Annotated in this window: 47 protein-coding genes and 1 tRNA gene (1 of these 48 running past the window's edge); 21 read left to right on the top strand and 27 right to left on the bottom strand. The window is 40.1% G+C overall.

Features of this window, described 5'->3' with window-relative positions; genetic code table 11:
* The 9 genes from bamA to rpsB form a co-directional block, all read right to left on the bottom strand.
* Positions 1-1,945 carry the 5' portion of an outer membrane protein assembly factor BamA gene (gene bamA, locus GLP24_RS15140; RefSeq protein ID WP_101769638.1) on the bottom strand. It extends 461 nt beyond the left edge of the window, so 1,945 of the gene's 2,406 nt are visible here — the first part of the coding sequence; its start codon is at positions 1,943-1,945; the stop codon falls past the left edge of the window.
* Positions 1,946-1,981: 36 nt separating this feature from the next.
* Positions 1,982-3,337 (bottom strand): sigma E protease regulator RseP, encoded by a 1,356-nt coding sequence (rseP, locus tag GLP24_RS15135; RefSeq protein WP_101769637.1) that lies wholly within the window; start codon positions 3,335-3,337, stop codon positions 1,982-1,984.
* The gene (gene ispC, locus GLP24_RS15130) at positions 3,334-4,530 is read right to left on the bottom strand and encodes a 1-deoxy-D-xylulose-5-phosphate reductoisomerase (protein ID WP_232584182.1); all 1,197 of its coding nucleotides are present in this window, start codon (positions 4,528-4,530) and stop codon (positions 3,334-3,336) included. Before ispC ends, rseP begins: the two co-directional genes overlap by 4 nt.
* Before the next feature lie 66 nt (positions 4,531-4,596).
* Positions 4,597-5,445: a phosphatidate cytidylyltransferase gene (locus GLP24_RS15125; protein ID WP_101769635.1), complete on the bottom strand. Its 849-nt coding sequence runs from the start codon at positions 5,443-5,445 to the stop codon at positions 4,597-4,599.
* A gap of 108 nt (positions 5,446-5,553) precedes the next feature.
* Positions 5,554-6,315: an isoprenyl transferase gene (locus tag GLP24_RS15120; protein WP_232615109.1), complete on the bottom strand. Its 762-nt coding sequence runs from the start codon at positions 6,313-6,315 to the stop codon at positions 5,554-5,556.
* 75 nt (positions 6,316-6,390) lie between these two features.
* Positions 6,391-6,948: a ribosome recycling factor gene (gene frr / locus GLP24_RS15115; RefSeq protein ID WP_221944779.1), complete on the bottom strand. Its 558-nt coding sequence runs from the start codon at positions 6,946-6,948 to the stop codon at positions 6,391-6,393.
* Between the two features lie 67 nt (positions 6,949-7,015).
* On the bottom strand, positions 7,016-7,744 hold the full coding sequence (gene pyrH, locus GLP24_RS15110; protein WP_101769633.1) for a UMP kinase: 729 nt from the start codon (positions 7,742-7,744) through the stop codon (positions 7,016-7,018).
* A gap of 90 nt (positions 7,745-7,834) precedes the next feature.
* Positions 7,835-8,680 (bottom strand): translation elongation factor Ts, encoded by an 846-nt coding sequence (gene tsf / locus GLP24_RS15105; RefSeq protein WP_101769632.1) that lies wholly within the window; start codon positions 8,678-8,680, stop codon positions 7,835-7,837.
* 116 nt (positions 8,681-8,796) lie between these two features.
* The gene (rpsB, locus tag GLP24_RS15100; RefSeq protein WP_101769631.1) at positions 8,797-9,525 is read right to left on the bottom strand and encodes a 30S ribosomal protein S2; all 729 of its coding nucleotides are present in this window, start codon (positions 9,523-9,525) and stop codon (positions 8,797-8,799) included.
* A 370-nt stretch (positions 9,526-9,895) separates the two neighbouring features.
* On the opposite strand from rpsB, the gene map reads away from it, so the two are divergent.
* Positions 9,896-10,735, top strand: coding sequence for a type I methionyl aminopeptidase (gene map, locus GLP24_RS15095; protein WP_101769630.1), 840 nt, complete (start codon positions 9,896-9,898; stop codon positions 10,733-10,735).
* Positions 10,736-10,871: 136 nt separating this feature from the next.
* Positions 10,872-13,493 (top strand): bifunctional uridylyltransferase/uridylyl-removing protein GlnD, encoded by a 2,622-nt coding sequence (glnD, locus tag GLP24_RS15090; RefSeq protein ID WP_232616207.1) that lies wholly within the window; start codon positions 10,872-10,874, stop codon positions 13,491-13,493.
* A gap of 72 nt (positions 13,494-13,565) precedes the next feature.
* On the opposite strand, the gene GLP24_RS15085 is transcribed toward glnD, so the two are convergent.
* From GLP24_RS15085 to GLP24_RS15075, 3 genes are all read right to left on the bottom strand, one after another.
* Entirely contained in the window at positions 13,566-14,027 is a 462-nt protein-coding gene (locus GLP24_RS15085; protein ID WP_152654169.1) for a flavodoxin, read from the bottom strand.
* Positions 14,028-14,174: 147 nt separating this feature from the next.
* On the bottom strand, positions 14,175-14,912 hold the full coding sequence (gene truC, locus GLP24_RS15080; RefSeq protein ID WP_232576218.1) for a tRNA pseudouridine(65) synthase TruC: 738 nt from the start codon (positions 14,910-14,912) through the stop codon (positions 14,175-14,177).
* Between the two features lie 9 nt (positions 14,913-14,921).
* Positions 14,922-15,239, bottom strand: coding sequence for a YqcC family protein (locus tag GLP24_RS15075; RefSeq protein ID WP_221944814.1), 318 nt, complete (start codon positions 15,237-15,239; stop codon positions 14,922-14,924).
* 160 nt (positions 15,240-15,399) lie between these two features.
* Between GLP24_RS15075 and GLP24_RS15070 the strand changes: the two genes are divergently transcribed.
* The 4 genes from GLP24_RS15070 to GLP24_RS15055 all read left to right on the top strand — a co-directional run bounded on the left by GLP24_RS15070 (position 15,400) and on the right by GLP24_RS15055 (position 19,703).
* Positions 15,400-16,446 (top strand): DUF3549 family protein, encoded by a 1,047-nt coding sequence (locus GLP24_RS15070; RefSeq protein ID WP_232616206.1) that lies wholly within the window; start codon positions 15,400-15,402, stop codon positions 16,444-16,446.
* A 34-nt stretch (positions 16,447-16,480) separates the two neighbouring features.
* Positions 16,481-16,795, top strand: a complete 315-nt coding sequence (locus GLP24_RS15065; protein ID WP_101769625.1) for a DUF3301 domain-containing protein — start codon at positions 16,481-16,483, stop codon at positions 16,793-16,795.
* Between the two features lie 2,379 nt (positions 16,796-19,174).
* Positions 19,175-19,405: a DUF2789 family protein gene (locus tag GLP24_RS15060; protein ID WP_232604339.1), complete on the top strand. Its 231-nt coding sequence runs from the start codon at positions 19,175-19,177 to the stop codon at positions 19,403-19,405.
* A gap of 25 nt (positions 19,406-19,430) precedes the next feature.
* A complete protein-coding gene (locus GLP24_RS15055; RefSeq protein WP_101769623.1) occupies positions 19,431-19,703 on the top strand; it encodes a hypothetical protein in 273 nt (90 codons plus the stop codon).
* Between the two features lie 39 nt (positions 19,704-19,742).
* Here GLP24_RS15055 and GLP24_RS15050 read toward each other — a convergent pair whose 3' ends face one another.
* A complete protein-coding gene (locus GLP24_RS15050; protein WP_101769622.1) occupies positions 19,743-20,519 on the bottom strand; it encodes a Zn-ribbon-containing protein in 777 nt (258 codons plus the stop codon).
* Between the two features lie 3 nt (positions 20,520-20,522).
* A complete protein-coding gene (gene syd / locus GLP24_RS15045; RefSeq protein WP_101769621.1) occupies positions 20,523-21,077 on the bottom strand; it encodes a SecY-interacting protein in 555 nt (184 codons plus the stop codon).
* Between the two features lie 86 nt (positions 21,078-21,163).
* Between syd and queF the strand changes: the two genes are divergently transcribed.
* The 5 genes from queF (at position 21,164) to xni (ending at position 28,550) form a co-directional block, all read left to right on the top strand.
* Entirely contained in the window at positions 21,164-22,015 is an 852-nt protein-coding gene (gene queF / locus GLP24_RS15040; protein WP_101769620.1) for an NADPH-dependent 7-cyano-7-deazaguanine reductase QueF, read from the top strand.
* 121 nt (positions 22,016-22,136) lie between these two features.
* Positions 22,137-24,416, top strand: a complete 2,280-nt coding sequence (locus tag GLP24_RS15035; protein ID WP_232616205.1) for a tetratricopeptide repeat protein — start codon at positions 22,137-22,139, stop codon at positions 24,414-24,416.
* Between the two features lie 132 nt (positions 24,417-24,548).
* Complete coding sequence (locus tag GLP24_RS15030) at positions 24,549-26,096, top strand: GGDEF domain-containing protein (protein ID WP_232616204.1); 1,548 nt, start codon at positions 24,549-24,551, stop codon at positions 26,094-26,096.
* Between the two features lie 223 nt (positions 26,097-26,319).
* A complete protein-coding gene (gene ppnN / locus GLP24_RS15025) occupies positions 26,320-27,693 on the top strand; it encodes a nucleotide 5'-monophosphate nucleosidase PpnN (protein ID WP_232616203.1) in 1,374 nt (457 codons plus the stop codon).
* A gap of 77 nt (positions 27,694-27,770) precedes the next feature.
* Positions 27,771-28,550 carry a flap endonuclease Xni gene (gene xni / locus GLP24_RS15020; RefSeq protein WP_101769616.1) on the top strand — a complete coding sequence of 260 codons (780 nt, stop codon included), beginning with the start codon at positions 27,771-27,773 and terminating at the stop codon, positions 28,548-28,550.
* Between the two features lie 81 nt (positions 28,551-28,631).
* Here the strand turns inward: xni and rlmM are convergent, their stop codons facing one another.
* Genes rlmM through GLP24_RS15000 form a run of 4 tightly spaced genes read right to left on the bottom strand, consistent with a single transcriptional unit; the run spans position 28,632 to position 31,734 of the window.
* Complete coding sequence (rlmM, locus tag GLP24_RS15015) at positions 28,632-29,717, bottom strand: 23S rRNA (cytidine(2498)-2'-O)-methyltransferase RlmM (protein ID WP_101769615.1); 1,086 nt, start codon at positions 29,715-29,717, stop codon at positions 28,632-28,634.
* 10 nt (positions 29,718-29,727) lie between these two features.
* On the bottom strand, positions 29,728-30,129 hold the full coding sequence (locus tag GLP24_RS15010) for a DUF423 domain-containing protein (protein ID WP_152654183.1): 402 nt from the start codon (positions 30,127-30,129) through the stop codon (positions 29,728-29,730).
* A 14-nt stretch (positions 30,130-30,143) separates the two neighbouring features.
* The gene (locus GLP24_RS15005) at positions 30,144-30,833 is read right to left on the bottom strand and encodes an alpha/beta family hydrolase (RefSeq protein ID WP_221944761.1); all 690 of its coding nucleotides are present in this window, start codon (positions 30,831-30,833) and stop codon (positions 30,144-30,146) included.
* Positions 30,814-31,734, bottom strand: a complete 921-nt coding sequence (locus tag GLP24_RS15000; RefSeq protein WP_101769614.1) for a transcriptional regulator GcvA — start codon at positions 31,732-31,734, stop codon at positions 30,814-30,816. The genes GLP24_RS15005 and GLP24_RS15000 overlap by 20 nt, the downstream gene beginning before the upstream one ends.
* Positions 31,735-32,099: 365 nt before the next feature.
* On the opposite strand from GLP24_RS15000, the gene csdA reads away from it, so the two are divergent.
* Both csdA and csdE read left to right on the top strand, forming a co-directional pair.
* A complete protein-coding gene (gene csdA / locus GLP24_RS14995) occupies positions 32,100-33,320 on the top strand; it encodes a cysteine desulfurase CsdA (protein WP_232576223.1) in 1,221 nt (406 codons plus the stop codon).
* 20 nt (positions 33,321-33,340) lie between these two features.
* A complete protein-coding gene (csdE, locus tag GLP24_RS14990; RefSeq protein WP_232600471.1) occupies positions 33,341-33,778 on the top strand; it encodes a cysteine desulfurase sulfur acceptor subunit CsdE in 438 nt (145 codons plus the stop codon).
* 101 nt (positions 33,779-33,879) lie between these two features.
* On the opposite strand, the gene tcdA is transcribed toward csdE, so the two are convergent.
* Together tcdA and mltA are read right to left on the bottom strand one after the other, a co-directional pair.
* The gene (gene tcdA / locus GLP24_RS14985) at positions 33,880-34,689 is read right to left on the bottom strand and encodes a tRNA cyclic N6-threonylcarbamoyladenosine(37) synthase TcdA (RefSeq protein WP_045037489.1); all 810 of its coding nucleotides are present in this window, start codon (positions 34,687-34,689) and stop codon (positions 33,880-33,882) included.
* A gap of 117 nt (positions 34,690-34,806) precedes the next feature.
* The gene (gene mltA, locus GLP24_RS14980; protein ID WP_101769611.1) at positions 34,807-35,940 is read right to left on the bottom strand and encodes a murein transglycosylase A; all 1,134 of its coding nucleotides are present in this window, start codon (positions 35,938-35,940) and stop codon (positions 34,807-34,809) included.
* Positions 35,941-36,335: 395 nt separating this feature from the next.
* Here mltA and argA point away from each other — a divergent pair, with 395 nt between their 5' ends.
* Positions 36,336-37,673, top strand: coding sequence for an amino-acid N-acetyltransferase (gene argA, locus GLP24_RS14975; protein WP_232577748.1), 1,338 nt, complete (start codon positions 36,336-36,338; stop codon positions 37,671-37,673).
* 74 nt (positions 37,674-37,747) lie between these two features.
* Here argA and recD read toward each other — a convergent pair whose 3' ends face one another.
* The 4 genes from recD to GLP24_RS14955 all read right to left on the bottom strand — a co-directional run bounded on the left by recD (position 37,748) and on the right by GLP24_RS14955 (position 48,372).
* On the bottom strand, positions 37,748-39,814 hold the full coding sequence (recD, locus tag GLP24_RS14970; protein WP_232616202.1) for an exodeoxyribonuclease V subunit alpha: 2,067 nt from the start codon (positions 39,812-39,814) through the stop codon (positions 37,748-37,750).
* The gene (gene recB / locus GLP24_RS14965) at positions 39,807-43,427 is read right to left on the bottom strand and encodes an exodeoxyribonuclease V subunit beta (protein WP_232616201.1); all 3,621 of its coding nucleotides are present in this window, start codon (positions 43,425-43,427) and stop codon (positions 39,807-39,809) included. The genes recD and recB overlap by 8 nt, the downstream gene beginning before the upstream one ends.
* A gap of 285 nt (positions 43,428-43,712) precedes the next feature.
* Entirely contained in the window at positions 43,713-47,165 is a 3,453-nt protein-coding gene (recC, locus tag GLP24_RS14960; RefSeq protein WP_232616200.1) for an exodeoxyribonuclease V subunit gamma, read from the bottom strand.
* 214 nt (positions 47,166-47,379) lie between these two features.
* Entirely contained in the window at positions 47,380-48,372 is a 993-nt protein-coding gene (locus GLP24_RS14955; RefSeq protein ID WP_232616199.1) for a TDT family transporter, read from the bottom strand.
* 164 nt (positions 48,373-48,536) lie between these two features.
* Between GLP24_RS14955 and GLP24_RS14950 the strand changes: the two genes are divergently transcribed.
* The gene (locus GLP24_RS14950) at positions 48,537-49,424 is read left to right on the top strand and encodes a LysR substrate-binding domain-containing protein (RefSeq protein ID WP_232616198.1); all 888 of its coding nucleotides are present in this window, start codon (positions 48,537-48,539) and stop codon (positions 49,422-49,424) included.
* Here the strand turns inward: GLP24_RS14950 and GLP24_RS14945 are convergent.
* Complete coding sequence (locus GLP24_RS14945; RefSeq protein ID WP_232616197.1) at positions 49,421-50,107, bottom strand: DNA-3-methyladenine glycosylase I; 687 nt, start codon at positions 50,105-50,107, stop codon at positions 49,421-49,423. The genes GLP24_RS14950 and GLP24_RS14945 overlap by 4 nt on opposite strands.
* A gap of 82 nt (positions 50,108-50,189) precedes the next feature.
* Between GLP24_RS14945 and GLP24_RS14940 the strand changes: the two genes are divergently transcribed.
* Together GLP24_RS14940 and dapD are read left to right on the top strand one after the other, a co-directional pair.
* Positions 50,190-50,486, top strand: a complete 297-nt coding sequence (locus GLP24_RS14940; RefSeq protein WP_101769605.1) for a YebG family protein — start codon at positions 50,190-50,192, stop codon at positions 50,484-50,486.
* A 336-nt stretch (positions 50,487-50,822) separates the two neighbouring features.
* Entirely contained in the window at positions 50,823-51,854 is a 1,032-nt protein-coding gene (dapD, locus tag GLP24_RS14935) for a 2,3,4,5-tetrahydropyridine-2,6-dicarboxylate N-succinyltransferase (RefSeq protein WP_232603167.1), read from the top strand.
* Between the two features lie 83 nt (positions 51,855-51,937).
* On the opposite strand, the gene GLP24_RS14930 is transcribed toward dapD, so the two are convergent.
* A complete protein-coding gene (locus GLP24_RS14930; protein WP_227990483.1) occupies positions 51,938-52,261 on the bottom strand; it encodes a hypothetical protein in 324 nt (107 codons plus the stop codon).
* Between the two features lie 323 nt (positions 52,262-52,584).
* Here GLP24_RS14930 and gadC point away from each other — a divergent pair, with 323 nt between their 5' ends.
* The 4 genes from gadC to GLP24_RS14910 all read left to right on the top strand — a co-directional run bounded on the left by gadC (position 52,585) and on the right by GLP24_RS14910 (position 57,263).
* Entirely contained in the window at positions 52,585-54,105 is a 1,521-nt protein-coding gene (gadC, locus tag GLP24_RS14925) for a putative glutamine/gamma-aminobutyrate antiporter GadC (protein ID WP_232576234.1), read from the top strand.
* A gap of 17 nt (positions 54,106-54,122) precedes the next feature.
* Positions 54,123-55,067 carry a glutaminase A gene (glsA, locus tag GLP24_RS14920; protein WP_152654151.1) on the top strand — a complete coding sequence of 315 codons (945 nt, stop codon included), beginning with the start codon at positions 54,123-54,125 and terminating at the stop codon, positions 55,065-55,067.
* Positions 55,068-55,082: 15 nt separating this feature from the next.
* Positions 55,083-56,483, top strand: coding sequence for a glutamate decarboxylase (locus tag GLP24_RS14915; protein ID WP_232600464.1), 1,401 nt, complete (start codon positions 55,083-55,085; stop codon positions 56,481-56,483).
* A gap of 165 nt (positions 56,484-56,648) precedes the next feature.
* The gene (locus GLP24_RS14910) at positions 56,649-57,263 is read left to right on the top strand and encodes a trimeric intracellular cation channel family protein (RefSeq protein WP_152654149.1); all 615 of its coding nucleotides are present in this window, start codon (positions 56,649-56,651) and stop codon (positions 57,261-57,263) included.
* 301 nt (positions 57,264-57,564) lie between these two features.
* Here the strand turns inward: GLP24_RS14910 and GLP24_RS14905 are convergent.
* Positions 57,565-57,641 (bottom strand) — tRNA-Asp (locus tag GLP24_RS14905).
* Between the last annotated feature and the right edge of the window lie 30 nt (positions 57,642-57,671).

Below are 57,671 nucleotides of genomic sequence, written 5' to 3'. Positions count from 1 at the left end.
ATTGATCACTGCCATTGTCTGTCTTACCGTAACCGTTACCGTAACCTAATTTACCACGTAGCAATAAGGTGTAGTCTTGTTTTTCAGTTAATGGAATATACTGACGAACATCATATTGAGTCTTAAAGTATTGTGAATCCGACCCAGGAATAGTCATCTTAAATGATGCATTCTGATAATTACCCGACGTCGGGAAGTAACCACGGTTTAAGTGGTTACGCGTCCATGAAATACTCCAGTTGAAGTCATCAAGTTCGATTGCATTATCATTATTTTCATCAAAGCCATGAATCTTTTTAAACTGCTCGATCTGATAGTAATCTTGAATATTAGAGATCTTATTATGATCATAACCCAAGCTAAAATCAAAGTAGTTCAATTCATTGAATGGGAAGCCCCACGTTAAACTTGCGCCATAACTTTGGTTGGTATAATCCGAGATATTGGCATCTGATGCTTCAAACTCGTTGTAGTAAATCTTACCACCAAGACTAACGTTGTTAATCGTGAAGTACGGATCTTTATATTCAAGGCTAATGTTCTTAGAGTAATCATTGGTCATTGCATTAATGCCAAATAAATTACCCGTACCCAAGAAGTTTTTCTGGGTTAAACCCGCCTGGAAACTAATACCTGATTCAGTACCGTAACCGACACCGAAGTTAACACTGCCAGAGTTCGCTTCTTTAACGTTGTACTTCACATCAACCTGATCATCAGAACCAGGCACACGGACAGTTTGTACATCAACATTTTCAAAGAAACCAGTACGGTTTAGACGTTGCTTACCTGTTTCAATCGATTTAGCATTAAGCCACGAACCTTCCATTTGGCGCATTTCACGACGTAACACTTCATCTTTAGTGGTGTTATTACCACTAAATTCAATATTACGTACATACACACGTTTCCCTTGTTCAACATTAACGATCAAGGATACTTGATGTGCTGCATCATCAAACTCAGGCATCATGGTAACTTTAGGATAAGCATAACCTGCCTTACCTAATTCACGCTTAACGGCTTCTTCTAATGCTGTGACTTCAGCACCATTGTAAACACTGCCAGATTTAAAGGTTACTAACTTATCAAATTCAGCAACACGGCCAGCAACGTCACCTTGGAACTTAACGTTTTTAACCTTGTATTGCTCACCTTCATGAATTTTTAAAGTGATGTACACGCCTTTTTTATCAGGAGAAATAGCAACATGCGTTGATTCTAAGCGGTACTTTAAATAACCATTATTTAAATACTGCGAACGCAATGTTTCTAAATCACCTTGCAGTACTTGTTTCTGATACTTTTCATTGGCCATAAAGTCCCACCAAGGCACACTGTCCTTAAGTTTGAACTTGCCGACCAAATCAGCATCACTAAAAACATGATTACCAAGGATATTAATCTGCTTAATTTTAGCGGATACACCCTCAGTAAATACAAATTTAATATCAACACGATTACGAGGCAAAGGCGTAACAACCGCTTCTACAGTGGCATTATATTTACCCACACTGTAATAGAAGTCTTCTAGACCTTTATCAATCTTAGATAAGGTTGTTCTATCTAGCGCTTCACCAACACGTAAGCCTGATGATTCAAGGTTCTCTTTTAGCTGCTCATCTTTGATTGCTTTATTGCCAGCAAAAGTAATGTCAGCAATGGTTGGACGTTCTTTTACATCGACCAGTAACGTATTACCGTCTCGATATACCTTAATATCTTCAAAATTGCCGGAAGAATAAAGAGATTTGATCAGCGTTGAAATATCCTGTGGATCAACAGTGTCGCCAACTCGAACAGGCATTTTTAATAATGCTGCGCCCATAGTGACTCGCTGAAGACCTTCAAAACGAATGTTATCAACTACAAATTTATTTTCCGCGCTATGCGCAACGCTACTTGTTAAAAGTAGCGATGCGACTAACAGTTTTTTAATCGCCATTACTGTACTGATTATTCCTTGCTAAATACGCATTTATTAAAGTCGGGTAAAATCATTGAATAGCGCAACCGCCATTAACGCAACCAAAATGGCTGATCCCACTCTATAGCCAATATCCTGAATTCGTTCAGATACAGGACGACGAGTTACTGCCTCGATAGCAAAGAACATTAAATGTCCGCCATCAAGCACAGGTAAAGGTAATAGATTTACAATACCTAAGTTAACACTGATCAACGCTAAGAAACCAAGGAAATATACCAAGCCAAACTCGGCAGTCATTCCAGCCCCTTTTGCGATAGATATCGGTCCGCTAAGGTTTTTCATTGCAACATCACCAGTAACGAGCTTAGTGACCATATCAAACGTTAATGACACTAATTGACCGGTTTTTTCAGTCGCTTTGATCGCCGCTTCAATGGGACCAAACTTTAAATTAACTTTGTACGATGCTGGCCAAGGTTCAATACTTGGTGCCAATCCTACATAGCCAACTTCTTTACCGTCAGCTTCAACTTTTACACGAGGGGTCAATGATAACATCACTGGTTCATCATCACGTAAAACTTCAACTTGTAGTGTTTTTCCTGGATGAGTACGAACAGCATCAACAAATTGCTGCCACTGCGTTACTGATTTATTATCAACCGTGACAATCTTATCATTTAATTTAAATCCTGCATCAATTGCTGCACTATTATCAACAAGTTGTGAAACAGTTAGCGTAATTGGCGGTGTAAATGGCGAAATACCCAATGTCGTCAATACACGCTGTGATTCAGGATCAAAAGACCAATCGGTTAAATCAAGTGTCCGGGAAACCACAATTGAACTATCAGGCTCTTGTGCCGTTATTACTACTTGCTTATCCCCAATTTGAGATATCAATGCCATATTGGCAGATTCCCAATCAGATGTTTCGAGTCCAGAAACTGATTTTAGTTCCATTCCGGGAATAATTCCCGCTTTTGCCGCGATAGATTGGGGAGCAACTTCACCAATAACTGGCCTTAATGCTGGCACACCGATTAAGTACACTACCCAATAAGCAAAAACAGCGAACACAAAGTTAGCCATTGGTCCTGCCGCAACAATAGCACTGCGTTGCCAAATTTTCTTATTATTAAACGCCATATGACGTTTCTCAGGCGGAACCTCAGCTACCCGCTCATCAAGCATTTTAACGTAACCACCTAGTGGTATTAGCGCTAATGTATATTCAGTACCATCTTTGCCAACGCGACTAAATAAGGCTTTACCAAAACCAATAGAGAAGCGTTCAACATAAACACCACAACGACGAGCAACCCAAAAATGGCCAAACTCATGAACGGCGATAAGAATACCAAGAGCAACTAAAAAAGCGCTTAAATTACGGATAAATTCAATCATGCAAATTCCTTCGCAATAATGTCTAAAGCAAGCTCACGGGCTTGCTTATCTAACACCATTACGGCATCAATATCATTAGGTTCAGTTAATACTGCGACGTCTAACACTAACTTATTCACTTTCGCAATATCAGTAAAAAGAATTTTTTCAGCTAAAAAAGCCGCAACAGCAATTTCATTGGCCGCATTTAAAGTGGTCGTTGCTGCTTGTCCTTTATAACAAGCATCAATAGCCAATTTCAAACATGGATAACGATCAAAATCAGGATCCATGAAAGTAAACTCACCGATCTTACTAAAATCAAGTGGAGCAACACTAGATTCAACCCGTTGTGGATATGCCATCGCACATGCAATTGGCGTGCACATATCAGGTAACCCCATTTGTGCGATAACTGAACCGTCTTTATATTGCACCATTGAGTGGATCATTGATTGCGGATGAATAATCACCTGCATTTGTTCACGACTGGCATTAAATAACCAACGCGCTTCAATGTATTCCAACCCTTTATTCATCATGGTCGCTGAATCAACTGAAATTTTAGGGCCCATAGACCAATTTGGATGAGCAATCGCCATTGCAGGTGTTACAGCATCTAAGGCATTAATATCAGTATAACGGAATGGACCACCTGAGCCGGTTAATAATACCTTAGTAACGCCATGTGCCGCTAAATCACAGCGTCCCATACGACGTTGAATTTCAGCAGGTAATGCTTGAAAAATAGCATTATGTTCGCTATCAACGGGTAATAATTCAGCACCATATTTTTCACAAGCATCAATAAACATCTGCCCTGTCATAACCAATGCTTCTTTATTGGCTAATAAAATACGTTTACCTTTTTTAACCGCCGCCATGGTTGGCAATAAACCTGCCGCACCAACGATCGCAGCCATAACCGTATCAACTTCATCCAGCGCTGCCACTTGGCAAATAGCGTCATCACCGCCTAAGACGATAATATCTAAATTTGCCTGCTGTACTAAGTCATTAAGTTGAGATGCAGCCGTAACAGATGCCATCGCTGCATATTTTGGGTGCCATTGCTGACACAGATCAAACATTTTGTCGACATTCGAGCCTGCTGCTAATGCGATGACTTCAAATGAATTAGGGTTTTGAGCGACTACTGTTAAAGTACTATGCCCAATTGAACCTGTAGCACCAAGAATCGTTAACTTACGCATAAAATCACTTACAATTACAAAAAAGGCAGCAAAATAGCTGCCTTTAAGAAAGATGGCTACTCTTAATTAGATTAGCCACAGATAGAGTAATGCAAACACGGGGATTGCGGCTGTTAAGCTATCAATACGATCTAAAATCCCACCATGTCCTGGTAAAATATTGCCACTGTCTTTGATACCAGAAACTCGCTTAAACATACTTTCAACTAAATCGCCTAGAACCGAAATGATCACGGTAATAATAGCAATAAAGAATAATTGGCCTAGTGATGAAAACTCAATCGATAATAAATGCGATCCAAGCCAAGTAACAAAAATAGCTAAACACGCTCCGCCGACTAACCCTTCAATGGTTTTATTTGGACTCACTGCCGGTGCCATCTTATGCTTACCAAAGCGCTTGCCAGAGAAATAAGCGCCAGTATCGGCAGCCCAAACTAATAAGCACACAAGTAAAACTAAGCAGGCCCCATGGTAAGGATTATTGTCATAACCCACAGCGCGGAGCATTAAAATACTCCAAAAAAAAGGCAATAATGTGAGCAAACCAAAAATTTGTTTTAGAAACGGTTTCTTTGACCAAAAATCAGCACTTTTAGGATAACTAATCGCTAATGCAGATGCCACTAGCCACCATAAACCACCAAGAAGTAATATTGTACGATAGATTCCATCAGGATGAGAGAGTGACGCAGGATCTGTGGGTAACAGCGCAATGCTTGCTCCCAGCATGATAGTCGGTAAAATCATCGCATTAATACGTGATGATGCGTTAACAAATTGCGTCCACTCCCAGAAACCAACTAAGGTTATTGCAGCCATAGCAATAATAAAAGCAGGCAACGGCAGAAAAAAGATTCCTGCGATGACAAGTGGCGCGAGGATTAACGCGGTAATAATTCGTTGCTTGAGCAAACTGCGTCCTCTTTTATATAGGAAATATAATATTGAGTATCGGAAAAAACCGCTACTTAAACAATAACGCCAACACACAACATTACGTATTGGCGAAAATAATGTTTTTTATTTTAACAAAGCTTGTATCTGCTCGCCAGTACAACCAAAGCGGCGCTCACGATTTACAAACCATGCCACAGCATTCGCCAAACTTTGTTCATCAAAATCAGGCCAATGTTGTTCAGTGAAATACAATTCAGCGTAAGCCGTTTGCCATAGCATAAAATTACTAATGCGACACTCGCCACTAGTACGAATTAATAAATCAACATCTGGTAAACCTTGAGTCACTAAACCCTGCGCTAAATCTTGTTCAGTCAGAGAGTCAATATCAAGTTTTTGATCAATAACACGTTGCATCATTTGCTTGGTTGCTTGAAGAATATCCCATTGACCACCATAGTTAGCTGCCACATTTAACACTAACCCAGTATTGCCTTCAGTTAATAATTCTGCCGCAATAATTTTTTTCTGCAGTCGAGCACTGAAGCGACTTTTGTCTCCGATAATACATAATCGAATATTATTTTTATGTAGTCGTTTTACTTCACGACCTAAAACAGTCATGAATAATTCCATTAGTACTGAGACTTCATCCTCAGGACGACGCCAATTTTCACTACTAAAGGCAAATAATGTAACGACTTTAATTCCGAGTCGATTTGCAGTAGAAACAGTCTTACGAACCGCATCTACCCCTGCTTTATGGCCAAATACTCGCGCTTTACCTTTGGCTTTCGCCCAACGGCCATTACCATCCATGATCACAGCAATGTGTTGTGGAAGACAATCGGCTGAAAGAACAGCATCTATTAAAGGTTGTGCCATATTTATCCCTCAAAAAAAAAGCGCCGTGCTGCCGCACAGCGCCTTAACTTTGTTCGCTAAATTAAGACTAGAGTCTTAAACTTCCATTAGCTCTTTTTCTTTAACTTCAAGAACCGCTTCAATGTTCTTGATAGCTTCATCTGTTAGTTTTTGAATTTCATCTTGTGCACGGCGATCATCATCTTCAGAAATATCTTTATCTTTTAATAAAGATTTAACTGTTGCATTAGCATCACGACGAATATTACGAACAGCAACTCGACCTTGCTCAGCTTCAGCACGTACAATCTTAACAAGATCGCGACGACGTTCTTCTGTTAGCGGTGGCAATGGTACTCGAATAACAGTACCTGCTGACATTGGGTTAAGACCCAAATCAGACATCATGATTGCTTTTTCAACTTTCGCTGATAATTCACGATCGAATACAGTAATCGCTAATGTACGTGAGTCTTCAGCAACCACGTTAGCAACTTGCTTAAGCGGTGTATTTGCGCCGTAATACTCAACATAGATAGTATCAAGTAGGCTTGGATGTGCACGGCCAGTACGAATTTTTACTAATTGACCTTTTAGTGCATCAACACTTTTTTCCATGCGCGTTTGCGCGTCTTGTTTAATTTCGTTAATCACGATAAATACCTTAAATTATGCTGTCATCATCGCACTGATCGTCAGCGCCATATTAAATTTACAAGGCTTAAGCGTTAGTGATCAGCGTACCTTCTTGCTCACCCATTACAACACGGCGTAATGCGCCAGGCTTATTCATATTAAATACACGAATTGGCATGTTGTGGTCACGAGCAAGAGTAAATGCAGCCAAATCCATTACCTTAAGTTCTTTTTCAAGTACATCTTGGTAGCTCAGCTGTTCACAAAGCGTTGCATCTGGATTTTTAACTGGATCATCCGTAAACACGCCTTCAACTTTTGTTGCTTTTAATACTACATCAGCTTCGATTTCGATACCACGAAGACATGCAGCAGAATCTGTTGTGAAGAACGGATTACCTGTACCTGCAGCGAAAATAACAACACGACCTTGACGTAACTGGCTAATCGCATCAGCCCAGTTATAATTATCACATACGCCGTTCAAAGGAATAGCAGACATTACTCGCGCGTTCACATAGGCACGATGCAGCGCATCACGCATTGCTAAGCCATTCATTACCGTTGCTAGCATACCCATGTGGTCGCCCACAACTCGGTTCATACCTGCTTCAGCTAAACCAGCACCACGGAATAAATTACCACCACCGATAACAAGGCCGACTTGAACACCTAATTCAACGAGTTCTTTTACCTCTTGAGCCATACGGTCAAGAACTTGAGCGTCAATACCAAATCCTTCTTTACCTTGTAGTGCTTCACCACTTAGTTTAAGAAGAATACGTTGATAACTTGGTTTAGGGTTTGTGGTCATGTTTTTTACCTTCCAGGCTGATTTTGAGATATGGAGTTGTAAAAAGACCGCAACGTCGGTTGCGGTCTTTGATATTCTGATTAAAAAGGATTAACCTTTTTGAACAGCGGCTACTTCTTCAGCAAAGCTCATTTCTTTAGCTTTCTCGATACCTTGACCAACTTCTAGACGTACGAAGTTAGTTATTGTAGCGCCTGTTTCTTTCAAAATATCGCCAACAGTTTTCTTTGGTTCCATGATGAAAGCTTGGCCAGTTAGAGAAACTTCGCCAGTAAACTTCTTCATGCGACCTTCAACCATCTTTTCTGCGATAGCTTGAGGCTTGCCTTCGTTCATAGCGATTTCAACTTGAACTGCACGCTCTTTTGCTACAACTTCAGCTGGTACGTCAGTTGGGTTAACGTATTCAGGGTTAGAAGCTGCAACATGCATTGCGATGTGCTTAAGTGTTTCTGCGTCGCCGTTACCAGCAACAACTACTGCGATACGAGTACCGTGAGTGTAAGCAGAAACTTTATCACCAGCAATGTATGCTACGCGACGGATAGAGATGTTCTCACCGATCTTAGCTACTAGCTCAATACGTGCTTCTTCAAACTGTACTTGAAGCTCTTCAACTGTAGCGTGGCTAGCAAGTGCTGCATCAGCAACAGAGTTAGCGAATGCAAGGAAGCTACCGTCTTTAGCAACGAAGTCAGTCTGGCAGTTTACTTCAACAAGAGCTGCTTTACCGTCAGCATCTTTAATGATGATAGTACCTTCAGCTGCTACGTTACCTGCTTTTTTAGCAGCTTTAGCAGCACCGCTCTTACGCATGTTTTCGATTGCTAGCTCAATATCAGCGTTAGCTTCTACTAGTGCTTTCTTACAATCCATCATGCCTGCGCCAGTACGTTCACGCAGTTCTTTAACTAGGGCAGCTGTAACTGTTGCCATGTGATAATCCTCAGATTTGAATTCGTTAAGTAAAAATCAGGGGCCAAATCGGCCCCTGGTAACCATTCTTAGTTTACGCAAGGTAACTTAAGATGCTTATGTAAAGCAGCAGGCTATTAAGCTTCAGCTACAAAACCGTCTTCTTCTGCTTGAACAACGATATCTTGGTTACGAGCTTCTTTAACAGTTTGAGCTACAGCACCAGTATAAAGCTGAATCGCGCGGATTGCGTCATCGTTACCTGGGATAACGAAATCAACGCCATCTGGATCAGAGTTAGTATCAACAACAGAAAATACTGGGATACCTAGGTTATTAGCTTCTTTGATTGCAATGTGCTCACAATCAGCGCCGATTACGAACATTGCGTCTGGTAAGCCGCCCATGTTCTTAATACCACCTAGTGATTTCTCAAGCTTTTCCATTTCGCGAGTACGCATAAGCGCCTCTTTCTTGGTTAGCTGCTCGAAAGTACCATCAATAGATTGAGCTTCAAGTTCTTTAAGACGCTTGATTGATTGACGAACAGTTTTCCAGTTAGTCAACATACCACCCAACCAACGGTTGTTTACGTAGTACTGATCACAGCTGATTGCTGCTTCTTTGATTGATTCGCTAGCTGCGCGCTTAGTACCAACGAAAAGAACTTTACCTTTACGTGCAGCAATTTTTTCAATTTCAGCTAGTGCTGCATTGAACATTGGTACAGTTTTTTCTAGGTTGATGATGTGTACACGGTTACGAGCGCCGAAAATGAATGGCTTCATTTTTGGGTTCCAGTAACGAGTTTGGTGACCAAAGTGTACACCAGCCTGAAGCATGTCGCGCATTGATACAGTTGCCATTGAATAATCCTCTAATGGGGTTAGGCGTCCACATATCCCATCTTAAAACCGACCCTATGATGGCGTATAACCATCGTTATCTAGTATAGATAACTGAGCACCCCGGCAGATGTGTCGATATGTGTGAATAATAAATAAAAGTATGTGTAATCCAATCAAATTGCACCATTACACACATTAATTCACCAACGAGTGGTTAAATTATTGCTTATAACAGAAACAAAATCACTGTTTACGGCGCGCTTTATATCATAGAACAGCCAATAAAATCCAGTCAAAATTGGATATGAGAACTAATCTTATCTTTCCTTTAACCCCTTGCGACTGGTAATATAGTCCTACACAGAAACATACAGATTGAGACGATTTTATGAGCATTAAGATCAAAACGGCTGAAGAAATTGAAAAAATGCGTATTGCTGGCCAACTAGCTGCTGACGTATTAGAAATGATCGAACCGCATGTAAAGGCGGGTGTGACGACAGAAGCGCTAGACCAACTTTGTCATGACTACATCACACAAGTTCAACAAGCGATTCCAGCGCCGTTGAACTACCACGGCTTTCCTAAATCTGTGTGTACTTCGATTAACCACGTTGTTTGTCACGGTATCCCTGCAGCAGCAGATGAGATTGTTGTAGAAGCTAACGGCAAATATAACAAACCAGCAATATTGAAAGATGGCGACATCATTAATATTGACGTGACAGTGATTAAAGATGGTTACCACGGTGATACTTCAAAAATGTTTGAAGTAGGTGAAGTATCTCTTGAAGACAAACGCCTTTGTCGCGTTGCTCAAGAAAGCCTTTATTTAGCAATCAAAAAAGTAAAACCTGGCGCGAAAATTGGCGATCTTGGCACTGCCATTCAAAAATTCATCAAAGCAGGCAGCAGCCGTTTTTCTATCGTGAAAGATTACTGTGGTCATGGTATTGGTAACGAATTCCATGAAGAACCTCAAGTAGTTCACTACAAAAATGGTGATCGCACTGTAATGAAAGAAGGCATGTGTTTCACTATCGAGCCAATGATTAACGCAGGTAAATTCAGCTGTGAATCAGACGAGCAAGATGGTTGGACTGTCTATACTGTTGATGGTAAAAAATCAGCACAGTGGGAACATACTCTACTTGTTACTAAAGATGGCTGTGAAATATTAACACTACGTAAAGAAGAAACACTGCCTCGTCTAATGCATAACGTATAATTCGTCATCTGCATTATTGCAGCGGCTGAAATCAAAAAAACCGACCTTCTGTGTCGGTTTTTTTATACCTAACGATACAGTTCATGATTCGAAATGGTTATAGTAAATATAAGATACCCTTACCGCACGGACAGCCATGACAGATATTTCAGCGACTCAACTTTCTGATTACCTCGACGAGGCCATTACTCTCGACAGCTTACGTAGTGCCCTATCTCATTTTGCTGAACAACAAAAACAACAATTTAAACAGCAAAAGTCCATTATTGATTTAGTGACTGAACGCAGTCACTTTATCGATCAATTATTGATTCGACTATGGCGCTTTTATGGGTTTGAACAACAACCGGATTTAGCCTTAATTGCCGTTGGCGGCTATGGCAGAGGTGAATTACACCCGCTGTCTGATGTCGATCTACTTATCTTAAGTCAGCACCCATTAGAAGAGGCTGTAGCGGCTAATGTCAGCGCGCTAATAACGTTATTATGGGACTTACGCTTAGAAGTCGGTCAAAGCGTACGAACAGTTGATGAATGTATCGCAGTTGGTAAAGATGATCTTACTGTCGCGACGAATTTAACTGAATCACGCTTTTTATGTGGTAACCAGCAAACCTTTCATCAATTAACGGTGGCGATTAACTCACCGCAGTTTTGGCCAAGCGAAATATTCTTTCAAGCAAAATGTGAAGAACAACGGGTACGCCATGCCCGCTATCACGATACTACCTATAATCTTGAACCCGATATAAAATCAAGTCCCGGCGGGTTACGGGATATTCATACCTTAAGTTGGGTCGCACGGCGTCATTTTGGTGCCACCAGCTTATTAGAAATGAGTCACCACGGTTTTTTAACTGATGCTGAATACCGCGAACTGGTTGAATGCCAAAATGCGTTATGGCGAATTCGATTTGCACTGCATATTGAATTGCGTCGCTATGATAATCGACTCACCTTTGATCACCAGACATCTGTCGCAGAAAACCTCGATTATCATGGTGAAGGTAATCAAGCAGTCGAAATGATGATGAAGGCTTTTTATCGCATTTTACGTCGCGTAGCAGAACTCAATAAAATGCTATTACAGCTGTTTGATGAGGCGATCATAAAACCAGATTCTCGTCTTGCGCCCATTGTACTCAATGATGATTTTCAATTACGCGGCAATTTAATCGAAGCCACCAAACCGGCCTTATTCCAAGCACGGCCAGAAACCATTCTCGATATGTTTCTTCATATTGCGCAAAATTCTGATATTGAAGGTATTGCCGCGCCTACCCTACGTCAATTACGCACGGCAAGACGTCGTCTCAATCGTTTTCTTATCGAGATCCCAGCAGCCCGTGAAAAATTCATGGAATTAGTGCGTCAACCTAATGCACTTCAAAAGGCATTTCAATTAATGCATCGTCACGGAGTTATTGCAGCCTATTTACCCCAATGGAGCCACATCGTGGGTCAGATGCAATTTGACTTATTTCATGTGTATACCGTTGATGAACACAGTATTCGAGTGATTAAAAATCTACATAAATTCAATGATCCTAATCAGCATTCACAACATCCGATTTGTTGCGAGGTCTACCCGCGTTTAATCAAAAAAGAAATCTTAATCTTAGCCGCAATATTTCATGATATAGCAAAAGGTCGCGGCGGGGATCACTCTAAATTAGGCGCAGTTGATGCTTATGATTTTTGTATTGAACATAGGTTATCTCACCCCGATGCAGAAACTGTGTCATGGTTAGTACAAAAACATTTATTGATGTCAGTTACGGCTCAACGACGTGATATTTATGATCCTGAAGTAGTGGCAGAATTTGCGAAACAAATGGGTGATGAAGATCATTTAGATTATTTGGTGTGTTTAACCGTGGCTGACATTTGTGCCACTAACCAAGATTTGTGGAATAGCTGGAAACGTACTCTATTAGCAGAACTTTATTACTCAACCCAAAAGACATTGCGTCGAGGGTTAGAAAAAACACCCGATATGCGCGATCGCATTCGTCATAATCAACAGTTAGCATCGGCAATATTACGTGGTAAAGGTTTTATGCCCCGAGATATTGAAGTGTTATGGCGTCGCTTTAAAGCCGATTACTTCTTACGCCATACTCATAAACAACTCGCATGGCACGCTCAAGCATTATTGAAGCACACCGGCGATAAGCCAATCATATTAATCAGCAAAAAAGCCACTCGGGGTGGCACGGAAGTATTTATCTATAGCAAAGATAAAGCCAAGCTATTTGCGATTGTAGTTTCAGAGTTAGATAAGAAAAATCTCAGTATCCATGATGCCCAAATCATGAACAGTAAAGATGGTTATACGCTTGATACATTTATGGTGCTTGATCCTAACGGCAAAGCGATTAATGAAAATCGTCATATGGGGATCATTCGAAATCTAACTAAAGCACTAACAGTAATGAAATCTGAACGTAAAATTCGTCGCGCGCCACGTAAACTACTCCATTTTAATGTGCCAACAAAGGTTGAGTTTTTATCAACTAAAACTGGACGTAAAACCATGATGGAACTAGTTGCGCTAGATATGCCAGGTTTATTGGCTAAGATAGGTGCGGTATTTGCAGATCTTAATGTCAGTTTACAAGCTGCAAAAATAACTACTATCGGTGAGCGTGCTGAAGATTTTTTTATTATTGTTAATGATATTGGTGGTCGTTTAACTAAAGAGCAGCAACAGTTATTACGCGAAACGCTGATTATTATGATCAATAAGCATGCTTAAATAATACTGAGACAACACCGTATTCAACTACGGTGTTGTTCTTTTTTAATGATAGTTACAACTGTAATTATCCTATGCAGCAGCTTGCTCAGCACTAGCAACAAATTGAGAAAACCATAAATCAGCAACGTCTAACGGATCAAAATGCACCCCAGCATCAATATCTAATCGAGGCTGCACTGGTTGAGAATGCAACTCAGCGAGTAGTGCATCAAATTTACGTCCGGCACCACAAAAACGATCTTCTCCATAGCTAGAATCACCTAATGCTATTACACCGTAATGTTGCTTAGGCAATAACGGGAATTGATCTTTCAATGCAACGTACAGAGGCAATAGATTCTCGGGGATCTCACCTTGCCCCGTTGTCGAAGAAATCACTAACACGGTATCAGCATCATAAGCCATAAAATCATCTAACGTTGAGTCAAAAAAAATCTCAACTTGCGCCGATGTTAATTTAGCGGCTAATGTTTCTGCTAACTCTTCTGCTCCACCATATACAGAGCCTACAAATATGCCTAACTTATTCATTGTCCGCTCTCCTTTGCTGTCAGACGTCCTCAATAAGGGACTATTACCAATCTGGCAATTACACTAAAGAAAAGCAAGTACTGGAGTGAATTTAAGCTAATAAGTTTGCGCTATCGCTCATTCATCGCCATTGATCACTATTTTATATTACACATTTAACAGTAATGAAGGTGACCAATTAAATATGGTCATAACACGCAACCAGACATCATCAACCTCAGCACGAATATCAATTGCAGCACCAGTGAGCGGATGATTAAATTGTAATCGTGACGCATGCAACATCAAACGATGACAATCAAGGCTTTCACGGAACATACGATTATGCTTACCATCACCATAGTTAACATCACCAATCATATGATGATCTAAATGATGCATATGACGACGTAATTGGTGTTTACGTCCTGTTTCTGGTTTCAGCTCGATCAAGCTATAACGACTGGTCGCATAACGTCCCACTGCAATATCAGTTTCTACTGTTGCTAGTGGTGTATACGCAGTTATAGCTTCTTGCGGCTCTTTATCTTCAGTTGCTTTTTTATCTGCAATTTTATCTAACATAATCTTTAGCGGATAATCTAATACTGCCGCTTCTTTGATCCAACCTCTCACTACCGCATGATAAGTTTTATGCATTTCTCGCCCAGCAAAAACGGGCATCATCATTGCTGCTATTTCACTGGATAAACCAAATAAAAGCACCCCTGATGTTGGCCTATCTAAACGGTGTAATGGAAACACATGCTGACCAATTTGATCTCGCAATGTTTGCACTACAAACACGGTTTCATGGCGATCTAACCAAGATCGGTGAACCAACATACCCGCAGGCTTATTAACTGCAATTAACGCATCATCTCGGTATAAAATTTCCAGTTCCATTCTACTCACTTAGTATTTAAACAATTGATCAATTTCACGAACAATCACCACAATATCTATTATCCCTTCCTGATTTTTCATTGCTTCTTCAACATAAGGAGAAATAGCAAACTGAGTCGGTAACGGTAAGCGTTGTACTATTAAATAATGTAATTTTGGAATAAAAATCCATTGTAACCATTGATGACAATCTAAAGTATCAATCGCAAATGGTTCTGTACTCGCCAACGCTTGTGGTTCAGGCGTAATAGTTTCCCAATAGTGATGATGTTGTAATATGTTTTCTAATTGGGTGAGTAATTGCTGACTTTGATGATACTTATCCATCATAACCCCTCATCTTTGTTGATAATAAAAACGGCGCAGGATAGCATTTTGACTCAACAGCCCCAACTATATTATGGTGATTAGCTACCTATTCACAGGTATGCTGAGTTAATACGATTACTTATATTGAACGCGCTAAATTGAAGGAGCTTTATTTATTATGTTCATGGAAACATTTCATACTTTAACCCAATTGCTTGATAACGCAGGTTGTCGTTACAATATCTTTGATTTAGGTCGTCGAGTAAATAAAATTGATAGCGACCAATTTAAAGCAGTTGAAGAAAATCGTCAGCCTTATCCATGGCCACTTCAACAGCATGCTCATATTGCAATTTCATTTTGGCAGGATCAACAACCACCTTGGGTATGGTTTTTACGCTTACCGCTTGATGAGCGAGGACTGTTAAAACAAGCCGCTGTCGGTGATTTTATTAAGTATGTCATTGAAGCCATGGGTGCTAGTTTAAATAGTACCCCGACAGAAGAAGAACAACAAAAGCTCGCCAATAACCCTTACACGTTTAAGCCCAATGATGACAAAATGGCGATATTTAACGCCCAACTACGGGTATTATTATCATTACCACCTAGCCAATATTATGCTGATGCACAAGCTTATTTATCAGGACAACAAGATTGGCAGCAATGGCAACATATTGGTTTGCAAGGATTGGCTGATATCTGCGCCCGTATGCCACAACACAACAATGCGACCTCTTTACGTAAGGCATTAAACCATCTACCAATGACACCACTGTATGCGTTGTTAGGTTGTCTTGAACATTGTCCAATTCCAGCGCCTCTTACCCAACGAATAACAGAACGATTAACGCTAGAATGCCAACAGCAACAACCCGATTTATTTTTGATCTCAGCTTTAGTTCGTGCTCTCGCAGGGAGTTCCTCTCAACAATTACAACAAACATTGACCACCATTTTAAACCAACCTTCCTTATGTCACCGAGAAGTACTTATCGCGATTGCTGGGCGTTGTTGGTGTGGTTTTACTGATACCAATATTGCATCATTATTTTTACTACGTTTAGCTGAAACCCAAGATCAAACCTTGTTTAACCAATTATTTACTGATCTCGTCATGCAGCCATTATTACGTGGCATCATGCTACAAATACTTCATGGTCAGGCGGATCCAGCACTGATCGATGCGATTCAAAAACTACAACAACATGCTAAAAATCACTAATAGCATTTATTGTCTCTAAGGAGCTGTTTATTATATGGATAATCTGTTCGGCATTTTAATTATTGCTATTATCGGTTTTTTATTTTGGCAACAACGACGTCAAACTGAATTAGCACAGTATTATATTGAGCAACGTTGCAAAAATATGGGCTTACAAATGATCAGCTTTGCTCGCGGTGAACAAAAGCTCAAAGATCATCATGGTGAGTGGGGATGGCGAACAGTATTTGTGTTTGAGTTTTCAGCTGATGGGATGGATGTCTATCAAGGCTATATTGAAATGAAACGTTTACGGGCGAGCTATTTTTATGTACCACCGCACCGTATTCCAGAAGGCTGTGATTATTAATCGTTATCTTTTTTAAAAAAGAAAGGACGTGACAATCATTATTGTCACGCCCTTAGATATTACTTTTGCAGCAATCCAGCTACTGTCGTGCTCCCTGCTATCAATCCTTGATATACTTAAATCCCCAAATAAATCTTAACTTCATCCTAGAAGTCATTCTTCGGTAATCCCTGACCCATCAGCATATCCAACACTGACTCTCTCTCTGTAATGAGGTGTCCTTGATGTTCCTAACTTCACTCTGAAGTAAGTTCCAATTCCATCCTAGAATGTTGTTATCCTAACAAATAGATATCCTATCTATTGCCCTCTCTCCTAGAGGATCCTATGCATCCTGCAAGATGATAATCCACACCATCTATTGCTCATCCTGAGCGGCCAACTCCATGGCTATCCCTTAATCCTTGTCAGCTCCAGCTGATAGATTCATATTACCCCATTAAAAAAATGACGCAATAACAAATAATCTATTAATTATAATTAACAAGTTTTCATATATTATGAATAATAATAAGCCACTGATAAATAATAATATTTATCTTTAATTACAATATAAACTGATAAAAATACCGAAATAATCCTACACTTTAGTAAGAGATCTCTTACAAAACCAATAGAAAAACGCTATCACGAATAATTATATAGTGCGAGGTGCGAGGTGCGAGGTGCGAGGTGCGAGGTGCGAGGTGCGAGGTGCGAATAAAAACAAGTCACTCAGAAAGAATCAAATTTAATCTTGCTGTAATAAAATAGATTCTTTTATAGACAGCACAAAAAAGAGAGGGCGCGACTTTCGTCGCGCCCTTAGGTCTTACGTGCAGCAATCCCGCTACTATGTCGCTCCCTGCATCCATCCTTTGACTACTGTGTTCCGTCAGTATTGTCCTTTATGCTTCATCCTGAAGCTGTTCCTGTGGTCATCCTAACCCGTCATCACATCCTGTTCTGACTCTCATCTCCTTCCTGGAGGTGTCCTTTACTTCATCCTGAAGTGATCCTTTATGCCTCAAATCCTAGAGGTGTTCCTTACTTCATCCTGAAGTTATCCTTTATGCCTCAATCCTAGAGGTGTTCCTTACTTCGTCCTGAAGTTATCCTAGCCTTCCTGACAGGTAAACATCCTGCTTACCTTTTTTACCGCATCCTACGGTGTTCCCTTCACATTCCATGTCTGATAAACCATCCTAGCTTACCAGTATCTCATCCTGAGACTGCCTATATCCGTGGCGTTTTCCTGTTCCCTTATGTCAGTTCCTTCCGACACCATTGATAATATGTGAATTACCTAATAAATCCTATATAGCTCAAAATATCTTTTTTACTTTCTTATAATCAAACAGCTTAAAAATAAAAACAAACAACTAAAAAACAATGTGTTACATTTAAAATATGATCATATGAACATTACTATCATGCTTATCTCCCACAGGTTTGTAAGAGATCTCGCACACAACGAGTAGTTAAAAGCCATTCATCATTTATCATACTTAGTCACACGAAGTAAAATATTGTTATTATACAGATAAATAAGTGCGAGGTGCGAGGTGCGAGGTGCGAGGTGCGAGGTGCGAGGTGCGAGGTGCGAGGTGCGAGGTGCGAATAAAAACAAGTCACTCAGAAAGAATCAAATTTAATCTTACTATAATAAAATAGATTATTTTATAAACAGCACAAAAAAAGAGAGGGCGCGACTTTCGTCGCGCCCTTAGGTCTTACGTGCAGCAATCCCGCTACTATGTCGCTCCCTGCATCCATCCTTTGACTGCTATGTTCCGTCAGCATTGTCCTTTATGCTTCATCCTGAAGCTGTTCCTATGGTCATCCTAACCCGTCATTACATCCTGTTCTGACTCTCATCTCCTTCCTGGAGGTGTTCCTTACTTCGTCCTGAAGTGATCCTTTATGCCTCAGTTCCTTACTTCGTCCTGAAGTGATCCTCGTCTTCCTGACAGGTAAACATCCTGCTTACCTTTTTTACCGCATCCTACGGTGTTCCCTTCACATTCCATGTTCGATAAACCATCCTAGCTTACCAGTATCTCATCCTGAGACTGCCTGTATCCGTGGCGCTTTCCTGTTCCGTTGTGTCAGTTCCTTCCGACACCATGAAGATTACGCTTTTCATTATTATTCACAATAGATGCTTAAACATGCTGTAATATATTTTTTCATCTCACTGGAAGATAAAAATAAAAAAATAATAATAATCAATAAGTTAATATTAATCTAATAGTCATATCCTATAATAAAAAGCTTAATGTCTTACACGTATGTGAGAGATCTCTTACAACAACATTAGCAATTTGTCTAAGGTGACTATTTATACTGAGATCCACTATACTCACAGTCAGATAATACATTGCTAAATAAGGAATCGAGATGGAAGCATTTAATCACAATTTAGCTAATTTATTCAGTCAATTAGGTTTAGATAACTCAACAGAATCTATTGAGTATTTCTTACAAACGCATCAATTAGAGCAACAACAAAAATTATCTGAAGCCCCTTTTTTTACTTTTGCTCAACACCAATTTCTTAATGAAGCACAGCAGCAAGATGCTGACTGGTGTGAAGTGATTGATCAACTTGATACTTTACTTCGAAAATAATCACTTTGTTTACCAAGGAACCATGATGTCAACCATCACTCAAGAAATAGAACAGGCGATAGCAAGCTTAGTGGCTGAAAATAAACAACCATCAATAGCACTGATTAAGGCTCGCCTTACCACATCACTGCCTATTCCTGTGATTATAAAAGCCCTACAAGCATGGCAAAAAAATGCAAAAGTACCGCACATAGAAAAACAACAACGAGTATTAACCGCAGACCAACGTATTGAACAACTTGAACAACAAGTACTTGCACTTTCTACGCGTTTAGCACGATTAGAAGCCGATCGTTAATCATAAAAAAGCACCTTGTTTTTAAGGTGCTTTTTGTCTTCACTGAAAGTTCCACGACATATTGGACACAATTCGACAACGATCGCATTTAAAATGGAACAAGCCGTGCAGCGCTTCTGGCACTCGCCACTCGCCACCACAACTTGGACATCGACGGGCTAATTCAGCGGCTTTACTTTCACCACCAACACGGTATTGATAATAATAAGTTGGTACCTCAGTTATAGTTTCGATATGACGACATAATCCACGCCCACGAACAAACAATTCACTGTCTACATCACCAATTTCAGCCAATGCCATGCTTACTGCAGTTGGACTCTTAATCGCCATTTGAATTTCATCAAAAGCTTGCCATTCTGTCTGCCACTTAATGATTGCTTTATAATCATCATCAGTCGTTGCCCCAGTCTGATATAACGGGATTGGCAATAATGTATCGCCACTACGAAGCGGTGAACAACTATGAACATAAGTGGTGTAAAGCACTTGCCATGAAGGTGAAAAGCTTTCAGCAACTGAGTCTGAATTAAGATCAACCCCTAATATTTTTATTTTTGGTGTAAGCAAACACGCGCGCGTTAATTGCTCATAACATTGATTTACTTGAGGGCTATTATAACGAGAATGAAGGCTTTCTTTCTCGGGACACACAACACGAACCCGAAAGATACCATCATCAATAACGACAGGAAATTCACGTCCAAGTACTTGACCGTTATAGCGCAACGTATCCATTAAGCTATTAATAGCAGTATCTACTTGCGATAACGTCGTGTTATCAAAACATTCAAATTGTAACTCAACAACAAACACGTGTTATACCTCGGCGACTAATGGCTTTAATTGTTGTAAGAACGTAGCAACATCAACCGCTAATGGCTGACGAATATCCTTACCTAATGTTTCTAACACCACTTGGCCGGTCATATTACAAATAGAAATCACTTGTAATTCATCATCTACAACCGCAATAAATACTGTGGGTTTCAGCTTCATTCGACGTTGAGTCACCAAATGCCCTAAAATATTTTGCTGTAAACGTTCAATATCATCATCATTAAATGCTTGTAATAAATCCAGTGATAAATCACCAAACATAGCGCTCATATCACCGCTATATTGCGATCCATAAAAAGCATTGATATCACTATGAAGTGATAAATCCATGCCTTTTTCGACGCCTTCCAAGCTAATTATCGGCTGGCGGTCAATCGGTTTCCAAGTCACATTTTGACCGTCATCAACAACGACACAAGGTGAAATAAGCCCAACTAAATGCTCACTTACAGGGAAACCGCGATCTGCATCACACCATGCTTGTAAATAACGAGCAGAAAAATCAGATAAAGCGCAGGTAACAGGATGATTCATTCGCAACCTCATAAAAGATTAAGTAAACTTTAGGTTTAAACCGTTTCGACGGATATCTATTCTAATCCAAGAGTGTCATAGACAGTATGAGTAAATATAAAGACGCTAAAGAATTAGCAGGTTTAACCCTTGGCAAAAAAACAGAGTATAAAGATCAATATGATCCATCATTACTGCAACCTGTACCAAGAAGCTTAAACCGTACCGATATTAATATCAGTAATGATGCACTGCCATTTACTGGCTATGATATTTGGACATTATACGAATTATCTTGGCTCAATAATAAAGGCTTACCACAAGTTGCCATTGGTGAAGTTCGCTTACCCGTGACAAGCCCAAATCTTATTGAATCAAAATCTTTTAAATTATACCTGAACAGCTTTAATCAAACTCGTTTTGATAACTGGCAAGATATTGCAGATACCCTCCAAATCGATTTGTCTCGCTGCGCAGGTGAAGATGTTGATGTCACCATTCAACCTCTGACTGATTTTAACGAGCAGCCGATTGTTAATTTCTTTGGTGAGTGCATTGACGATCAAGATATTGAAATTAAAGATTATGTATTTAAACCTGAATATCTTGAGGGTGCTGCTGATAACAACGATATTGTAGAAGAGATTGTTCACAGCCATTTATTAAAATCAAACTGTTTGATCACTAATCAGCCTGATTGGGGCAGTGTACGTATTGCTTATAAAGGTAATCGTATTGATCGTGAAAAATTACTGCGTTATATCGTGTCATTCCGTAATCACAATGAATTCCACGAACAATGCGTTGAGCGTATTTTTAACGACATTATGCGTTTTTGTCAGCCTGAATTACTGACAGTCTATGCGCGTTATACCCGTCGTGGCGGTTTAGATATTAATCCATATCGTACTAATATGGGTAAAACCCCAAGTGATAATTTCCGTCTCGCACGTCAGTAATTAGATCCTAACGACGAATTCAACATTAAGTCCGGTAAAAACCTTTACTTTGCTGGACTTGATGCCTTAACACAGTAAAATCAACACTATCTTGTGTGTTATTCTGCTGTTTTGAGACTATATGACTTTTCGCGGCCTATTTCTTTCTGGGTTAGTATTACTAACAACTTCATTTGATCTTCAAGCAAAACTTTATAGCTCACCGCCCCTTATTGAAGCGTATAGTTTATTAGTTAATCAGCCACAGCAAACACTCATTATTACTCAAAACTATCTAGAGCAAAGACGTTTAAGCCAACCTCAAGATCCATCACGCATCCACCTTAATGGTGAGGCCGATCAATCAATACGAACGCCACTTAATACCGTTAATGCCCTACAACTCCAAGCTCAAGCTTTATCATTATTACAACACCCAGAACAAGCAATTAATGTTATTAAAAAAGCAGAAAAAATCGCATTTGTTAATGATTTCATGTTCAGTGTCTTTGAAAGTCGTATTTTATTAGCTAAATTTTACTGGGTTAACTTAAGTAATAGTGCAACTGCCCTAAAAATGCTTAATGCTCTTAGCGTTGAGATGAAACATTCACAGCCCATAACGCTGACTAAACAACTACAAAAATTAAAATATCAATCACTGATGCTACGCGCCCTAATTGAATCAAGTATTGGGAAAGATGAAGCAGCAGAAAAACTCCTGATCAAAGCCAAAGGTTACTTAATCGCATTTGACGATAAAGATGAAACTATTAACTATCAACTCACCTTAGGCCAACATTATTTACGTCATCATCATTATGATATGGCACTCGACCGCTTATTAAGTGGTTATTGGTTAGCTGTTGAAAATGAAGATCAACCACAAATTGCGCGTGCTAATTATGAATTAGCCCTACTGTTTGAAAAACGCCATGTATTTGATAAAGCATTAGAGCATGCAACTCAAGCCGGAGAGTACTTTGAGCGCTATAAGCGCACTCAACAATTAGCAAAAACATTAACCTTAATTGCCTCTATCTATGAACAACAAGGGCGCTATAACCTTGCATTAGTACATTACTTTAATGCGCTTGACCAAGAAAACCAGCTTAAACATGATGTTCGTTCCGCAAGTTTACGGCTTAATATTGCACGGGTTTATTTACATTTATATAACTATCCTAAAACAGAGCAATATATTGTTCAGGCACGTAATCTTGCCCTGCAAAGTGGCAATGAAAATATTGTAGCAGAAAGCCAAATTCTACAAGGTAAGTTAGAGCTAGAAAAAGGTAAATTAGATGATGCCATTACCTCATTACAAGCTGGTTTAATTTCAGCAAGCCGTATTGGTGCAACAAATTTACAATTAATGGGCGAGTCAATATTATCAAAAGCGTTTGAAAAACAGAATGATTACTACAACGCTTTACTCAGCCAACGCCGTTATGAACAACTGTATGCTGGCAAACAAAAAAGTGCTATCCAAAGTAATACTGAAGTATTTAAGCAACAACAAAAAATGATGGAACGCTCACTTAAACTTGAAGAAATGGAACGTGAACAATTCATTAATAAGAACGCGCTTTATAAACAACAACAAATATCTTTATCCTTAATTGCTGTCTTAGTTATTATGTTTTTACTGTTATGGCGTCGCCAACACATTAATAAACAATTAAAACAACAACTCACTAAATTAACCACAGATTACTATACTCACCCACGTAGCGGACTACGTAATCTACGAATGCTTAATGCTCGTTTAGCTAATTCTCTCCAAAAAAGCAGTGCCAACTTTGAACAATGGCACCTTGGTGAAATTATTAATGAACCGTTAAGCGATCGGTTACGCTTTGCCTTATTTGAAGTCTCGTTTTTAAAAAATATTTATCTGGAAAAAGGTTACCAACAAGGGCTTGCTGCTGAAAAGGAATTTGGTGATTATTTACAACAACAAGTATTAGAACCCGCGCGTATTTATCATTTTTCCGATGCGATGTTTTTATATATTGAACCCAATGCACGTTTGAGCTGTGATCCCAAGCAGCTTGCCGACTCAATCCAGCAGCTAATTGATAATTATACCTTACCGTTAGGTATCGAAAAATCATTACAAATAGGCATGGCCGAATATCCCTTTTTACCACGATCATATACGGCGATTAATGACCACGAATTAATTGATATTTTACTAATGACTGTTGATGCTGGCGTCAGCCTCAATAATAAATATTCAGGTAGCCACTGGGTTCACTTATCCGCGATTGATGCCGCCCCTGCAGCCAGTTTTGTTAGCGATAACATTCGTCGTTCTTGTATTGAAGGAATAAAGAAAGGATTAGTAAAAGTACACAGTTCAACTCACAATGAGATAATTTGGAACTACGATCACAATCTTAATAAAGATATCAATTAAATATATAAATGCGCCAAAACTTTGTAAAAGTTCACTAACTATTATGTTCTATTTTTGATAGCATGTTTCGAAGTTTAAAGTAACATTATGAATTAAATGACTTTTAATTATATCAATGCAGATGCATAACCAATGACAGATATCAGTGCCATTGTTGCCGAAGTCAGTATTCTCAAGCAACAATTAGACAGATCTCAACTTTCTTACCGTGATTCTAATCTAAAATCGCGGCGTGAAATTGTAATATTAAAACGTCTAATCACTCGATTAACCATTGCCTGTCGTGGACTCGATAATGACCTTGATAGCACATTACAATCAATAACCCATGATCTTGAACAACCCTTAGATATTAGTCGACTCATTCCTCGACTAGCGATTGTTGAACGGCTAGTTACTCAACAAGCTGATGTGCTCCAACATCAAAATAACCACTTACAGCAACAAATTAATCAACGCAGTCATACCCTGATACAACACCAAGATTTACCCATGTCATTACAACGAGATTTAGATCATCTTGTTAGCCAACAACCAACTACGTTATTAGATAATCATCAGCGTATAGTTCGCTTACTTGAACTGTATGAGCGCAGTATAAAATCACTAACCGCCACCAATAACAAAACCACACTATCTAATGATAATCAGCCCAACTTTAGTGTTGAATTGGTTGCTGAATTACAACAAATTATCACCGAAATAGACTTTACCAATGATCAAGGTCAGCAACTGTTTTCTATTCGCAATCAATTAGCAGAAGGTGTTGATCAACAAACACTATTGGCTTTATTAGTCCAAGTTTTACGTCTTATTGTCTCTGGTACTCACAATGAACGTTATGCATCACAACAATTTCTAAATATACTTAATAGCGATTTAGCTTCATTACAAAAAAACACCGCTAAAACGGCCAGTTCTTTTTCTGTCTTACACCAACATCGACGTGATTTTAATACTGGTATATCAACAATTGTCTCTAATATTGATCAACAACTTAATACACCAGAGGCGGTTACTTCATCATGGAAAAATATTGCGTATGAATTACAACAATTAGCACAGCGTAATAGCCAATTAGAGCAACGGGAACAAGCGTTAATTGAGCAGTTAAATCATAACGATAATAAAGTGCAGCAGTTACAACAACAAACGTATAGTTATCGTCAACGACTAAGCCAACAAGAACAAAATATTTTTCGAGATAAATTAACCTTAACCTATAACCGCTGCGCGTTTAATGATCGTATTGAACACGAATATCAACGCTGGTTACGCTATCAAAATCCATTACTTTTAGTACTGATTGATATCGATAATTTTACCCAGTTAAATAATGACTATGGTCACCATGCGGGTGACAAAGCACTTAAAATTATCGCGCAAACTATTAGCCACCAATTAAATCCAACCGATTTTATCGCTCGCTTTAATGAAGACGCCTTTATATTGTTAATGACCGATATTGATCAGCAACAATGTCAGCAATTAATGAACGATATTCAGACCGCAATCACTCAATTACCATTGCATTTTAAAGGTCAGAGTATTTCGATGTCAGCGTCTATTTGTACTTCATTTTTCAATAATAATGACACGCCTAAAGATGTCATCCACCAGATTGAAACCACACTGCGTCACAGCCAAATTCAACGTTGTAACACTGTTATTCATCAATAATTAACCCGCCTCAATAATCGTGTCTATCGCGATATTAGGTTCTTATATTATTACTATCATTTACTGGTCAAAGATAAAATCACTGTGTATGGTAATGAAAGAAAAACAAATTATCTTACTGTTCTTTATTTGATTTTTGCACCAGTCCTGTGGTGAACACACCTTGCTTCTGCCTTATCTTAATAAAAGAACATGCTGTTTCATCATTACCAGGGAGGTTATTATGATAACGCATATCAGCCCTATCGGCGCTATGAACCTATTGTCTCAAATAGAAGCCGACAGCCTAAAAGCAACCGCATCCAGTGATTTATACCGCCTCTATCGAAACTGCTCACTGGCAGTTTTAAACTCGGGCAGCCATACGGATAATTCCAAAGAATTACTTGAAAAACACCGTGATTTTTCGATTAATTTATTACGTCGTGAACGTGGTATTAAAATCGAGCTGGTGAATCCACCTGAGCATGCTTTTGTTGATGGTCGTATTATTCGTGGCATTCAAGAACACATGTTTTCAGTATTACGCGATATTATTTATGTCGATATGCACATCGCACGTCGTAATGACATTGACCTAGCCAGCGCCCCGCACATTACCGATTTTGTATTTAGTCTGTTACGTAATGCTCGCACCCTACATGCAGGTGAAGATCCTAATATTATCGTGTGTTGGGGTGGCCACTCAATTAACCCAATTGAATACCAATATACCCGTGAAGTCGGTAATGAATTAGGGTTGCGTGAACTCAATGTTTGTACAGGGTGTGGACCTGGCGCTATGGAAGGACCAATGAAAGGTGCTGCCATTGGTCATGCTAAACAACGTTACTCTGGCAGCCGCTTTATTGGCTTAACTGAACCATCCATTATTGCAGCAGAGCCACCAAACCCGATAGTCAATGAGCTGGTTATTTTACCTGACATAGAAAAACGATTAGAAGCCTTTGTGCGAGTGGGCCATGGGATCATTATTTTCCCCGGTGGCGCAGGCACAGCAGAAGAGCTGCTTTATATTTTAGGGATTTTGATGCATCCCGATAACGCAGAACAACCGCTACCATTGATCCTCACCGGCCCTAAAGAAAGTGAAGCCTATTTCCGTACCCTAGATGACTTTATTCGTGACACATTAGGTGACGCCGCCACCCAGCATTATCAAATTATTATTGGTGATCCCACCGAGGTGGCACAAGTAATGAAAGCATCAATGGCTCGCGTAAAAGAACACCGCTTAGCCACGGGTGATGCTTATTGCTTTAACTGGTCTCTGACGATCCCTAAAGATTTCCAGATGCCATTTGCGCCAACACATAAAGCGATGGCGAGTTTAGATTTGCACATGGATCAACCGAAAGAAAAACTGGCGGCTAATTTACGTCGAGCATTCTCTGGTATCGTGGCAGGTAATGTCAAAGAAGAAGGCATTCATGAAATTGAGCAATATGGCCGATTTAAGATCGATGGTGATAAAGTCCTGATGCAACGGATGGATAAACTATTGAAAAATTTTGTAGAGCAACAACGAATGAAACTACCCGGCACTAAATATGAGCCTTGTTATGAAATCGTTAACACTCATGACCAAACAAAATAATATCGTCATTTAATTACAGTTTTGCGTACAATAAGGAGCCTAAGCGCTCCTTTTATTCATCTACATAGAATTAATTTATGGCTATCCACCTTGTTATTATTGATGCATTAAATCTTATTCGTCGCGTTCATGCAGCGCAACCAGGGCAACCCGATATCGACAATACTGCCAGGGTGTGTTGTCAGGCATTACAGAAAATCATTAATAGTACCGAACCAAGCCATATTGTCGCTGTGTTTGACCATAATAGTAATGATCGTGGTTGGCGAGCAGAATTATTGCCGCATTATAAAGAAGGCCGTAAACCAATGCCGCCAGAACTGTTAACGGGTATGGATAACATTCAAGATGCATTTATGGCAATAGGCATTGATTCATTATTATCAGAGGGTGATGAAGCGGATGATTTAGTAGCAACCTTGGCATTAAAAGTTGCGTCTCGTCACGAGCAAGTCACTATCGTTTCAACCGACAAAGGGTATTGTCAGTTACTGCAACCTACCTTACGTATTCGTGATTATTTTCAGCAGCGCTGGCTTGATAGCCCATTTATTGAAAAAGAATATGGGGTTAAACCACAGCTGTTAACTGACTATTGGGGATTAGCAGGGATCAGTTCCAGTAAAATCCCGGGTATTGCAGGCATTGGCCCCAAAGCTGCTGTTGAACTATTAAGTCTCTACCCCACTCTTGAGGCAGTTTTAACGGCTACCGATCTTGCCCCTAAATGGCACAAAAAAATCATCGGTAATGAAGAAACAGCACGTGCATCAAAAGCGGTAGCAAGCCTAAAAACTGATTTAGAACTTGGCTTTAATTTACAAGATATTCGTTACCATGAAGTCAATCAAGATTAATTCAGCATAAATTCCAACCATAAAAAAACGCCACCCTCAACAAGGATGGCGTTAATAATAATCCGTTACACTTCATGCAAATTAATATGCAGAGCGATTATCTAAGCGTTGAATATGTACCGTAATTTCTTCACGGTCATGGTACAAATGCTTAGCCTGAAGCTTAAACTTAACCCCATTTTTAATCAGTAGTACTTTTAGATTTTCAATATCTTGTAGCACTTCGTCATAACGGCCTTTCATTGGCAGTTTAAGGTTAAAAATAGCTTCTTTTGCCCATGCTTTAATTAACCATTCACCGATAAGGTGCGCCACGCGGGCTGGTTTTTCAATCATGTCACATACAATCCACGTAATATTCTTACGTGCTGGTTCATATTTAAAACCATCAACTGCGTGATATTTAACTTGGCCAGTATCCATTAAGCTTTGCGCCATGATGCCATTATCAATCGCATGAACAAACATCGAACGTTTTACTAATTGATACGTCCAACCACCAGGACAGGCACCTAAGTCAACACTCCACATACCCGGCGCTAAACGCTCATCCCACTCTTCACGAGGAATAAACACGTGAAATGCTTCTTCTAATTTCAACGTTGAGCGGCTTGGCGCATCTGATGGGAATTTAAGACGAGGAATACCCATAAAGAACTGTGAGTTATTTTGCGTGAAAGAATAGCCAACAAAACAACAACCAGGGGCAATAAAGCACACGTGTAACACTGGTTTTTTATGGTTATCTTTAACGTATAAAATATTACGCTTACGCATTGCTTGACGTAATGGCACTGTAAATTTACGACAGAATTTTAATAGCTCTTTCGCTTCATTAGTATCCGGTGTTTCAATGCGTAAATCACCACAGATAGGAAAACCTTCACCAATTGCTTCTAGAATAGGTGAAATACGATCTTCTGTTGGCAAACCGGTTAGCATTGCTGATGTTGCAAACATTTGACGAGCAAAAATCAACTGCGAAAATGGCTGCAATTGAATAAACTTATTTGCATCACCTGCTTGGTAAAACTCAAATAACACATAACCTGAATTGTTTTTCGCCCGAGGGAAACCAAACAATTCCAGCGTATTTGCTTTGTCTTGAACCTCTCCGGCACATTCTTTTTCAAAGCCAGGACGACAGTACAATAAAACTTGATTCACGTTGGAACCCTCAAGCTGAACGCCAGGTGGCTATTGCAAGCATCACCCAGCCAATAATAAAACATATTCCGCCCATCGGAGTGACGGGACCAAACCACTTAATGCTGGTTAAAGCTAACGCATATAAACTGCCACTAAAACAAATTATACCGAGGCCAAAAAACAGCGCCGCGTATGATAACGCTTTTGATGGCAAAAAGCGTGACAATATTCCACAAGCTAATAATGCCAAGGTATGCCATGCCTGATATTGAACCCCAACTTTAAACACATCAAGTAAGTGGGGTGTTAATATGCGACTTAATCCATGCGCAGCAAATGCACCCAATGCCACCATGACTACACCACTGCATGCAGCACACACTAACATTAATCGTGATTGATGACGCTGTTTAACGGTTAATTCAACCATCATTAGTACAACCCTTACTCTGCATCTTCACTATTAACACAATTTTTAATAAAAGCCGCCAATGCCTCAATTGCTATTGTGATATTTTCAGCTTCAGTATGACCCGATGCTTTTCGCGGTTTAAAGCCGTGATCACCATCAGCTAAAAACTGGTAACTCACCTGCGCAGAAAAAGGCCATTGTTCAACTTCACTACGCACCCCAAAGGTATCGCGTTCACCTTGTAAAATAAGGGTAGGTACGGTAATTATTGCTAAATGATCGCCGCGATAATTTTCAGGCTTTGCTGGCGGATGAAACGGAAAACCTAGACAAGCAACACCGCGTACTTTTGCGGCGCAATTACTAACCATTGGCGTGTCGGCTGCAATATCAGTCACCATCAAACTCGCCATTCGCCCCCCCATCGATTTACCACCAATGACTAACTTACCATTATCAAATTGTTCAATATGGTTTTGAAAATCGAGTAATAATTTAGGCTGACGATCAGGTGGACGCTTTTTACCGTCTTCAGCACGCTTAATCATATAGGGGAAATTAAACCGTACCACTTGAATATTATGTAGTGCCAATCCCTGCGCAACGGTGGTCATAAATGCATGATCCATCCCAGCACCAGCACCATGGGCAAATAAAAACGTCGCTACAGCATGTTCAGCATCAGGGCCATCAATCAGATATTCACACTTCTTCAATGACATCCGGCATATCCTTTTGCTCTTTACGAGCTTTATTTAAAATCCAATCACGGAAAATTTGAATACGTCCGGTATCTGCTTGTTTTTCCTGACACACAAAATAAAACGCATTTTTACTGACAATGATTTCATCAAACGGACACACTAACCGCCCAGCTTCTAACTCTGGTTGAGCCAATACATTATTACCTAATGCAATACCTTGGCCGTGAGCCGCTGCCTGCAATACCATCGTCGAATGACTAAAGATCGGTCCTTGATTCACATTAACGTCTTTCACATCATAATGACGAACATAGTTTTTCCACTCTTTACGGGAAGTATCATGCAGCAAAGTGTGTAATTTTAAATCCTCAATAGTGCGTAACGGTTTCGTCCCAACCAATAACATTGGTGAACATACCGGCATCATAAATTCTTGATATAATTTATCAGCACGTAAGCCGGACCAATTACCACGACCATAATAAATTGCCACATCAACATCATCTGTCAATGAACCTTCATCAAGATCAACGGCTTTAATACGAACGTCTATTTCAGGATGTTGCTCATTAAAGTCGGTTAATCTAGGAACCAACCATTGAATAGCAAAACTAGGAGGTAAACTAATGGTTAATGCACCTTTAGAGCCTCTTTCAAGCACCTTATCCGTCGCATCTGAAATTGATGAAAAGACATCTTTAATATCAAGAAAGTAGCTTTGTCCTTCTTCAGTCAATAACAATGAACGGTTGCGACGACGGAATAATTTTAACCCAAGAAATTCTTCTAAGGCTTTAATTTGATGGCTAACTGCAGCTTGAGTAACAAAAAGTTCTTCAGCGGCACGAGTGAAACTTAAATGCCTTGCAGCAGCTTCAAACACCTTCAATGAGTTGAGTGGGGGTAAACGTCTTGACATACTTTTCGAGGCTCTCTAATGCATTAGTTTTTTTCATCTCAAACATTATAAATTGTCCATTGTTTAAGTGCTATATAAACCCTATTATTCGTTCCGTAATATTAATGAACATTTTGTGTTTTGCCCTCTGGCTAACCGCTGAATTAATATTACGATGTTGTGTTTGCATATTGTCCGGATCCTGCCGGATCGGTAGTTATCTACCTCTTTACTTCCTGTATTTTGACCAATAGGTTGAAGTAATTTTTAGCACTGCGCCCCAACGCAGTGCTATTTTTTTATTTATCAAAAATCATCGCAACACTTGCTCTTCTTTGCATTTATTAGCATCATCAATAATCCAAATTTCTGTAATGTGACCTGCTATGACCATACCATTCGATATCAAACAAATTCAAACCCAATTCCCAGCACTGCAACATTCAGATGTCGCACCGCGAGCGGTTTATTTAGACAGCGCAGCAACAACTCAAAAGCCTGCGATTGTTATCGATACGCTAAGTCACTATTACCGTGGTTATAATGCCAATGTACACCGAGGTAGCCATAGTTTAACGGCGAATGCGACCTTTGCTTTTGAACAAGCACGAGCAACAGTACAACACTTTATTGGTGCTGCCAGTCCTAAAGAAATCATTTGGACTCGTGGTGCAACCGAAGCATTAAATCTCATTGCACAAACCTATGCCCGCTCTAATTTGCAAGTAGGCGATGAAATTTTAGTCAGTGAGCTTGAACACCATGCCAATATCGTACCTTGGCAAATGGTTGCTGAACAAACCGGGGCTAAAGTCGTTAAAATTCCAATGCGTAAAGATTGCACATTAGATATTGATGCTTATCTGCATTTATTGTCGAATAAAACCAAAATTGTTGCTGTTGCTCATATCACGAATGTTACCGGAACTCGAAATCCAATTGAATCAATGATAGCTGCAGCTCACCAATATGGCGCAGTGGTCGTGGTTGATGGCGCACAAGGGATCGTCCATGAACGCATTGATGTTCAAGCGCTTGATGCCGATTTCTATGTGTTCTCTGGCCATAAGATTTATGCGCCAACGGGTATTGGTGCGCTCTATGGTAAGCAAGCACTACTTGAAGCGATGCCCCCATGGCACGGCGGTGGTAAAATGGTCAATAAGGTATCATTTGCTGGTACCAGCTATGCAGGTTTACCCGGGAAATTTGAAGCGGGCACACCCAATGTTGCGGGCAGCTTAGCCCTTGCTGCAGCCATTGAATGGTTACAAAATATCGACCATCAAGGCGCAGAACAACACATTGCCGATTTACGTCAACAAGCCTTAGACGGGATTCAGAATATTGATGGACTGCGTATTATTGGTCTTCAACCTAATGCGAGCTTATTTTCTTTTGTGGTTGATGGCGTTCATCATCAAGATATAGCCACACTGCTAGATCAACAACAGATTGCCCTGCGTGCTGGTCATCATTGCGCTCATCCAATGCTTGATGCACTAGGTTTAACAGGAACATTACGGGTATCATTAGCGCTTTATAATGATCAACAAGATGTGGCGCGATTTATTGCAGCACTGCATAAAGCCTGTGATTTATTATAGTTACAGCCAAGGAAAACAACATGACCACCACTATAACACTCCCTCAGCACCCTTTTGGCTCTGAGATCACGACCACTGATATCATTGCCCAAATGCAAATCGCAACGGGGTGGGAAGATCGCTATCGTAACGTTATTCAACTCGGTAAAAAACTACCACAACTGGATGATAGCTATAAGCAAGATCAACTTAAAATCAGCGGCTGTGAATCACAAGTGTGGTTACATCATCAAGTTGTTAATGATCACTATTACTTTATCGCTGATTCAGATGCGCGAATCGTGCGTGGTTTAATTACCTTAGTGCTAGCCGCTTATAATGGTAAAACAGCGGCTGAAATTAACGCTTTTGATATCGATGCCTACTTTGATAGTTTAGGCTTAATGGCCCATCTTAGCCCTTCGCGTGGCAACGGTTTAAAAGCGATTGTTGAACAAATAAAACAACTTGCGCACTAATAATTCATCGAATTAACGCCTATTCCTATCGGCTAGATACAAAAAAGCGGATCCCAATGGTGATCCGCTTTTTACTCTTCATTACTGTTTAGGCGACATCTTTATTGACGATGCTTTTCAATCAGCTTCTTAATAATATGAGCCACAGCGACAAAACCAAAGCTTGCCGTCACAACGGTTGCAGCACCAAAGCCACTGGCACAATCCATTCGTTTAGGTCCTTCCGCCGTCGCTTTTACCGCACACACAGAACCATCAGCTTGGGGGTATTTCAAATGCTCGGTGGAATAAACACAATCAATCCCAAATTTACGCTTAGCATTTTTAGTAAAATTATGATGATGACGCAATGTTTCACGCAATTTTCTAGCCAATGGATCTTGGATCGTTTTGGTTAAATCTGTCACTTGAATTTGAGTTGGATCCGTTTGTCCACCAGCGCCACCGATCGTGATTACTTTTATTTTATTACTTTTACAATACGCCAATAGTGATGCTTTTGCTTTAAGGCTATCAATCGCATCTAATACATAATCAAATTCTTTTGATAAATACTGCGCTTGATTTTCAGGACTAATAAAATCATCAATTAAATTAACTTTACAGTCAGGGTTAATCAATTGAATACGCGCAGCCATTACTTCAATTTTACTTTGACCAATAGTGCCTGTCATTGCATGAATTTGACGGTTGATATTAGTTACACAAACATCATCCATATCAATTAAGGTTAATTCACCCACGCCAGATCGTGCTAACGCTTCTGCTGCCCATGAGCCAACACCGCCAATACCAATCACACATACATGTGCAGCGCGAAGAATTTCAACTTCACTGTTGCCATATAAACGACGAGTGCCGCCAAAACGTTGATTATAACTATCGGATGCTGGGGTATCTAATTCACGCATACTGGTTCTACACTGCTTGAGATGGATAAATAAAGAGTGCGTTTTTATACGCACTCTCAAAACAATTGTCCAGTCAGACCAAAAAGATCACAACCGTGATCTCCGCGACCATAACTATTATCGTGGCATTAACCATGGGTCTTGGGTTGCTGTGCCTTTAAGGCCTAAACGCCATACACGGCCAAAATGCTTATAGTGACCAGCATCAGTACCCGCTTGTTTACCTTTACCATGGTATAAATCAAGATGGTTACGCTTCACCGCACCACCAGTATCTAATGCCAGTAATAATCGTAGTACATGCTTACCGGTCCAGTTACCTTTAGCATCTAATTGTGGTACTTCCGCTAATAACACTGATCCCATTGGAATGTATTTACGATCCGCAGCTACTGCTGCATTCGCTAATAATGGAATACCCGCACTGCCTTTCACATCTAATGTTTTACGTGGCGAGAAGAACACATATGATGGATTTTGCTCTAATAATTCACGTACTTCACTTTCACTGTGATTAGCCACCCAGTTTTGAATCGCTTGCAGTGACATCTTCGCTTTAGACACTTCACCACGATCAATCAATACGCGACCAATACTGACATAACGATGACCATTTTTACCCGCATAACCAAAATATTGCAGTTGGTTATTATCTTTAAAATGAACAAAACCACTGCCTTGTACTTCCATCATAAATACATCAAGCATCGATTTACTGTAACCCAACACTAATCCTTTACCCGCCAACGCACCATCATAGATTTGCTCGCGTGAAGGACAACGACCTTTGCAGGTTGGCATTGCATAAATTGGGTAACGATAGGCACCCATTGGTTTATGGCGCAATTCAATAACTGGAGAATAATAACCAGTAAACATCACATTGCCTTCGCCATTAGCACCTCCCATTTGTGCCGCTTGGATGCCGTATTTAGCTAACGTGCTTGGATTACCACTGTGCTTAGCCCAATTTTCTACTTGGTTATACAAAGGTTCAAATTTACGCGCCATTGATGACGAACGAGAGGTAACCATTTTTGCTTGTGGGGCAAAGGTACTGTAATCATGGGGTTTATTTGATTCAATTTGTGAAACTTTATTTAACACATGATCAAAATGCTGACCTAAATATTGGTGTGCTAACGGATTACCAACTGCCGCTAAGCTCGATTTTTCCGTTGTCGTACTTTCTGGAGATGAACATCCCACCAAGCTAAAAAGAATAATTGCAACTGTTGCTTTACGTAACACGATAGATAAACCTATAAAAGTTTTATAAAAATGAAAAAGAGATAGCTCGCCTACTTTTATAAAAGCAGCAAACGGATGCCAATACTAACAAACGCCATCTGAAAATAAGTAATTATTTAAAAAAATCTTGAATAAATGATATAACACCATTAAAAGATCTAAGACTAATAGGCAGTAACAAAAGTTCCATTGAATGAATTAAATATACTATTCGTGTTAAACCTCCATCCAACAACTCACACGACAAACCGTTAAGCATAAATACCTTCGATGGCTAAAATGAATATTTACGCACCGATAATGATTATTACTAATTTCGTCCAAATCACATTTAAATGCTGCGGAAACCACATAATTGATTTAATTTATTGGTTATAAATTAAACATAGATATGGATATCGCTTGTGAATACACGTAAGACCCCTTTAGTTAAAGGATTTCGTCAGTCAGCCCCGTATTTAAATGCTCATGTCGGTAAAACCATGGTGATCATGGTTGGAGGTGAAGCCATTGCTGATCCCAACTTTGCCAACATTGTGAGTGATATAGCATTACTACACAGTTTGGGTATTCATATTGTGATGGTGTATGGCGCTCGACCACAAATAACCACCCTCTTAGAACAGCAACATTATGATAGCCCTTATCACAAAGGGATCAGAATTACCGATACACATAGCCTCGAAATCGCTAAACAAGCCGCAGGACAACTCCAACTTGATATCACAGCTCGCTTTTCAATGGGACTTAATAATACCCCAATGGCTGGGTCACAAATTAATGTCATTAGTGGTAACTTTATTATTGCCCAACCATTAGGCATCGATGACGGGATTGATTTTTGTCATAGCGGTAAAATTCGTCGAATTAATAGCACCGCCATAGCCAACCAATTAAAACAAGGCTCAATCGTATTACTCGGCCCTATTGCCAGCTCTGTCACTGGTGAATGTTTTAATCTCACCTCAGAAGAAATTGCCACACAAGTCGCGATTCGATTACAAGCAGATAAATTAATTGGCTTCTGTTCCGAACAAGGGGTCATTGATAACAACAATGACATTATCTCAGAGTTATTACCCCATGATGCAGAACAAGTATTGCAACAACTTATCGATAATGACGAACAACAAAGTGGTACTGGCCGTTTTCTTCGTGGCGCGATTACCGCTTGCCATGCTGGCGTGCCTCGCAGTCATTTATTAAGCTATAAACAAGATGGCGCAGTGATTCAGGAACTATTTTCACTCGATGGTATTGGCACTCAGATTGTAATGTCAAACGCAGAGAAAATACGTCGTGCTGATATTAATGATATTGGTGGGATTTTAGATTTGATTCAACCGTTAGAAGCAGAAGGTATTTTAGTTCGTCGTTCACGAGAACAATTAGAACGTGAAATTACCCTTTTCAGTGTAATTGAACTTGATAACCTTATTATTGGTTGTGCTGCGCTGTATCCCTATCCAGATGAAAAAATGGCAGAGATGGCATGTGTTGCTATTCATCCGGATTTTAGAGATGGTGATCGCGGAGTATTGTTACTCAATAAACTATGCCAACAAGCTCGCGATACTGGTCTTGATAAAATATTTGTTCTTACAACCCGTAGTGTACATTGGTTTCGTGAACAGGGATTTTATGAATGTGATATCGAGCAATTGCCGATGATAAAAAAAGATCTCTATAATTATCAACGTCGATCTAAAATACTCATAATGCTAATCCGTTAAACCAAAAACGATACCTAAATAACACAATGCCAGCACTGATGCTGGCATTGTTCACTCAAAGATAACCAATAACATTACACTAATAGTTGTGCTAACCCGCTGGCACGTTCAGTTCGTACTTGAACACTCTTGGTAATAATGTCCATCGGTGCATACAAGTACAGCCGCGACTTAGCACGCGTGATACCAGTATAAATTAATTCACGGGTTAATATTGGTGTGTATTCCGCAGGTAATACCATGACTGTATCCGCAAATTCCGAACCTTGTGATTTATGGATCGTCATGGCATACACTACTTCATGCTCAGGAATACGACTCGGTAAAATACCGCGAACAGTGCCATCTGGCATTTCAAAATACACCCGTAATCGACGCCGACCACCATCAGAATCACCCTCAGGTTCTAACATCGTCATACCAATATCACCGTTAAATAACCCTAATGCGTGATCATTACGCGTGATCATAATCGGACGTCCGACATACCAGGTTTCATCATTGGGTGAAATGCGACCACGATGAGTCAATTCTTTTTCAATCCGTTGATTTAAGCCAACAACCCCAAAATCCCCTTCACGTAAGGCACATAATAATCTGACATTCGCAAAGGCTTTTAATACTTCAGCCGGCGTTTTATCGATTTTTATCGCATCTAAATAATCAAGATAAAACGTCACCACTTGATTAATCATCGAGACATAAGTTTCAGCACCTAAAGGGGAATGATGAATATCTTTAAACCCTTGCTGAAAGACCTTATTTACCTGTGCAGGTTTACCTAGATTAATCGCTTTAGCTAATTGTCCAATACCCGATAATGCATGGAAACGGTAACTCTTTTGTAGCATGCATAAACAGTCAGTCACCACACTTAAACCGATATTATTTGAATGTAAATCAAACCCAGTCAACTGACTTAATAACTGCCCTTGCTTAGCGCTGTAACCTTGAGTTGCAAAGGAACAGATATCACCTAACACCGCCCCCGCTTCAACGGAGGCTAATTGATCTCTGTCACCCAATAAAATCAATTTAGCCCCTTGTGGCATTGCGTCTAATAATCGCGCCATCATCGGCAAATCGACCATTGAGGCTTCATCAACCACCAGCACATCTAGGTGCAACGGATTATCTTTATGATGCCTAAACTCAACCCGATTTGGAATCGAACCTAATAAACGGTGTAATGTACTTGATTGCGTCGGAATTAAATCTTTAATCGCCTGCGGTACAGCTAATGATTTGATAGCAGTACCAATAGATTCCGTTAAACGCGCCGCCGCCTTACCTGTCGGTGCCACCAGCATAATATTCGGTTTATGTTCACCATTAGCTTGCATCACCAACGCCGCCAATAATTTAGCTACAGTGGTGGTTTTACCTGTACCCGGCCCGCCCGAGATCACTGCAAACTGACGTGTTAGTGCCATTGCTGCGGCTACTTTTTGCCAATTTAAGCAATTCGTCGTTGGCACCAAACTATCTAATGGTTGTAAATCCGTTATTTGCTGCGCTTGTTGTAATACGTTATCAATCGCCATCCAATCAAGCTGCTGTGGTGTGACAATATTCAAATAATCACAGGTTATTTGCTGGCGTTGTTTAGCGTCAGTCGCACCTTGCAACGCATGGTATAAATGCCCATAGCTTGGCTGAAACAAATCATTCAACGCTTGATGCATCAAACTCAATTGTTGGTCTTGCCACTGGGTGACTTGACCGTAATTAGTCGCCATATCCACAATCCGCTTTGCAACCGTTTGTTCAAATTGCCAATAACGATTAAGGTATAAACGACCATGATCAAACACCAAAGGACTTGCTTGTAAGCCTTGTGATTGAACATTAGCTACCACATCAAATTGTGATAATAATGGTGCCCATTGGGTTAATTCAGGTGAGCCATCAACTAACGCTACCGATAATCGGCTTGATAAACCAAATAAGTGCTGCACTCGCAATTGATCTAATTGAATACAAACATGGCCTTTGCCTAATTCATAACTCACTAATGCAGCCATTAGTGCTGCCAAATCCTGTTGCGATTGCGGACTGTGTAGCGCCACAAATTTAGCAAACTGATAATCAAGCTGACGTAAGCCACCTTGTTTAGTCAGTGTTTGTAAACGCTTAAGCATGTGATAGCACTCCTTTCATGAGTAAATCCAATTCATCAAGTAATTGTTCACTTGGGCGCGCATAAAAAATACCACTGTCACTCCCCGCCTGAATACCGCGTAAAAACAAGTAATACACCCCACCAAAATGGGTCTCATAGCTGTAATTAGGTATACGACTACGCAGAAAACGTTGTAATGCCAGAGCATAGATTTGATATTGCAAATCATAACGGTGTTCACGCATCGCGGTTTTCAATTGCTCACCTCGATACACTTGTGGATCATCACCTAAATAATTTGATTTCCAGTCTAAAACGTAATATTTACCTTGATGCTCAAACACTAAATCGATAAAACCTTTTAGCATTCCACTCACGGTTGCAAAGCCTAATTCACCCGCTTTAGCTGACAACGGATCATGTTTTGCAATCACCTTGTTGAGTGCCACTGCTTGTAGGATCTCAATCGGCAATAAAAATTCCATTTCCGTTAATCGTTGCGACGCTGTTTTATCCGCCAACCGCAATGCATCACCATCAAGCGCACAAGTTAATACATCTTGAATTAGCTGCTGCAACACAGGTAACCACGCTAATTCATAATTTTCTAATTGCAGTAATTCCGTTAATTTCGCGACCGTTTCAGGGCAATCAACCGCTGCGGTAAAATCAATTTCTTCAAACACGGTATGCAAAAAGGTACCGGGACGCGCACCACGAGGAAAAGTATAAATCGAGTATTGTGGCTCTAATTCCAACTCATTATCGTCGATGTCTTCTGTCACATTTCGCACCGAATCAATATCAAACCCGGGTAAATCTAGACTGCTATCATGAGCCGTTTGATGACCTTGCTTAACCAAATTAGAATAACTGGTCATCCACCAATTACGCTCTAATGAGGCAGAGAACGGCCGTTTAACCAAGGCTTCAGTTACTTCCACCGGTGGTTGCCATGACACATCACTTAATTGCGGCGGTTCAGTCACAGTGATTGCCCCTTGCGCCTCACACAATTTAGCTAAGGCTAATTCAAGTGCAGCGACACCGCCCGCCTCACCATTCTGTACTAAATGTCCCATTGCTGAGCGATGTAAGCCAGTTGGCTCTTTGGTGCTACGGCCATTACGAATCGGAGCCATACCAACATAACAACCATAAACAGCACGTGTTAGCGCCACATAAATTAAGCGTAGATCTTCGGCTAATCGTTCTAGATCGGCTTTTTCGATTGCGGGCGCTTGTTTAGCAATATCAAGTACCGTGATGTTATCCACTTCATCGTGATATTTAACTTCACCTTTACTATCGACCTCACGGTAACTGCACACAAACGGCATAAAGACTAAATTATATTCCAAGCCTTTTGATTTATGGATAGTAACGATCTGCACCAAATTACGTTCTGATTCTAACCGCATCACTTGATCATCGGCATTGCCGTTTGGCTCAGCAACATGTTCAGCTAACCAGCGCAACAGTGCATAATCACTGTCTAATGTTTGACTCGCCTGTTGCAGTAATTCACCAATATGCAGCAAATCAGTCAACTTACGCTCACCGCCATCTTCGGCTAATAATCGCTCTGCAATTTGATTTTTTGCCATCACACTGCGCAACATTGGCATCACACCACGTTTTTGCCACTGTTGGCGATATTGCTTAAAGCTATTAACTGCAATTTCCCACTCATTCTCATCATTATTGAGTTGATCAAGTTCAATTGCAGTGCGCGCAAACAGCCCTGATGCTAACGCCGCGCGTAATATACGATCATCTTCAGGGGTTAATACTGCTTGTAATAAACGTTGAATATCGGCCGCTTCTGGGGTTGAAAACACACTGTCACGGTTAGATAAATAAACACTGGCAATGCCTTGTTTGGATAATGCTTCACGGACTAATCGCCCCTCAGTACCCGTACGCACCAACACCGCTATATCTCCCGCTTCAATACTATGCTGTTGTTCTTTATCTAAGAAATACGCTTGTTGTTGCTGCGATTGAGTCAGAATATGTTGAATTTGTGCCGCAGTGGAAGCGGCCATTGTCGCTTGATAATTACCTTTGGTTATCGGCTTACCATCTAGGCTATCTTGTAACCAAAACGTCAATGCGTGTTGTGCTTCACCCTCTAACCACCAGCTACGTTGAGCGGCGTTAGGGCTATGATCAACCGCTAAAAATTCAATATCTTGATCATAAATAAACGGACTATCAGGCTGTTGAAATACACCATTAACAGCTGCAATCATATTAGCTGTCGAACGCCAGTTAGTGGCTAATGTATAGTGATCGGCGACTTGGCGACGCGCTTGAATATACGTAAAAATATCAGCGCCACGGAACGCATAAATAGCCTGCTTAGGATCACCGATCATAAACAGGCCGCATTCAGGGTGATGACGATAAACATCACTAAAAATACCGTATTGCAGTGGATCGGTATCTTGGAATTCATCAATCATCGCCACTGGATATTGAGCACGAATTTTACTCGCGAGTAGATCATCAACATCATTATCAATCGCAGCGCCTAACTGCGTCAGCAAGTCATCAAACGATAACCATCCTTTACGCGCTTTAGCGTCAGCCAATAATTGACGACAATGCTCAATCGCATGGGCTAATAATGGCTCACGTAAATTAGCAGGATGATCTAATAATTCAGCAATGGCATTAAAAACCGCATGTTCAGGCGCATCACCTTTGGCGGTTTTTTCAATTAATGTCTGCTGATGGAAGCGAATCAAATTATCAGGCAGTTCATAACCAACGGTGGATTGCGCTGCCCATGCGCTGACTTGTTCAATCCAATTGGGTAAACTTTTTTTGGTATAACTGCGTTTATTGATCCCAGAATTGGCAATTAAGGCTTCAAGATCTGCTTGATGCTGACGCCACAACGCTTTTACTTCATCAATCCGCACAATATTTTGCTGGTGTAATTGTTCTAACGATTCGGTCATCGCAGCCACTGACAATCGTACTGGCGCACCAGTTAAACTATTGCCAATTTCTTTCAATAATGCCGTGGGTGATGACCAAATTTCACGCACTTCATGGGCTAGCGCTGGCGGTAAATGATAAAAACTACTACGCCAATAATCCGCCACCACAATATTTTTAAGCTGGCTTTCATCGGTCACAAATTCATTATTAAAACGGCTACCCGATTCAAACGCATTTTGAGTCAGCATCCGTTGACAGAAACCATGGATAGTATAAATCGCCGCTTCATCCATCTGCCGTTCGGCTTGCAATAAAAGGGTTGCGGCTAATTTATGATCTGGATATTCATTTAATAACGGCTCAATAACAGGATCGTGACTAATACCACGACTAAACGCTAACCGCGCATCATGGATACGGGCACGAATACGAGCACGTAATTCTGCCGTCGCCGCTTCAGTGAAGGTTACGACTAAAATTTGATCAACCGTCAACTGCTGTTGATGACGAGTGTCCTCATTACCATGCGCTAGCAATAACCGTAAATACAAACTCGCGATGGTAAATGTCTTACCTGTACCCGCTGACGCTTCGATCAAACGCGTGCCATGCAATGGAAACGTCATTGGTTGCAGAATATTCGTTAGTACGTCATCCGTTGTTAGTACTTCAGTCGCCATTATGTCACTCATCCCATGGTTGCTATATGTAACAACAGCACCAGCCCGATAATTTTTAATGTCAGTGATCGAGCTAGTTATTATGTGACCCAACACTTATAAGTAAATATTGGCACCTAATATTCTATTGTGTTCCTATAATGTGAGAACTTACTCACGGTTTATACGACAGTGGTTAGTTAGTATCAGCGCCAGAAACTTGGTCACCTCTGGACCTGTGGCCGCACAGCGAACACCCTACAACTAACAATGATTTGCTGGCGGCCACACTACTTCACTACCGCGTTATTCTGGCTTAATTTCTTTACTATTCACCACTACCGCTTGTAGCACCAATGCCGCTAATTGATTCGCATCTTGTGCCACATCGTCATTCCATTGCGGCCATACGCGCTGAATGTAATCATCACCGCCTTCCCCAGCAAACAAGTAACCGTCGTTAAAACATTCTGCCATTTTTGTCAGGGCTTTTTGTTCAGTTTCTCCATCACTCTTCCAGCTACCATCACGGCCGATATGGGCTTGTATGGCTGCCATCGCAGTTTTAGGGAAATACGCTAAAGGTTGATTTAAACCTTGGTAATACAGTTCAATCAATTGCTGTAAATAAGCCAGTGCTTGCTGTGGTTCAATCGTTTGTAATTCAAACTGCTTATCAGTACCAATAATATGGGTAACCTGTTGGGTTTCAGGCACCGATATAGCCAAACATAAATGATCAAGCCAAGCCGTTAAAAAATCTTGAGGGCGAATTTTTCCAGTACGGTAACGTAAAAGACCAGACTGATAACGCTGCTTGAGCCAGCCTTGTAAAGAGACGTTATGCCCCTTAATCATCACGGTGATCGCCACTTCTTGATCCGCTAATGGTGCATGAATTAATGGCTCAATCACATCGGTTAAATTCGCTACTGCTTGACGACTAGCGGCTAAATCAAGCTCACCAAATGCCGCGACAGGTAGATTACCTGCGGCACGCTGCTCTGCTGCAAACTGGTTATAAATCACATCAGGATCCGCATTTTTCAGCTTGGCATCTAATAATAATTCCAGCAATTGATCGCGAATTAAATAGCTTTCCAACCCGTTAAGAACAAACGGCTCATCGTCTTCTAATAGCCCCATTGGCGCTTCAAAATACACTTTAAGACGACGGTTAAAAAAGTAACGCACCGGTAAACGCCAAAAACGCTGTAATTCAGCCAGTTCTAAAACCATGCTGTGATCATCCGCCATCGGTTCAGCCATTAATGCATTAAGCTGAAATGGCGCACTTGCCTGACCATCACGGTTGGCAGCAGGTAACCATTCAATTGCAAAACTGGCGTGATCGCCAATAAACGCACTGGGGCTAAACGGTACTAACGGGTGATGTTGAATTAACTGTTGTTTGATATTGTTTGCAGAGACATCTACCGCTAACGGTTGATCGCCCGCGCAGCAATAGCCTTGTTGGCAATACTCCACCAGCTCACTGACTAACACTGATGGCACTTTTTGAGCGTTATCTTGAATCGAACGGCCAACATAGCTGATATATAATGTTTGTTGAGCGGATAACAACGCTTCTAAAAATAAATAACGGTCATCATCTCGACGGGAACGATCCCCCGCTTTGGTGCGACCATTCATAAGATCAAACCCTTCAGGGGCGATGTTACGCGGATAAGCACCATCGTTCATTCCCAATAAACACACCACATTAAAAGGAATAGAACGCATCGGCATCAGGGTACAAAAGTTGACTTGTCCGGCTAAGAAACGCTGGCTAACACGCTCACCAGAGAGCTTATCTTGCAAGTATTGTGTCAATACCGCTGGCGTGATTTGCCCTTGATAACCCGCATCTTGTAATTGTTGGTGCAAACGCTGCAAGTTATCGCGAATCGATTTTAAAATTAACTCGCCTTCCAACTCAACCACAAAGAAATCATCCAGTAACTGATGTAATAACTCAGCCCATTGATTAACGGTTTGTGATTGTGCCAAAGCACTGCGATATTCAATTAAGCTATCGATAAATCCTGCTAATTGTCCTGCTAATTCAGCATCCAATCCTTGTACTTGATCATAAGCAGAGATCCCAACAAATAAACCAGTATCATGCGGCATTGCATAACCCAACAGCATTCGGTGAATACCAAACAACCATGTATTTTGCAGTTGTTCGGGTAAATCAAACTGACTGGCGGTATGTTGATCAAGTCCCCATCGAATACCCGCTTCTTCAATCCATTGTTTGATTTTTTCAAAGCTAATGCTATCAAAACCAAACTTTTCCATCACCGCTGGTACTTCTAGCAACTCCAATAACTCAGAGGCATGACAGCGACTTTCAGGCAAGGTGAGTAAGCGCAAAAATGCCAATAAAATCGGGTTTTCTTGCTCAGCTGTACGGTCAGAAATAGAGAATGGAATATAACGATTACCCGGCGCATTACCAAATACTGATTGAATTGCAGCACTGTAAGCATTGATGTCAGCCACCATTACAATCACATCACGCGGTTTTAGCTTAGAATCCGCTTCAAACATCGCTAGCAATTTATCATGCAGCACTTCCACTTCACGCATTGGGCTATGACAAGCATGAATGGTGACCGAATGATCATCAGCAGCAATCGGAAATTTGTGTTCACTGGAATCGAGTTGAGTATCGTCTTGACGATCAATTAACTCTAGAATGTCATATTGAATAGCATGTAATAATGTATCAGGTTCAATATCAACAAAACCATCGTCATTAGTATTGATGTTCATTCCAGCCAAAAGATAAACATTATCACGGCCAAGTTTACCCATCGATGCAAGTAAACTATTACCACTAACCCTTTCAGACATTTCATCATAAGATGATTGATCGTCATCTTTAAATTCTTTTAAAACATCATCAATATTATCTTCAATTGATCGTAATTTAACGCGATTTCTAGCAGCTAAACGTGCTAAATGTTTATTATCGCGAATATCACCCCAGTAATATTGACAAGGGTTAGTAAACATTAAATGGACATCAATATGTTCACCAATCGCGGCTAACGCATCTAAATAGCGAGGGGGTAATGAAGAAATACCAAACACAAACAATCGTTGTGGTAACCCCGCCGCCAGTAACGCTGCCTTCCCTTCATTACCAGAATAATTGTTCAGCGTTTCAATAAAGTGATCGTACAAATTAGCACGATGATACGGTGATTGTTCTAATGCTAAGGTTTGATCGTAAAGCGCTTGCCATAAGATCGGCTGCCACGGATGCTCATCATTAAGCTCTGCAACGGTTTCGCCCGCTTCCCATTGCTGGATCCATTCAGGGCGATACACTAAATATTGGTCAAAAATATCGGCTATTTTTTCAGACAGTTGGTAACACTTGAGAGAATCACTGTCGTTATCTAAATAACGTTGTAATGGTTCAAATTCAGGTTGATCAAACTGTTGTGGCAATACCTGCATTAATTTCCATGTCATCGCCTCTTTATTAAATGCACTTCGCTCGGGCACATCCGCCAAGACTTGAGTAAACATTTTCCAAATAAAAGTCGCAGGTAATGGAAATTCTATATTGGCCGCGACCCCAAATGAGGTCGCCAATTCCATTTTTAGCCATTGTGACATACCTGGGCTTTGTACCAGAATTTGCTCTTTTTCAAACGGATTCGCTAATGGCTGTAAGCGGATCAACTCAACTAATAATGATTTAAGCAGATCAAGCTGATTTGAATGATAGACAGTGAACACGCAGATATTCCACAGCAGAAAAATAGATAATCAAATTGTCTACCATCACTGAGATACTGTAAATAAATACAGCTTAAAAACACCCCAAAGCATCACAATTTATGCCAAGAAGTAACATAAACGTCCATAAAAAAGCCCAGCCAAATTGACTGGGCAACACACTCAACATTTATAGGTACAACAACACATTCGTGAAATTACTGCACCATTGCTATCAAATGTTGTGTGGACAGATTTCACTGCGTTGAAATAATCGACTCACAGGACGATAAAAAGCTAAATATCGAATGGATACATAACCAATAATGATACTCGCTACATATAATTCAATTGTCGCTAAACCATGAACTTGAGCGACATAATGCGCATCAAAGCCATAGCTCTGCATCCAAGCGACTGTTTTAAATAAAGCGGTCGCACCAATTGCCATTGGAAAAGTAAATGCGGCATAACCGGGACTAAAATCTAAGCGTAATAAACGGAAAAAAGCTAAATAGATAACCGCTGTCATTAATACGGCAATACCACCAAGTAAAGCGACTATCACTGGCGACGGTGTAGCGGTAATGGTTAGATAACCCGCCAAAGACAGACTTGCAGGCGCTGCCATAATCGCAATGGTTGGTTTAGCACCATCAGGCACTTCATCACGGAACATAAATCGATAAATCATCATCGGTAACATCACGGCATAAGCCATCATACCGAACATTTGCAATGCATAAGCTAATGGATGTAACCCAGCAATACCTGGAAATGAAACGTCTGCAACAATAATACCAATTGGCGGTACAAACCAACTTGGCACCATGTGATGTAAATGAAAATCACGGCCACGATGAAATAAGAATAATGCTAAGAAAACCACATGCAATCCAACCGCAAATAGCCAAACATACACACCAACAGTGATTGAGCCGTAAACACTAATCGCTTTAGATACCACCATTAATGCCATTGCAAATGTCGGTACTACACTGCCAACAACGTGATGTGATAAATCATTCCATAACAACTTTGGATGCACTAAAAATTTAGCGATTAAAATGAGTAGCATCAATGCTGCAATAACTGCGCCTGTTATCTGTCCGTAACCATGAAGTTGAGCACCACTCTCCCAACACCATAAAAGACTGCCAATACCTAATGCTAACCCCGCCATGGGTGTCGGCGCGCTGGCTAATTTTTGTTTTGTTGCTGCAATCATATTTTTTCTCCGCTTAGAGGATAGCAATAGCGAATTATTGTTTTGTTGACTACAGTATACATGTTTACCTTTGTTTATAATAATTGAATATATTTAAAACAGTGTTAAAATTATCTTAACAACAAGGTGGTCAGATTCGCCTTGCGTCTTTTAATGAGGTAATGATGAATATAGCGTTAAAACAACTCAACGTTTTTGTGACCGTGGCACAAGAAAAAACAATTACCGCAGCCGCTGGAAAATTATTTTTATCAAAGCCCGCAGTGAGCATGGCGCTCTCTGAACTTGAAAAACAACTTGATCACAAACTGTTTGATCGCAACAATAATCGCTTAATAATCAATGAACAAGGTAAACGATTGTTACCTCTTGCGGATGAACTTTTAGCTCGTTCAAATGCGATTGAAAATTTATTTGATCAAGCGGGTCCACTGACAGGTAAATTAAAGATAGGATCAAGTGATACCGTTGGAAACCAAGTCACCCCTTTTTTATTGCGTGATTTTAGACTTGAAACTCAACATCGTGATCAAATATTATTTATCTCAAATACGGCTCAGATCTGCCATAAATTAACAGAATTTGAATTAGATATTGGTTTAGTTGAAGGAAAGATCCAACATTCCGACCTTGTTGTTCAACCGTGGTTAAGTGATCAAATGGTGATCGCTTGTCATCCACAGCACCCATTAACTAAAATAAAAAACTTACAGTTATCCGATCTCGAAAATTCAGAATGGGTACTACGAGAAATAGGTTCAGGTACGCGGGAGTTTTTTCTTAATCGAATTTCACCTCAATTAGAAAAGTGGACCACCTCATTTGAGTTAAATACTACCGAGGCGATCATTAATTGTGTTAGTGCTGGCTTAGGTATTACCTGTATTTCTCAACGTGCAATCACCCATGCCGTTGAAGAACAGCGCGTTGCCATATTAACGATACCCCTTGATATGAACCGTCAATATTGGCTGTTATATCACCAAGAAAAATATCAAAGCCCACTATTAAAACTATTTTTGACCTTTTGCCAACAATGGCAGTTTGATTAAACCCGATTATCACCCACACTAAATGCAATAATTTGGCTGATCTGAGTTAATGATCGGCCTGATTGTTGCTGCCAATCATTGAATGCATTCTGCGCTGCGTGTAACGATTTTAACGTATCACGGCCGCCATCAATAATATTAGTATGGCGTAAATAAGCCTCAATATCGGGTGTCAGCAAAAAGGTATCTTTACCAAGCCCGCGCAAACTATAAGCGCCCGTTTTACCGCCTAAGCGACATCCTTGTTTTTTTAAATACAACCACAAACCAATGATATTCTGCTCTGGCCAATCGGCTACCATTGCCGAGAATGATCCATATTCCAATGCCGCGCGATGGATCATATTGGCATTCTCAGGGATCGTCATTACCTTTTTTAAATCTCGAATAATGGTTGCATCTTGCGCTTTTCGCTCCCACATTTCAGTTGGCATTAGGCCCATTTTTTCAATATCAAACTCAAAAAACGCCGCCTCAAATGCAGGCCATTTGTTACGTACTACTTGCCATCGAATACCACATTGAAACACTTTTTGAGTAAATTCAGCTAACCAACGATGATCTGGAATTAGTGTTAATTGCTCATTATTCAACGGAATTGTTAGTCGTTGTTCTAAATTTAATTCACCGCCTTTTCTTTCTGTAGCACGATGATATATTTGGTTAAATTTTTCTTGAGTCATCACATTCACACGCTTAGCACTAGACTCATTCACCATACTACTGTATAAGCGTCCAGTAAATAATTTTCAGGAGAGGGTGACCATGGCAGTTATCGTCAAATATGTGGTAGAGCGCAACGGGGAAGAAAAGATGACTTTTACCTCTAAATCCGAAGCCGACGCATATGACAAAATGCTTGATATGGCAGATGAGATGTTTGCTTTATTAAGTGAAAGTGACTTATTCGAAGATGAAACTAAGCAAGAAGAACTATCAATGTTCTTGGCGCAAAATCGTGAAGAAGTCTTGGTTGCTTTAGGCGCAAAAAAAGCCAAACCAGCACCAAAAACAGTAAAACCTGAAGTTGTTGCCGATGAGCAGCAGCAAGACGCCGCATAATTTTTAGATTATTCAGTTTGTCGTCGAAAGCCTCCTGATGGAGGTTTTTTTTTATCTATTATATATTCCCCTCAAATGTTCCGCTCTCAATGCCATTATGAACAAATATAAGTGCCAAAATGAATTATATTCTGTCCATTTTTCGTCAATAAACTATCATTTTGCTCTGATTATCAGTTCAGCTCTTCTTTATTTTTGTAACTGTCTTTATGATAGATAAATTAGCGGAAAATCATCGATTAACTCAATAGGCAATCACTGACATTGGTTATTGGTGATTACATTATTTTAATTACCGCATCGTATTATTTTATTTGAAATGGAGAACAGGTAATCATGTCTAGCTTTTCACTTGCCCTAGGTACTGCAACTAAAAACTGTGATGGAAAAATTATTGAAGCGTTTTTTCCAACCCCAACGCTACATCCATCAGAGCAACTAGTAAAAGACATTGCTGCAATTGTTGATTACCACGGTGGTAACCAAGCTATCGATGTTACACCAGAACAATGTGCTGCAATTGCATCTGCATTTGAAGATGCTAACGATGAAATAAGCGCACAATTTGCAGCAAAAGCAACATTGTCTTCACAGCCGCTAGTTATGGTTATGCTGAAAACTGATATCTCACCCGTATCGGTTGCTGAAGGTTTCTTAAAACTACAACTTATCTCTCACCGTTTAGTAAAACCACACGGTCTAGTACTTGACGGTATTTTTGGTTTACTGCACAACATTGCGTGGACAAACCAAGGCCCTATCGACTTACCAGAACTTGCTGATCGCCAAATGGATGCACGTCTTAACGGCGAAACTATCACCGTTGATTGCGTCGATAAATTCCCTAAAATGGTAGACTATATCGTACCAACAGGCGTTCGTATTGCAGATACTTCACGCGTTCGTTTAGGCGCACATGTTGGTGAAGGTACCACTGTTATGCATGAAGGCTTCATTAACTTCAATGCTGGTACAACGGGTGTCAGCATGGTTGAAGGTCGTATTTCAGCAGGCGTTATGGTCGGTAACGGTTCTGATATCGGTGGTGGTGCTTCAATTATGGGTACACTATCAGGCGGTGGTAAAGTCGTAGTATCAATTGGTGAAAATAGCCTTTTAGGTGCAAACGCCGGTCTTGGTTTCCCACTGGGTGATCGTTGTACTATCGAATCAGGTTTATATGTCACTGCGGGCTCAAAAGTACAAATGCTGGATGCCTCAGGGAAGCCAGTTGAAGTCGCTAAAGCACGTGATCTTGCGGGTAAAGCTGACTTATTGTTCCGTCGTAACTCAATGACAGGCCAAATTGAATGTTTAACCAATAAAACAGCAATTGAATTAAACAGCGAGCTGCACAGCAATAACTAATTAGTGTCTGCTACTCAATGATCGCAAACGGCCGCAATGCTGCTATATATTGATATAGCAAATAGCATCGCGGCCGTTTTTAATTATGCTTCAGGCTCAGGTTGTAACTTTTTCTTGATAATATAAATAAAGGGATTGGTAAATGAAAATTTACTCCCCTGAGTGGTTAAGCGCTTGTCTCGCATTGCCACTAACACTTCTTTTTGTACTTTAACTAAAGCAAAGAAACGTAACATCATAAAGCCAATTAAAATCGGTAAAAATACTGAGCCAGCCTCATTTGACTGCAAAATAAAACTGATCGCCATCCAACCTACAATCATCGCAACTAATAAATAAAACGATGCTGTTTTTAATTCAATTCTAATCTCTGAATCCATTTCATTACGCTGGAAAAAAAATTTCACTGGTTATTCCCTAAAATCAATCTATTGAATTTCATTTTTACATAATTTTTATCGTAATAATATTATCAAAAATAAGGAATGCTTCAATTTTAACAAATAGCATTTAATATTTTCGATTAAATACACAAATAAACAACATAATATAAAAAATACTCAAGCGATATATATGCAACCTTAACAACACTTTTTATACGTGTGAATACATATATGCCAGTGTTATTTTTATATAATGAATGTATAAAAACAGCACAAAATGTTCTGTTTTTCATCCATAAATCTAACAATAAAAATTGAAATCTATTTAATGATTAAGTTGGTTAATGATGACTAGTACAAATAAAGCAAAAAAAGGGGGGATCAGCATATTCGCATTAGCAATGTTAAATATCGTTGCAGTTGTGAGTTTGCGAGGTCTTCCAGCAGAAGCTGAATACGGTTTAAGTTCCATTTTTTATTATATTTTTGCCGCCGTAGTCTTTTTGGTTCCAGTTTCATTAGTTGCCGCTGAACTGGCAACGGGTTGGTCTGAAAAAGGCGGGGTATTTCGCTGGGTGGGTGAAGCATTTGGCCCACGTTTAGCATTAGTTGCTATTTTTATGTTATGGATTGAAGTTACCGTGTGGTTTCCAACCGCACTGACTTTTGGTTCTGTATCACTTGCTTTTGTTGGCCCAGATCAATCATGGGATCAGGCATTATCACAAAATAAATTCTTTGTCCTTGGCATTGTGCTAGGTATTTATTGGCTAGCAACTATTATAGCCCTTCGTGGTACGGCCACATTTTCAAAAGTTGCAAAATGGGGTGGTTTAGTAGGTACGGTTATCCCTGGTATTGTATTAATTATATTAGGCTTTTCTTATCTATTCTTCTCAGGTCACGCACCACAAGTTCAACTATCTTGGCATGATGTTATTCCTGACTTCTCTAACTTTAATAACGTTGTTTTAGCCGCAAGTATTTTCTTGTTCTATGCCGGTATGGAAATGAACGCTATTCACGTTAAAGAAGTTGATGACGCGCCACGTAACTACCCACTAGCAATTGCTATTGCCGCCATTGGTACTGTATGTGTATTTGTACTTGGTACATTAGCTATCGCTTTTATTATTCCTCAAAAAGATATCAACTTAACTCAAAGCTTGTTAGTTGCTTACGATGATATGTTTGCTTGGGCTGGTATCAGTTGGGCAGCACCGATTATGGCAGCATGTTTAGCACTTGGTGTACTGGCTGGGGTTGTTGGTTGGGTTGCAGGTCCTTCATCTGCATTACTTGTGGTCGCTAAAGGTGGTTATCTACCTCGTTTTTGGCAATACACCAACAAAAATGGTATGGCAACACATATCATGATGGCGCAAGCCTTCTTAGTAACCATGATTTCAACCGTGTTTGTGGTATTACCTTCCGTTCAAGCAGCTTACCAAATCTTGAGCCAATTAACGGTTGTACTTTACCTCATCATGTATTTATTAATGTTCGCTGCAGCCATTCACTTACGTTACACCCAACCTAATCGTCCTCGTCCATACAAAATTCCTGGTGGTGATATGGGTATGTGGATCATCGCAGGTGTCGGTTTCTCTGGGTCACTATTAGCATTTATCTTCTCTTTCATTCCACCAAGTCAAATTTCGGTGGGTAGTCCTGAAGAATACATTGGCTTCTTAGTCGTATTAACCATCATTTTCGTATCTGTACCATTATTCATTTACAAAGCCCGTCAACCTCACTGGAAAGATCCAGCGGTCACTGACTTTGCGCCCTTTACTTGGGAAATTGAAAAAGTTCACCCTGGTATTATCAACCCATCAGACAAAGTAACTCATACATTAAACCAATAAGAGTTAAGGATGCGTTAATGTCACAACTAAATGAAAAGCTTGCTGTTGTTATGCAGCAAGCGCTAGATGAAGCTAAAACAAATATGGACGGTGAAAATGCCTCATATATTCCGTTTCTAGCCTCAGTGCCATCAGAACTGACTGGCCTAGCCTTTGTTTCTGTTACTGGTGAAATTATCCAATTACAAGATACTGATTATAAATTTGCGATTGAGTCAATTTCAAAAATTATGACACTCGGATTAGTACTTGAACAATCAGGTGCTGATGCGCTACACAGTAAAATCGGTGCTGAACCTACAGGTATGCCATTTAATTCAGTGCTTGCGCTTGAACTACATCAAGGTAAGCCCTTAACGCCACTCGTCAATGCCGGTGCAATGGCAACAGTGAGTTTAGTTAAAGCAACAGATAAAGAACAACGTTGGCAGCAGATTTTAAATTTCCAATCTCTGCTAGCAAACAGTGCGATTACGCTTTCTGATGAAGTGAATCAGTCAGAACAAACCACCAATACTCATAACCGTGCCATTGCATTGTTATTAGAGTCATCAGGTCGTATGTACTCAGAGCCTCTTGAAGCTTGTGATGTTTATACTCGCCAATGTTCTACCCTATTTAATACGGTAGAACTAGCAACAGTGGGCGCAACACTTGCTAATGGTGGTAAAAATCCATGTTCAGGTAAGCAGTTAATTCAAACCCAAAACATTCCCCATATTCTTGCAGAAATGGCGATGGAAGGCCTTTACGATACCTCTGGCGATTGGGCCTATGATGTTGGTCTACCAGGTAAAAGTGGTGTTGGTGGCGGTTTATTAACAGTAATACCCAACATTGGCGCACTCGCAGCATTTTCACCACGACTAGACCCATTTGGTAATAGTATCCGTGGTCAACAAATGATCAAGCATGTTACTCAAGCAATGGCTTGGAACCTATTTAGCAGTACGCAACATTAAGGTAGGAAGAAAATTATGGCTCTTCATGAAGTAAACCGTCAATCAGAAAACGATCCAATCTTTGGTTCAGAAGCGATTAATCACGTTGCGGCAACTACCAAGCTACCACAGCAAGAACAAGCACCAAACGTAATCTATCAAATGATCCGTGACGAACTTTACCTTGACGGTAATTCTCGTCAAAACCTAGCCACTTTTTGCCAAACATGGGAAGAAGATGAAGTTCATAAATTAATGGATCTTTCCATTGATAAGAACATGATCGATAAAGATGAATACCCTCAATCTGCTGAAATTGAAGGACGTTGTGTCCATATGTTAGCGGATTTATGGAATTCACCTGAGTCAGTAACAACCGTTGGTACTTCAACAACAGGTTCAAGTGAAGCCTGTATGTTAGGTGGTTTGGCTGCATTATGGCGTTGGCGTGAAGAGCGTCGTGCGCTTGGTCAACCAACCGATAAACCCAATATGGTTTGTGGCCCAGTTCAAGTATGTTGGGAAAAATTTGCCCGCTACTGGGACGTAGAAATGCGTGAAACCAAAATGGACGACGGTCATTACTTTATGACCCCAGAAGATATGTTAGAGTTAGTTGATGCTAACACTATTATGGTTGTTCCAACATTTGGTCAAACTTTCACAGGCTTATACGAAACAGTAAAACCATTATCAGATGCTCTTGATACTTATGAACATGATACTGGTAACTCTATCGACATTCACGTTGATGGTGCAAGCGGCGCTATGCTGGCACCATTCTGTGCGCCTGATATTGAGCGTTGGGACTTCCGTCTAGAACGTGTGAAGTCAATCAGTACTTCAGGTCATAAATTTGGTTTAGCACCACTAGGTGTGGGCTGGGTCGTATGGCGTAGCAAAGAAGATTTACCTGAAGGTTTGATTTTCCATGTTAACTACCTTGGTGGTGACATGCCGACCTTCGCACTAAACTTCTCTCGCCCTGCAGGTCAAATTATATCTCAATACTATAACTTCCTTCGTTTAGGCTTTGAAGGTTACCAACGTATTCATAATGCAAGTTACGATGTGTGCGAATATTTAGTCAAAGAGCTTAATAAATTTAATATGTTTGAATTTATCTTTGATGGTAATCGTGAAAAAGGGATCCCTGCAATTTCATGGCGTTTAAAAGCCAATGCGAATGTATCCTTCTCACTTTACGATCTTGCTGATCGTTTACGTACCCGTGGTTGGTTAGTGCCTGCATATACATTGCCTGCAAATGCTAAGGAAATTATCGTTCAACGTATTTTAGTTAAACAAGGTCTAACCATTGATCTTGCTAATCTATTAATTGCTGACTTTACACGTTCGATTGAATTTCTTACTTCACATGCAGCTTCTCAATGTATAGCTGAAGACGTAAAAACATTTGATCATAGCGGCCGATAATATTTCTAATATTGTCACATGAAAATTATAATAAAGGTCGGATTTCCGGCCTTTTTTTATTTTTGAAAACACTATGACCATTTTTACGCTCTCGTACAAATACCACGACATGTTAGTATAAATATAAAATTTATCCCTTAATATTAATATGTTATAGGCTTATTTATGCTAATTCACACCATTGAAATTATCTGTATCGTTGCCTTTGCATTAAGTGCCGTCATCAGTGAAGCTAATATAGGCAAAGATATCGTTAGTGTCATGGTGTTAGGGTGGATCACAGCATTAGGCGGCGGAACAGTGCGAGATATTATTCTCTCAACGGATCAAGTCTTTTGGATCAGAGATCCCTCTTATTTTTGGACTGCACTTCTTGCTTCTTTTTTTGGCTTTTTCCTTGCCCCACATTTACGACAACTAAAAGCCGAACGTTTAATCGTTGTCCTCGATGCTATCGGTATTGCGATGTTTTCCGTTCTAGTGACTAAAAATATGGTTGCTGAACATTATGCAGGCTATGTTGCAGTTACTATGGGAATGATCACCGCTATTTTTGGGGGTGTACTGCGAGATGTCATTCTTGCTCGACCAACGATGTTCAATAACACTGAATTTTATGCCAGCCCGGTCATTATTGGTTGCTACCTTTATATTCTTCAAACCAAATTTTCAATCAATCCAAACATTGCCACTCTAACCAGTATTAGCTTTATTATTATTTTAAGAATGTATATCGTGATTAAAAAAATTACCTTCCCTAACTGGTTACTTTTAAAGTAAAAATTTTAAAATACGCTGATAATAAACACCTGCTAAATAGTCCACAGAGCTTAATTTACCGCCTCTGCCATCATTTTATAGAGTGAGGTTACGAGCGAGATCAGAACCTTGTAGAATGATTATTTTTACTGCTGTTTTAACCGATTTTTTATTGGTGTCTTTAATGCTCAAACACGTGATAAGTAGATCGCGGATAGCTCGTACCTCCCTTCCGAGATGACGGATAATAACCTACACGATCGTTACCATTTTCTACAGACGAAAAAAAACCTGAATCTTTCGATTCAGGTTTCTTCAATAATGGCGGAGTGGACGGGATTCGAACCCGCGACCCCCGGCGTGACAGGCCGGTATTCTAACCAACTGAACTACCACTCCGCAGTGTCTATTCAGCATAAATGCAACTTT

The sequence above is a fragment of the Photobacterium carnosum genome (assembly GCF_021236965.1).
In the GTDB taxonomy this organism is placed as follows: Bacteria; Pseudomonadota; Gammaproteobacteria; order Enterobacterales; family Vibrionaceae; genus Photobacterium; species Photobacterium carnosum.
The sequence above is the reverse complement of the archived record's forward strand: the minus strand, read 5'-3'. Positions and strand labels throughout refer to the sequence as shown.

What these genes read in the sequence shown, in the direction of transcription:
- rseP (WP_101769637.1), bottom strand. Translation starts at nt 3,337, where the DNA reads ATGATTGAATTTATCCGTAATTTAAGCGCTTTTTTAGTTGCTCTTGGT.
- ispC (WP_232584182.1), bottom strand. Translation starts at nt 4,530, where the DNA reads ATGCGTAAGTTAACGATTCTTGGTGCTACAGGTTCAATTGGGCATAGT.
- GLP24_RS15120 (WP_232615109.1), bottom strand. Translation starts at nt 6,315, where the DNA reads ATGGCACAACCTTTAATAGATGCTGTTCTTTCAGCCGATTGTCTTCCA.
- pyrH (WP_101769633.1), bottom strand. Translation starts at nt 7,744, where the DNA reads ATGACCACAAACCCTAAACCAAGTTATCAACGTATTCTTCTTAAACTA.
- tsf (WP_101769632.1), bottom strand. Translation starts at nt 8,680, where the DNA reads ATGGCAACAGTTACAGCTGCCCTAGTTAAAGAACTGCGTGAACGTACT.
- rpsB (WP_101769631.1), bottom strand. Translation starts at nt 9,525, where the DNA reads ATGGCAACTGTATCAATGCGCGACATGCTTCAGGCTGGTGTACACTTT.
- map (WP_101769630.1), top strand. Translation starts at nt 9,896, where the DNA reads ATGAGCATTAAGATCAAAACGGCTGAAGAAATTGAAAAAATGCGTATT.
- glnD (WP_232616207.1), top strand. Translation starts at nt 10,872, where the DNA reads ATGACAGATATTTCAGCGACTCAACTTTCTGATTACCTCGACGAGGCC.
- GLP24_RS15085 (WP_152654169.1), bottom strand. Translation starts at nt 14,027, where the DNA reads ATGAATAAGTTAGGCATATTTGTAGGCTCTGTATATGGTGGAGCAGAA.
- truC (WP_232576218.1), bottom strand. Translation starts at nt 14,912, where the DNA reads ATGGAACTGGAAATTTTATACCGAGATGATGCGTTAATTGCAGTTAAT.
- GLP24_RS15075 (WP_221944814.1), bottom strand. Translation starts at nt 15,239, where the DNA reads ATGGATAAGTATCATCAAAGTCAGCAATTACTCACCCAATTAGAAAAC.
- GLP24_RS15070 (WP_232616206.1), top strand. Translation starts at nt 15,400, where the DNA reads ATGTTCATGGAAACATTTCATACTTTAACCCAATTGCTTGATAACGCA.
- GLP24_RS15065 (WP_101769625.1), top strand. Translation starts at nt 16,481, where the DNA reads ATGGATAATCTGTTCGGCATTTTAATTATTGCTATTATCGGTTTTTTA.
- GLP24_RS15060 (WP_232604339.1), top strand. Translation starts at nt 19,175, where the DNA reads ATGGAAGCATTTAATCACAATTTAGCTAATTTATTCAGTCAATTAGGT.
- GLP24_RS15055 (WP_101769623.1), top strand. Translation starts at nt 19,431, where the DNA reads ATGTCAACCATCACTCAAGAAATAGAACAGGCGATAGCAAGCTTAGTG.
- syd (WP_101769621.1), bottom strand. Translation starts at nt 21,077, where the DNA reads ATGAATCATCCTGTTACCTGCGCTTTATCTGATTTTTCTGCTCGTTAT.
- queF (WP_101769620.1), top strand. Translation starts at nt 21,164, where the DNA reads ATGAGTAAATATAAAGACGCTAAAGAATTAGCAGGTTTAACCCTTGGC.
- GLP24_RS15035 (WP_232616205.1), top strand. Translation starts at nt 22,137, where the DNA reads ATGACTTTTCGCGGCCTATTTCTTTCTGGGTTAGTATTACTAACAACT.
- GLP24_RS15030 (WP_232616204.1), top strand. Translation starts at nt 24,549, where the DNA reads ATGACAGATATCAGTGCCATTGTTGCCGAAGTCAGTATTCTCAAGCAA.
- ppnN (WP_232616203.1), top strand. Translation starts at nt 26,320, where the DNA reads ATGATAACGCATATCAGCCCTATCGGCGCTATGAACCTATTGTCTCAA.
- xni (WP_101769616.1), top strand. Translation starts at nt 27,771, where the DNA reads ATGGCTATCCACCTTGTTATTATTGATGCATTAAATCTTATTCGTCGC.
- GLP24_RS15010 (WP_152654183.1), bottom strand. Translation starts at nt 30,129, where the DNA reads ATGGTTGAATTAACCGTTAAACAGCGTCATCAATCACGATTAATGTTA.
- GLP24_RS15005 (WP_221944761.1), bottom strand. Translation starts at nt 30,833, where the DNA reads ATGTCATTGAAGAAGTGTGAATATCTGATTGATGGCCCTGATGCTGAA.
- GLP24_RS15000 (WP_101769614.1), bottom strand. Translation starts at nt 31,734, where the DNA reads ATGTCAAGACGTTTACCCCCACTCAACTCATTGAAGGTGTTTGAAGCT.
- csdA (WP_232576223.1), top strand. Translation starts at nt 32,100, where the DNA reads ATGACCATACCATTCGATATCAAACAAATTCAAACCCAATTCCCAGCA.
- csdE (WP_232600471.1), top strand. Translation starts at nt 33,341, where the DNA reads ATGACCACCACTATAACACTCCCTCAGCACCCTTTTGGCTCTGAGATC.
- tcdA (WP_045037489.1), bottom strand. Translation starts at nt 34,689, where the DNA reads ATGCGTGAATTAGATACCCCAGCATCCGATAGTTATAATCAACGTTTT.
- recD (WP_232616202.1), bottom strand. Translation starts at nt 39,814, where the DNA reads ATGCTTAAGCGTTTACAAACACTGACTAAACAAGGTGGCTTACGTCAG.
- recB (WP_232616201.1), bottom strand. Translation starts at nt 43,427, where the DNA reads ATGGCGACTGAAGTACTAACAACGGATGACGTACTAACGAATATTCTG.
- GLP24_RS14955 (WP_232616199.1), bottom strand. Translation starts at nt 48,372, where the DNA reads ATGATTGCAGCAACAAAACAAAAATTAGCCAGCGCGCCGACACCCATG.
- GLP24_RS14950 (WP_232616198.1), top strand. Translation starts at nt 48,537, where the DNA reads ATGAATATAGCGTTAAAACAACTCAACGTTTTTGTGACCGTGGCACAA.
- GLP24_RS14945 (WP_232616197.1), bottom strand. Translation starts at nt 50,107, where the DNA reads ATGACTCAAGAAAAATTTAACCAAATATATCATCGTGCTACAGAAAGA.
- GLP24_RS14940 (WP_101769605.1), top strand. Translation starts at nt 50,190, where the DNA reads ATGGCAGTTATCGTCAAATATGTGGTAGAGCGCAACGGGGAAGAAAAG.
- dapD (WP_232603167.1), top strand. Translation starts at nt 50,823, where the DNA reads ATGTCTAGCTTTTCACTTGCCCTAGGTACTGCAACTAAAAACTGTGAT.
- gadC (WP_232576234.1), top strand. Translation starts at nt 52,585, where the DNA reads ATGACTAGTACAAATAAAGCAAAAAAAGGGGGGATCAGCATATTCGCA.
- glsA (WP_152654151.1), top strand. Translation starts at nt 54,123, where the DNA reads ATGTCACAACTAAATGAAAAGCTTGCTGTTGTTATGCAGCAAGCGCTA.
- GLP24_RS14915 (WP_232600464.1), top strand. Translation starts at nt 55,083, where the DNA reads ATGGCTCTTCATGAAGTAAACCGTCAATCAGAAAACGATCCAATCTTT.
- GLP24_RS14910 (WP_152654149.1), top strand. Translation starts at nt 56,649, where the DNA reads ATGCTAATTCACACCATTGAAATTATCTGTATCGTTGCCTTTGCATTA.